The following is a 57671-nucleotide window of genomic DNA, read 5'->3' on the forward strand; positions in this document are numbered from 1 at the left end:
CGCGAGGTTCACGGTTTTCCCGATTGTTCGGACGTGCACCAGTCTCAGGATTAGGAGCCTGAACGGCAGTCGTCTGAGGCTCAGGCATTACTTCCATAGTGGCCTGATACGCCTCGTCTAAAGAAAAATCATTCGCTAATTCAGCCGGAATTTCCATTTCATCAATGGGCTCAAAAGCCGAATCTTGCTGATTTTTTTGTTCTTCCGCAGCTTCCAGAGTGGAAGTAGAAGCTTCTGGGATTTTCTCGTCTGAGTTACCGCGACGAATACGGGTACGTTTGTGTCGATTATCCTGATTTTCAGTTGAAACGGGTTCAACCGGAGCCGCAGGAGTTTCAACTACGGGTGATTCAGCAACGACGGGCTGGGCTACCGGAGCGGGAGTTACCTCCTGTTCTTCGGCCACTTTCCGCGTACGCCGAGCCCGGGGTTTATCGGAGGCTGCTGGCATATGAGTGGTACTGGCAGGCTTTTTCTGTTCGACCTGTCTTTCTAGAATTTTAGCAATGAGATCAGATTTGGACAATTGGGTGGGATTAGATATACTCAACTCCCTTGCGATTGCCCTCAATTCTGACAGCAGCCGCAAACTCAGCTCTTCTGATGTATACATGAAAATAACGTATCAATCGCGGCCGTGCCGGAATAGAAAATTAATATGGTGGGGTGAAATAGAAAAAATGCTTGAGTTGTTTTTGATTCATTCACAGAAGGGTAAAAGCTACTACAACGATTGGGGAAGGAGAGCGTACCAGCGTCTGGAGATGCGTCGCATTGGTGAATGAGTTGCAAAGGTAAAACGGACGAAAGCATTTTGTCAATATCTCAACCTAAACTTTTTTGTTACAGCGAGTTATCGCCAGAGTTATTGATAAAATCGTTTTTCAAATAAACGGTACTGATAGGATTGGCAAAGCGAACTTTATGGGTTAAAACGATTTGCATAATCTTGAAATTAATTTCTTCCTTGATTCGGTTAAACGTGCGAATGTCCCGGGTTTCTACAAAATAGATAATCAGTACGTCAAAGGACTGATCGCCGAAGGCATCAAAACGTATGACACCAGGTTTGTTTTTTGTAAATTCATGAACGTCAATTGCGTCCTGAATATCAGAAATCACCGCTCTTAACCGTTCGGAAGAGGTACTTAAATCCAGCCGGATCGTATACTTGGCCCGTCGGAATTCACGCTGAGTAAGGTTTTCTAATACCTGTGAGACAATCAGACGATTGGGTACGGTTACCAGACTGCCATCTACCGTACGTATACGCGTACTGCGGAAGCCTATTTTTTCTACATCGCCTGTCATCGTCCCGATCTGTACGGCGTCTCCTACTACGAATGAGCCGTCCATAAAAATGGTAAACGACGCAAGCAGGTTTTCCAGCGTTTCGCGGGCCGCCAAAGCAATAGCGATACCGCCAATTCCCAGTCCGGTGATTAACGTGGCAACGTCAATATTAAATACCTTGCCCGTTATAATCAGCCCCGCCACAATGACGATCAATGCAATGATGATGTCTGTTAGAAAAGGCACCAGCTGATCATCCATTTTCGTGTCCGTTCGTTCTGCCCGACGGGTAAAAACAATCGCCAGAAACTTCACAAAACGAATCAGAACCCACGTTAGGGCCAGAATGAGTAAACTTTTGTATCCTCTGAGAAAAATAAGGCGAAGGCCAAATTCCGTTGGATGAGCCAGCTCCCACTGGGTAGGGATATGAATGAGATCAAAGGCAAAAAAAGCAATGACCAGCAAAAAGACATATTCCAGAGGTCGCCCCAATAAAGTAACAAACTCCTGAACCGTTACTTCATTTTCCCGGGATACCCTTCGAACGATTCCGAAGGTGATCTGACTCAGCTTTTTGCCAATAAAACGGCGAAAGAGCGTTCCAGTAGCAAGGATAACAAAGAATCCTAAAAAATTGAGCCAGTCGTTTCCTGGAAGATACTTGTTTAAAAATTCCTGAAACTGTTCCAATCGTAATCTATGGGATTGCAAACCTTAGCGGAGAATCTGAAGAGAAAGCTTAATGCTTATTCCAGTATCGGTAGGCTTCGGGGGTATCTATACTGATTAACTCTGAGGGCTTGGGCGGACTCAGGAAAGTAACGTCTGATGTCCCTAGAAATTTCTGCAAGCTTAATGCTTTTTTTTCAAATAAAGTATGAATCGATGAAAAACTAGACGGCTCATAAATGGCCAATAATGGTTCTATCTGATTATCAGAAGTTCTATAAACCGTTGCCGCACATGCAGGGTTCCGATGAGTCGACAAAAAACGTAAGGTTTCTTCGGTTACGACAGGCATATCTACCGCCATTACTAACCAGGCCACTTCAGAATTGGTTCCTATGGCGGACATTAACCCGCCCATTGGCCCCTGCTCCGCGTATTGATCGGTGATTACTAACTCGCCCGAAACGGATGGTTGAGAAGGATTCATGGAAAGATATACCCGCTCACAAACCTTTTGTAACAGCTTCTGTACGTACTGCCACTGAGGCATGTCGTGGTAACTCAACCAGGCCTTGTCCTGCCCCATGCGGGAACTTTGCCCCCCAGCCAGCACCAATCCCCAAAGCGGCGGTAATTGCTTCATTTCACTTTGACTTGGGTTAATTTGAGAAGGTTTGATCGTTTTTTAATAAACCCAGCTTTTAATAACCCCAGCGTGGTTTAATATGGGTAGCCCCGGATGTAATCCGGGGAAGAGTAACATATAGGATATTGCAAGAAACCCCGGATTACATCCGGGGCTATTCGTATTGAACCCCTCCAGGGCTATGGTTTTTCAGAAAATCAAACGATTTCAAAACCATTCAAACCTCCTCAAACAATCTATTTTGATTGAAAATCAGATTTTCCGCCTGTTTTGGTGAGTAACCGGGTTTCTTGAATAACGATATCGTGAGATAAAGCTTTGCACATGTCATAAATCGTCAGAGCAGCGATAGAGGCTCCCGTCAGGGCTTCCATTTCTACCCCGGTTTTGGCTTCCAGAGCACAGGTACAATCAATTTGCACCTGATTACCCATGACTTCAATTTTGAACTTACAGGAATCCAGTCCCAGCGGATGACAGAAGGGGATTAGTTCCGAAGTCTTCTTCGCCCCCATCGTTCCGGCAATAATGGCGGTATGAAACACAGGGCCTTTCTTGGTCTTAATTTCACCATCCTGCAAAGCTTCCAGCACGGCTGGGGGTAATAAAACCAGACTCCGGGCCGTAGCCGTCCGGCGGGTAATCAGCTTGTCCCCCACATCCACCATCGTAGGGTTCGCATTTTCGTCTATATGAGAAAGAGGCATAATAGTTTTCAGTTTTTAGTTGTTAGTTTTCAGTTATGATGGATGTCTTTATTAACACTCACTAGTATTCGAACGCTAACTGACAACTATAAACTGAAAACTAACAACTAGACTTATTTTTTCACCCCAATCATAATACCCGTGGCCCAATCTTGTTGGGTGATCCAGAGTTGGGGTTCTGAAAGGAGGCGTTCTTTTAATAAATGGGCCTTTATATCATGTCCTTCGGGCCAGTTGGGTTGCGGTAATAAGTCGTCGATGATGTATAAACCACCCGGTTTCAATAGAGCCAGTGTTTCGTCCAGTAACAGGTATTTCCCGTGCCAGGTATCCGCAAAGATATAGTCGAATGACTCCTCCGCATTCGCTTCCAGCCATTCTCCCGCATCGGCTCGTACCAGTGTAAGTCGCTCATCACTGTGAAGGTGACGTTCCGCAATCTCCAGAAATTTAGGATCATTATCAACCGAAATCAATGTCGATGCCGCATCCATTCCGGCGAGAATCCAACTGGTAGATAATCCCGTACCCGTGCCTAATTCCAGAAATTTCCCACCGGGTTTGGTGGCAGCCAGCGTCCGAAGCAAAGAACCCGTCAGCGGCTCGGAGGCCATCGTAAAGCCAGAGTCCTGGGTATCTTTCAAGATTGCTTCATAAGCAAAAGGTTCACTCGTACTCATTGCATTGCGGCTTAAGAAGGTAAGAAATAAAAATGGCAACGCCGAAGCGTTGCCAAATCTAAGCGATTCCTGGTAGAATGCAATACGCTTACTTTGCTCCCGGAGGGCAGTTCTTCAGCAAGAAGTCCGTATAGGTTTTTGACAAGTGCTGAGACGTTCCTTCACCTTCGGAGATGCTGTGACTGCGATTCGGATAAATCATCAGACTAAACAGCTTACCTGCCTTGATCAAATGGTTAATCAGCACTTCCGCGTTTTGGTAATGCACGTTATCGTCACCCGTTCCGTGGATGTACAACAGGTTTCCTTTCAGGTTTTTAACGTGACTGATCGGTGAACCCTTGGCATAGTCAGCCTGAGCTTCCGAAGGAATACCCATGTATCGCTCTTCGTAGATGTTATCATACAAGTGCAGATCCGAAATAGCCGCAATAGCAATGCCCGTCTGGTACAAATCAGGATACTGCATGAGAGCATTTAACGTAGACATGCCACCGCCGCTCCAGCCCCAGATGGCTACGCGATTTTTATCGATAAATGGCCATTTTACAATTTCTTGCGTAGCCAGTCCCTGGTCTTTGGTGTTCACGATTCCGTTGTTACGGTAAATCGCTTTCCGCCAAGCCCGACCTTTCGGAGCGGGAGTTCCGCGGTTATCCAGTGAAATATAGATGTAGCCCTGATCGGCCATATTTCCCTGGAACAGACGATTATAACCCGAGCCAAAACGATCAACTACCGTCGCCGAAGCGGGTTCGCCATACACGTAAAAGACAACGGGATATTTCTTCGTAGAATCGAAGTTGGCAGGTTTCACCATCCAGCCATCCATAACGGTTCCTTCGGATGTTTTTACCTGGAAAAATTCTACTTTCATTCGACCCGCTTTCAACTCGGGCTCGGTTTTCCCATCGGCTGGCTTATGCGTAGGCAGGGAGATAAAACCCCCAGTAGGCTGAATATTTGCCGAAGAAAACGAATGACTAGCCCATAAACCGTTCGGAGAGATCTCGTAATCGTTCGTCCCTGCGTATTTTGCTGGCGTTAAGCGTTCCGCATTTCCTTTTCCATTCAGTTTCAGACGGTATAAATATTGCTGAGTTGCATTCGTAGGGGAAGCAGCAAAGTACACATACCCATTTTTTTCATCGACTGCATAGACGTTAATAATGTCATAAGGTTCTTTTGAAAGCAACGTTTCTTTACCCTCTTTCGTCACTTTATATAACTGACGCCAGCCGCCTTTTTCGCTTAGGTATAAAAACTCTTTGTTACCCGCGAGCCAGTGCCAGTTCGTCACTTCACTTTCTGACCAGTTACTCCGAACATCTACCCAGGCATCGTCGGTTTCTTTATTAATCACTTTCGCCGCTCCAGTGGTTCCGTCCGCTACGTATAAGGTACTTTCCTGCTGACGACGATTGAGTTGCTGGATTAATAACTCCGAACTTCCAGGAATCCACTCCATGCGGGGTAACAGGTTGTTATCCGGCTCGCCGGGAATCTGGATGGGTGTAATCTTACCCGTTGCCACTTCAACCGTTTTGACAAACGTCGGAGAAGGCTTCTCTCCTGCTTTAGGATATTCTACGGGAACGTTAAAAGAATACGTAGAGTCCGTATTATTCATCATCAGGAAGTTACGAATTTTACGGGCATCTACCGTCCAGAAGGCAATTCGCTTGCTATCGGGCGACCAGCGAAATCCGTCGCGACAATCCAGTTCTTCTTCATAAACCCAGTCAAACGTCCCGTTGATTAACCGATCTGTTCCGTCAGTCGTCAAAGGCTTAATCGCTCCTGACTTTAAATCCTCTACATAAAGGTTATGCTTGGAAACATAGGCCACCTGAGAACCATCGGGCGAAACTTTCGCAAACATCAGAGAGCTTTCGGGCAGCGACTGTCCCAGCTTCTTAAGGGAGTTACCCGCCATGTCCAGCAGGTAATAATCACCACGGGTAGCATAACGCCACACCCGCTTGCCATTGGTGTAGATCAATAATTTTTTAAGCGTAGGCAAGTAATCAAAGGCCTGCACTCGCAGAGGCTCACTCGCTCCAGCAGGAGTTAATTGCTGTTTTGTTACCAGCGTAGTTTTCGCTCCGGTTTTAACGTCCGTCTGAACTAACTCGCCTCCCTGAAAATTCAGGTAAGCATTTCCATCGGGTGACCAGTGAAACTTACGGGCATCCAGAATAGTCAAAGCTTGGGGGCCATACGGTTCAGCAGAGGGCTGAGCACTGGCACAGACCGTACTTATAAAAACAAGTAATGCAATGAGGGAAAATGGTTTTCTCATAAAAACTGGTTAGTCTTAAGCTTATTGAGATGGGAGTTTGGGGCTTTTTACAGAAAGTACCTTCAAATGTAAACCTTTCCGAGGCTACCTAACTTACAAATAGAGCCAAGAAATTCAATATTTAAAAGCATTCGGGCCGGAAGCATTGCTTGAATAAGTCCACTCTGCCATCTTTGATATTCCTTTTTTTACGCCTTTGCTTATGATTTCTGTTGAAGAAGCCTCCCAGATCATCACTGCCCATCAAATCGATTGGGGTACTGAAACGATTCCTCTACCACTGGCCAACCGCCGAATTCTGGCCGAAGCGATAACGGCTGACCGTGATTTCCCTCCTTTCCATCGGGTAACAATGGATGGTATCGCCGTTTCGATTGATACGCCCATTACCGAAGGATTATTCCGAATTGAAGGAACGCAATACGCCGGAGAGTCGCCTAAAACGATCACTTCACGGGGTTCAGCCCTCGAGGTCATGACGGGAGCGGTTCTTCCATCGAATACAAATACGGTCATTCGTTACGAAGACTTAACATTTTCAGAGTACGGGGATAAACGATTTGCGGCTCTGAATACAAACGTCAATCCGCAGCAAAACGTACATCACCAGGGAAGCGACCGTCGGGCGGGTGAAGTGTTATTACAGGCTGGCATTCGCTTGGGTTCTTCTGAGATTGGCATTCTGGCTTCCGTGGGTAAGTCGCAGGTATTGGTTCAGAAAAAACCACGCGTAGCTATTATTTCAACGGGCGACGAGTTGGTTGATATTCTGGTAACTCCTCTCCCCCATCAAATTCGCAAATCCAGTGGGTATCAACTTGCGGCGGCTTTGCAGGAAATGGGTTTTGCCAGCGAGTTATTTCACCTCCCCGATCATCCTGAATCACTGGAAAAGAAGTTAACGGAATTAATACAGAACTTTGAAATTCTAATTCTGACGGGTGGCGTTTCAGCCGGTAAAAAGGATTTTGTACCCGCTACGCTGGAGAAATTAGGGATTCAGAAACAATTTCATAAAGTAGCTCAGCGGCCCGGTAAACCCGTCTGGTTTGGAGTTAGAGCAGGACAAAACGCCGTTTTCGCTTTGCCCGGTAATCCCGTTTCTACCTTTGCCTGTTTTCTGAAATACGTTCGACCGTATTTGTTGCAGGGCACGCTCGCACCAATGAAAGCCGTTCTTTCAGAAAAGATCGTTTTTAAACCCGAGCTGACGTATTTTCTAACCGTTGCCGCTTCTTTTAACGAAGAAGGTCGATTGATGGCGACCCCACTCAAAGGGTCAGGGTCAGGTGATTTCGCGAATTTATTGGCGTGTACCGGGTTTCTGGAATTACCCGCAGATCGTTCAGAATTTGAAGCTGGCGAAGTCTTTTCATACCTCTCTTTTCGTTAACTGATTTTTTAAACGTAGTTGAGTTATGCTTTCGTTACCGGCCCTGCAACAGGAAGTTTATCAGGAATTTCTACGCATTTTTCAATACTGGGAAACGCATACCGTCGATCCACGCGGAGGCTTTTATGGTCGGATAGACGCAGACAATCAACCTGATTCAAAGGCAGACAAGGCGATTGTTCTGAATGCCCGCATTCTCTGGGCATTCTCGCTAGCGTATCGCGTTACCCGAAAACCGGACTATCGAACGCTGGCTGATCGGGCGTATCAATTTATAAAAACCTACTTCTGGGATAAAAAGAATGGCGGCGTGTACTGGTCGGTGAAAGCGGACGGCAGCCCTTCTGTTACCAAGAAACAGTTATACGGTCAGGGCTTTGCTTTGTACGGACTGAGCGAATATTACCGGGCTACGAAAATGCCCCAAGTCCTGGATGATGCGAAACAGTTGTTCCAAACGCTGGTTGAAAAGGCCTACGATCCGAAACAAGGCGGTTTTATTGAAGCTTTTAATGAAGATTGGTCGCAAACGGAGGATTATATTTTAAGTAAGGGTGAAGAGCGAAAATCGATGAATACGCACCTGCATTTGATTGAACCCTTCACGAATTTATACCGCGTATGGCCCGATCCTGAATTGAAAAAACACGTTCGCTCCATGCTGGAAAATGACTTTATGGGTCATATCATTAATCCTGAAAGTTATCACATGCGGCTGTTTTTCACGGAAGACTGGCAGGTAAAGTCCACCGAAATTTCCTACGGACACGACGTTGAAGCGTCCTGGTTACTCTACGAAACAGCCGAAGTATTAAATGAAAAGGGGTTACTATCAAAAGTAAAAGAGCTAAGTCTGAAAATGGCTACCGCTACCCTGGAAGGCTTAAACCCAGACGGGGCCTTGACTTACGAATTCGATCCGGCCTCGGGACATAAAAACGAAGATCGAAGCTGGTGGGTATTAAGTGAACAAATGGTGGGTTACTTCAACGCCTATCAACTTTCGGGTAAGCAACATTTTCTGGAAAAATCGCAGCAAAGTTGGGCTTTCATCAAAGAGCATTTGATTGACTATAACGATGGCGAATGGTTCGAGAAAACGGATGCCCATCATCAGCCCTCCCGAAAGGCTGATAAGGTTAATGCCTGGAAATGCCCTTACCACAACAGCCGGGCGTGTTACGAAATCTGGCATCGCATGCAGGTTAAGAAATAACTCTACTTCTCCAATTCCTAACAGAGCTGCCAGCGAAAAAGCTGGTCGGACCACGTTGGTCGGGCTACATTGGTAGCAATAACACCCTCTTCTTCCCTCCTGTCATCCAGAGCAAAGCGAAGGACCTTACTATAGGATTGAGTAACACTTTCTGGCTACAAGTCACATTCCCGCCGTCGCTCGGCTCTAGCCGAGTGGCTGTCGGGTGGATATGAAGCGTTAGACGAATGATGCCAGCGAAAAAGCTGGCATCGGCTGGACTGAAGTAGTTGGGGTTGCCTCTTCTACTGTCATCCAGAGCGAAGCGAAGGACCTTACTTAGAATTGAGTAACACTTTCTGGCTGGAAGTTAACCCGCAGTCGCTCGGCTCCAGCCGAGTGACTACTTAGCTCCAGGCCTCTGGCCGGTAGAGTGCAAACCCCTAACTAGTTACAAAACAACTTTCTCAAACAAAACAGGCTTACTAATACCGGCCAGAGACCTACCCTACTACAGCGTCACTCGACTAGAGCCGAGCGACTGTCGGGGTGGATATGAAGCGTTAGACGAATGATGCCAGCGAAAAAGCTGGCATCGGCTGGACTGAAGTAGTTGGGGTTGTCTCTTCTCCTGTCATCCAGAGCGAAGCGAAGGACCCTACTTAGGATTTAGCAACACTTTCTGGCTGAAAGTTAATCTTCCGCAGTCGCTCGGCTCTAGCCGAGTGACTACCTAGCTCCAGGCCTCTGGCCGGTAGAGTGCAAACCCCTAGCTAGTTACAAAACAGCTTTCCCAAACAAGACCAAGCTTGCGAACATCGGACAGAAGACTACCAAACTACAGCGTCGCTCGGCTAGAGCCGAGCGGCGGGGTAACTAACTATTTTCACCAATCATAAGATATTCAAATTCAATAATTTACCCTATAAATACTTAATAAATAATTGCTACGTTACAACTTTTAATCAGTAACCAGGGTCTTAAATTCAGAAAGCTTTCTCAGACCGTTTGCGTCTGCCACTGGTTCAGTGTGAAACAGAACTCATTTGATTTAACAAACAAACCATGAAACAACTGTCAAAATGGATTTGCCTGATTCTCCTTTCCACCGGAGTTATCAGTTGTAACAAAAATTTTTCAGAACCCTTTTTTCTCACCGCCACCGACTTCAGTATGGGAGGAAGTCCAAATTGGTCGGCTGGTTTTTCGGACTATTCAACCGCCACCGATACGGCCATTTTCAGTTTTAGAAAAGGTTTATCAAAACTTCCTGCTCCACTAGATACTACCAAACAGGGATTTCGTCTCCAATCAATTAATCGAAGCGATGACGTATTCATGTATCTGACCCAAAAAGTTTCTGGCTTAGCTCCCAACACCAAGTTTAACGTTGAGTTTGTGGTGGAACTAGCCTCAAACGCACCGGATAAAAGCGTTGGAATTGGAGGGTCGCCCGCCCATTCCGTCTATCTGAAAGCCGGAGCTTCAGGCGTGGCTCCGGCGGTAACGCTAGTGGGAGATTTTTATACGTTTAATCTGGACAAGGGCAATCAGGCCCAGGGCGGTAAGGATTTGATGGTATTAGGAGATATCTCAAACGGCACGCAGGACAGTACGTACAAGTTTATTACTCGCAGTAACGAAAATCAAAAGTTACAGGTTACCTCCAACGCCGACGGAAATATTTATGTGGTCGTTGGGACCGATTCTGGCTATGAAGGACTGACGAATTTGTATTACAAACGCATTCAAACTCGCTTCACGCCAGCTACCAACTAAACTTCCGCTTAATCCCATAAATTCTAAGCCCTGAATACTCAGGGCTTTTTTACTGGAATTTCAGATCGACGATAATGGCTTTATGGTCTGAATCTTCAATATCGGCGGTGTGAAAACCTACCGTTTTGAAGCCTTTATTCGTCAACACATGGTCAATCGGAATCATTAGTGGGCCATAGCCATTTCGGTACGTAGGGAAAAGTCCAATACCTTTTCTGGAAGCGTGTAGTCCTGATTCGTTCACCAGCGATTGATACACCGGCGAAAAAACGCTGACGTTAAAATCTCCCGCCAGAATAGCCGGAACTTTCTCCTGAGCAGCCAGGGCAAAGGCTTTGGAAATTCGCTCATTTCGCAGTTTAAACCAGAGCGAGCTCAGGGGCGTTTTCGGGTGTACCGAAATCAGAGCCACTTTTTTGCCTTTTACATTGGCGTAAACATGCATCATGCGATTGGCAGTCACGGCTGCGTGGTCTACTTCAATGGGAAAGCGACTGCCGATCACATTATAACAATGTGACTTCGTGTAAACCATGTATTGGTAGGGATATTCGGCTCCGAGGCTCTTCCTGAAATGCTGAAAAATGGGAGGCGTAGCTTCAGCGATTAACACAATATCCGCTTTTTCTTTAGCAATACCCCTGACGATGGCTTCGTAATTAGTATTCGTAAACAGCACATTAGTGTGCATGATGCGTAAATCAGCAGTTCCGCTTGTGTCCGTTCTCTGTAACCAGGGAAACACCTGCCAGGCATTCAGAATGACGCTAAACAAGGCAATTACGTACAGCCGATTTCGGAAGAGTATCCAGTAAATCAGTAGAAATACCGACACGCCTAGGCACTGTACGGCAAAGTGGCTAAATAACTCAAAGAAGAAAAAATACGTCCCGAATCGCCCGAGTATGCAAACCAGAAGTAAAGCATAGGTCATGAAAGCAACGGTCGACTGCCAGAAATTAAAGTTACGCTCAGCTTTATCGTTTTTTACAGGAGCTGAAATTTCTTCAGTTTTCACAGGGAAGGAAAGGATTATATTTCGTTCGGTACTAATTGAAACGGCAGATAAATTTACGGGATGATTTTCAAGCAAACCTAGTGGGAGCGATGAATACCAGAGACTTTGTCATAGGGTTTACATTTGAAGCATTTCTATAAATGGATTTGTTCCAAAGAAAAACAGAATAATCTAATGAATCACAAAATAAATAGCCCATTTTTCATAAAATTACACAATTTTGTTAATCGGCAGAGCTTTTTGATTTTCTTTGATTAGTGATCATTGGGTACCTCTCTTTTTTTAGGACCGTATCTGCCTTCTTCATTATTGAACCGTTTATCATTTCATCGTCTCTTGAAACTTCTCCTTCACTCCCATATTCTTCAGTTGCGGCACACGTTTACCATCACGCACGAATCTCGTAATGAACAACCTACGCTCATCGTTGAGCTTCAGGACGGCGAGTTTTCAGGGTATGGCGAAGCCACCGAAACTACTTATTACGGTGTGTATATGCACACCATGATTGCCCAGCTTGAAGCTGTTCGCTCATCCATTGAACAGTATCCGGGCGGTACTCCCGAGGAATTTTACGAATTCATTGAGCCGCACTTACGCGATGAACATCCCTTTGCCTTATGTGCTCTGGACGTAGCTTATAATGATTTATACGCCAAAAAAGCGGGTAAAAAATTGTACGAAGTCTGGGGACTGGAGCCTTCCAAAAATCCAATTACGGATTATACCATTGGCATGGACACCCTTGAAAAAATGGTCGAAAAAATGAAGGAAATGCCTTTTCCTTTATACAAGATTAAACTAGGCACGAAACAAGACATTCAAATTATCCAGGAATTACGAAAACATACCGATGCCGTTTTCCGGGTTGATGCCAACACAGCCTGGGATGTAGAAGAAACCATCCAGAATTCCATAGCTCTAAAAGAACTTGGAGTTGAATTCATCGAACAACCCATGAAAGCCACCAATTGGGAAGGCATGAAGAAAGTCTACGCGGAGTCGGCATTACCTCTCATCGCGGACGAAAGCTGCATCGTAGAAGCCGACGTGGCCCGTTGTTATGGCTTTTTTCACGGAATTAACATCAAGCTTATGAAATGCGGCGGCCTTACTCCCGCTCGTCGGATGATTGCCCACGCCCGTAAGCTGGGTCTGAAAGTTATGGTGGGCTGCATGACCGAATCCAACATTGGCTGTTCAGCCATCGCTCAGTTATTACCGCTGCTCGATTACGTGGATATGGACGGTATTTTACTGGTAGAAGACCACATTTCCAGCGGTGTTACCATCGACTACGGGAAAGTAATTTACGCCGAAGAAAACGGAACCGGAGCCAAGTTATTAAGCTAAATGTCAACGTTTTACACTTCATCTATTCCAGATCGAACCCTGGTTATTGATCAGAAAGAATACCTCTGGTGCAGTGGGACCTCGTACCTGGGCATGAGTAAAAATCCAGTATTTATTCAGCGGGTAATGGAGGGCATGCAGCAGGTGGGTATTAATTGGGGTAGTTCGCGAAGTAATACCCTCCGATTATCGATATACGAAGATGCGGAAGCTGCTCTGGCTCAATGGTTTGGTGTGGCGGATACCTTAACCGTTTCATCGGGTATGCTGGCGGGGCAATTGGCACTCAAATGGCTGGTTTTTCAAAACCCTCAGGTTCCCATTTTCTATGCCCCTAACGTTCACCCTGCCCTGAGACTGGAAGGGTTTACGCCTGCTGTCGAAGATTACGAAAACTGGTTTGCCGAGCTTCCCAGACGATTGGCGGCAACGGCTTCGGAAGAAATCGTGGTCGTTACCGATTCCGTGGGTTCTCCCCATACTGCTGCCGTTCCTTTTGACTGGCTGCATCGGTTACCCCCCTCGAAGAAAATCACCGTAGTTATTGACGACTCGCATGGACTGGGCGTTTTGGGAGCCAGCGGAAAAGGCATTCATGAGTTAATCAACGCTCCAGCGAGCCTTGAGTTACTTATCACGGCTTCGCTTAATAAAGCCATGAGTGTGCCAGCGGGACTCATTATGGGTTCTCAAGCCATCCTGAATTCCATGCGTCAGTTTTCCATGTTTAGCGGAGCTAGTCCGGCGAATCCGGCGTACTTGTGGGCCTTAACCCAGTCGTTACCCGATTATCTGTCAGCCCATCAAAAGCTCCTATTGCGGGTTGAACAATTCGTGGAAGCATTAGGGGAAGCCATTCATCTGTTTCACTGGATCGAAAAGTATCCAGCCTTTACGACAGATCGTCCGGGATTACACGAGTATTTACGGGACCAGGGAATATTAACAGCTTGTTTCCCCTACCCCGGCCCCAACGATCCGGCTATTACCCGACTGGTTATTACCCCTTTACACACGCTCGAAGACCTCAGGCACATTGCTCAGGCTTGTCGGCAGTTTGCCCAGAACTCATAGATGGCATTATCTTTAAATTTACGTCCGTTTCTAGTCTAACCGATACGAATGAAATCACTATTAACCCTGAGTTTCTGCCTGCTGGTTGGATCGGCAATGGCTCAGCATGTATCCATGAAAGAAATCATTACCCAGGTTCAGAAAACCTACGCTCCCGATAAACGCACCGTTATCTTTGAGGCTGAAGTATCAGAGGACGGTAAATTGACGGGCAAAACCAGCAGTGCAGTGGCTCACGAAGCGTTGGTAGAGAAACTAAAAGCCGTTCAACCGAGTCTGGTGGACGAAATGCAGGTGTTACCCAACGCCGCTGTGGGCGAGAAAACGCAGGCCATTGTCAATGTGTCGGTCTGCAATATCCGCTCCGCCCCCAAGCATTCGGCGGAGTTAGCCACGCAGGCATTACTCGGCACAACACTGAACGTATACGAAAAAGAAGGAAGCTGGCTACGGGTGCAAACGCCCGATGCATACATTTCCTGGGTAGATCAGGGGGCCATTTTTCTGGCTACGCCTGCAGAGGTTGAAAACTGGCAGAAAGCCCGCAAACTTATTTACCTGACGCCTTACGGTTTCAGCTACGCTGAGGCCAACGCCGATGGATCAACCATCTCCGACATCGTTGCGGGCGATTTAGTGGCTTACAAAGGGGAAAAAGGAGCTTTTTATGAGGTCGCTTACCCCGATGGTCGAAAAGCCTTTATTCGCAAAGCTGACGCCCGTTTCTACGAGGAATGGTTGTCTTCCGTTCAGATATCCGAATCCTCGCTGGTAAGTACCTCTAAAAAACTCATGGGTTTGCCCTATCTCTGGGGTGGCACGTCCTTCAAAGGCGTGGATTGCAGTGGCTTTACCAAAACCGTTTATTTCCTCAACGGTGTCCAATTACCCCGTGATGCTTCACAACAGGTAAATTCAGGAGAATTGGTGGATACGACCAAGGACTGGTCGAAGCTTCGGCCCGGAGATTTATTATTTTTTGGGAAGGTCAATGAGGACGGTACGGAGAAAGTCGTTCACGTAGCCATGTGGATCGGAAACAATCAGTTTATTCATTCCTCGAATTTCGTCATGGTGAATAGCGTCGATCCTTCGGCTGACCATTATGATGAGTTCAATGTAGGACGTTACCTGCGAACCAAGCGAATCATTAATCATTATACCAACGCCCTGAAATTCAGCAAGAAGTAAAATATTTTAAAAAACCTTTGAGCATAAACTTGACAAAGGGGGCTTCTATTACTACTTTTGCACTCCCAATCACGCCACTGGCAGAAAGGGAAATAGGTTGCGTAGCTCAATTGGATAGAGCATCTGACTACGGATCAGAAGGTTTGGGGTTCGAATCCCTACGCGACCACCACCCGAATTTCAGGGATTACAAAAGACATAAGTACCGGTTGCGTAGCTCAATTGGATAGAGCATCTGACTACGGATCAGAAGGTTTGGGGTTCGAATCCCTACGCGACCACTACCGGAAAGTTTCTTAGAAATTTGAAGGTTCTGATTACGGTCCGTTCGTCTAGGGGTTAGGACGTATCCCTTTCACGGATAAAACACGGGTTCGATTCCCGTACGGACTACTGGCAAGCCTGATACTGAAAAGTGTCAGGCTTTTTTATTTATTGTGATATAAACAAAAAATCCCCGGCGTTTAAACCAGGGATTTTTTTGTTTAGCCGCGACGACGATTTCCCTCCCAACGATCCCGATCTTTACGAGAATCGTGGCGATCCTCTTTTCGATCTTTTCGATCATCCCAGCGGTTTTTTGAATCTCTGCCATCACGAATAGCTACCTGATCGTGGCGACCTTTATAAAAGGCGTATTGCTTGCGGTATTTGGCGTGGTTTAAATAAGGTCTTGCTTCATTAATAACCACTTTATGTCCGCTGTATAAATCATAGGCACGATAACGAGCCGGAAGTGTATTTACGGTTACCCAACGATTGCCGTCCTGATACGTCCATTGCTTTTGAGGAATGTTATAATAAACGTCAATGTCAGGCAAGTAATAGCTTTGAGCGTAAGTATACCCCGTTGGTCCCCAGGCGGGCTGACTTCCCAGATTTACATTGACATTTACCTGAGCAGCACTATCCTGTACAAGAAAGGCTCCTGCCATCAGTCCGAATACTAAAATGAGTTTTTTCATGGCTTTTCAAGTTTTCGACTTCCTACCTGTAAAGGTGCTTTGCCGTTTGGTTCGTAACAAAGGTGAGGGATGAGTGAATGCCATGAAAAAAGAACTTACCCAAAACCAGCTTTTAGACGCTGAATAGGGCATTTTAGCTACTGAAGTGCCCTAATGAATCATTCCAATAACAGGCACTTCCTTACCTTTACTGCGTAAAAGCGTCTCTTAAATTCATTTCTATGAAACTGGAAAGAATCAAAATCAATCAAACCGAATTTGCTGAAATCATTTCAGATGATCTGATTATTACTACTCTGGAAGAGGCCACCGACCTACTGGGAAACATCTATTACCAGGGCTTCGATAAAGTTATTATTCATGCCCAAAATATAACTCCTGCATTTTTTGACTTAAAAACGAAACTGGCCGGAGAAATACTTCAGAAATTTTCAACCTATCGTGTTCAACTGGTTATTATCGGCGATTTCAGTGCGTATGAAAGTAAAAGTTTAAAAGACTTTATGTTCGAAAGTAACAAAGGCAAACACGTTAATTTTTTAGAATCGAAAGAAAAACTAGCCCAAGCTTTTTGACGAAAGCATAAACGATAAAGCCGCTATTGATTTCGTCAATAGCGGCTTTATCAGCTTTTCTATCAATATTACTTAATTCCTCCAGATCGAATGCGATTGGCCGCTGCTTTCAAATAGTTTGCAGGAATTCTTCCACCCGAATTAAGCGGCAAATAAACCGCTACGCGTCCTTGGTTTGAGGCATCCGTAACTCCTACTCCTACAGTACTCGTAATAGAAAAAACATTGAAAGTCAATCCTTGATCTTGTATATTACCAAGATAGTTGTAACGTTCATCATAATAGGTTTGAGCTTGCAGTAACGTAACACTTGGCATGTAGAACAAATATGCTTCGCTGTAGGCAGCATTATTAAAGTAATACCTAACCCCGTTGATTGAATTATTTTCCCCTTGATAATCTAAGGTACTGTCTGTCTCTGCTACTAACGTACGTTTTTCATAACTCTTCACCACCGTTTTACTTCCGCCTAAACTAAAAGAAGGCTCAGTCCCAAAACTATAATAAGGCACTACCGTCACTTTACTTTCAATGATTCCACCACCGTTTTTAGCCGTTGCGGTAACGGTGGTTTCTCCGATTCGACTAGCGGTAAATTCACCCGAAGCACTGACTTGGCCAATGGTTGTATTACTGGAAGCCCAGGTATAATCGTTTGCGTTCAGCGTATTACTGCCCTGGGTTAATACAAACTGATGTTGCTCATCATAATTCAGCTCCAATGTAGCTGCGTCGATATTAACCGGAGCACTTTCTTTTTTCGAGCAAGCCATTGACACCCACACCAGGGCTATAACCAGAAGTAATTGTTTCATATCAGATGATTTAAAAGTAGAGAGTACGTATATAAACCTTTGGAAAACAGTAATGTTTAAGCCGATTTTATTGAGCACCACGTTGATTGGTTAATAGCAGGATTTGAGGAAACGTTTGCTTTCCCTGCAACGTGAGCGTAGTAAAATCCAGCATATTAGATACGTGCGACCCCAGCATAATATCCAGATCGCCATCCTGATCGTAATCGGCGACTTCCATCACTAACCATTTTCCACTGGCGGCTTCGGGCGTTGTGTAGGCTTTTACCTGCATATTTCCTTCGTTTTCGAGGTAGATAAACCCTTTTTCAGGACTATTGAGCAAATCTGGGAAAAAAGAAATAGCGGCTATATCCAGATCTCCGTCACCATCAAAATCGGCTGCAATGGCCTGATTGGCTCCGTACAGAGGATAAAATAAGGCTTCCTTAAAATTATTTTTTCCGTCATTCAAATACACCCGAACGCCGTGGTAAGCTTTCAGGATATTGGTATAATCCCAGTTATCACCATTGGTTATTAATAGGTCATCAAACCCATCCTGATTATAATCAATAACCTGCATCGAACTGGTGCCATAAACGGCTGGAAAGCGTAACTTTTCCCGCTCCAGAAAGCGGCCATTCCCCTGATTTTCATACAAAAAAATTCCTTCCTGAGCCTGTTCCATCAACACCATGATATCTGGTCTACCGTCCTGATTGAAATCTTTTACTACCGCTGTTCGGGCTCCGGGTAAGGCTCGAAGCACGTGCTCCTGGGAGTGGGGTTCTCGGTAACTTTCAATCCATAACAATTTTCCCAGATTATGGCCAAAGCCACAGACCACTACGTCTTTTTTACCGTCCTGATTTAAATCACATTCTACAAAATCAACGGGTCTGGGCAGTGAATGCAATTGTACTTCGATCTTATCATCAGCATTAATTTTCAATAAGTTACCTATAGAAAGATCCGAAGGATTGAGTGTTCCAGTGGTTAATACCTGCACGTCTTCCTCCTTACTTACCCGCATGGCCGACGCCGGACTGTCCAGGCTTATTACTCGCTCTACCTCAAAATTGGATTTCAGAATCGTTACTTGCTTCTGTCGATCCGCTACATAGAAACGCGAGGAAAGCGTATCGTAATGCAAGAGTGTGGTTTGAGGCAAGTGTTCGTTTTGCCAAGAAATTTCCTTTACCTCAAAAAGCGGAAGGTTCTTTTGAGCCGTTGGTACTTTCAGGGGTTGAAGCGTACGTTCGGGAGCGGCATTCACATAATAGTTAACGATGGCTCGCCATTCCGCTTTGGTTAAAAGGGCCTTTTCGGGATAAATCCCGGCTTCCTGCAATCGCTGCTTTTCTTCGGCAAATAATCCGTGATAAGGGTTGATATGAGATTTGATTCCCAGACGCAACCCCATGTACGGCAGTACACCCTTCGCCCAAGTCTGTTTGTCGAGTAACTCTGGTTCGGGGAAAAGGTGGCAACTCTGGCAGTATTTTTCCGCTAGATACCGACCGCTCGTATCTGTCACAGCTCTTTCAGGCGAGTCTTCCGTCGTAAGAACTAAATAATTGCTCGTGAAAATAAAGGCGAAAGCGGCCACACTGGCGGACAGATGAAAAAGGGAAGGCATACATTTCAATAATTCATTAGCTCTGACAAGGTAGGTTAAATGTAGGCTAATGGTTATTGGCTCATCCCTAGAAGGGACGTTCTCCTCAATTTCGGCCACTAAAGTTGCTCTAATTTCGACTTACCGATAAACGTCATGGCTTCAGTTCAAATCTGAAGTATCCTGATGAGGTTCAGGCAGAATTAGAGAATCTGACTCGTTGTACGTAGGACTAGTAGGTTCGCCCGTGGCTCCAGTGGTAGGAGCAGCCGTTTCGGGATTTCTAATCTCGGGGAATCCCTGATTTTTTACTTCTTGTTTTTCTTGAGGAGAAAAGTCGCAGGCGTTTAATAGAAAGAATAATCCAGCAAAAGCAAGCATTCTGATTTTCATGTCTGATGAATGTATTAAAATTTGGGGTGTACCTAGCTGGATTTAACCGAAAAAAAACATTCCATAATTTACTAATTGTTTATGCTTTTTTGCATGACTTTACAATCACTGCCAGCACTAACTCAGTGCTATGAAATCCATCACCTTGAGACAAGTAATAGGTACCGGCGGAAAGCTGGTAGTGGCATAGCCTCCCTTTTTCCTTGGATTTATCTTCACGGCATAAGTAGTTGCCACCAGCGAAAAAGCTTGAAGCGGTATGACCTACTTATTACCTCAAAATAACTACATGTATTTTTGGATACCGCTGCCAACATGGCCGCTGCCAGCTTTTTCGCTGGCAGCACTAACCTAGGCCATGAACCTATCACTATGACGCGAGCAATTGCTACCAGCAAAAAGCTGGTAGCGGTATCACCTACTTACTTACCTCAACATAAACTACATGTATTTTTGGCTACCGCTGCCAATATGGCCGCTGCCAGCTTTTTCGCTGGTAGCACTAACCGAGGCCATGAACCTATCATTATGAAGCGAGCAATTGCTACCAGCGAAAAAGCTGGTCGGGCCACGTTGGTAGGGGTATGGCATCCTTATTACTTCGGCATAAACTGGATGTATTTTCCACACTATGCCCTTGTAATTATAAGCGGCCTAGCTATCGGGCTTTCCAATGGATCGCTCAACTGAGCCAGTCTGATTAATTGGGTAATACTGATTAATACATTACATCATTCAACAAAGCTATTATTCATTACCCTCCTACTGCCAAACCATGTTAGATACAGCCATATTATAGAACCATATTCATATAAAAATGGATAATAACTAGCCATTTTTATATATACGTATATAGTTCCCCGGTTGAGGCAGGTGCTTATCCACTTATACTATCTGAAAAAAGATGGCTGCGGTACGTTACTTTCTTCTACCTCTACGTCATGCAGGGTATTACTGCGGGTTTTGCTTTGTATGCATCAGCCAATTAAATTACCTGACTGCTTTGGGCTTGAACCCGGCTATCGCATCGGGGTTAATGATCTGGGCAAAGGTGGATCCAGCTTTGAATTAGTATATAGAATAGGGTTGGTAGTTTATGCCCGCTACTTAGGCTTCAAAAAGTCTGCACGTGTAGATCAGTAGCCATTGCATACATTGAATAGCAATAGTGCTTACACTCCCTTATTTCAACATTTCTGGCCAAGAAGAACAGACTATAGTTATTGTACAAATATTCAATTAATCCTATCATATATATATTTACTACCAAAAATATGTCCTATTTCTGCTACTTACCTTACTCTTCACTAGTTAATGTGAAGTAATTATTCCACATATCGAGAACGCTTCGTCTCATTAGGTAGTTGTATTACGAATGGCCCGATATTTTAAAAAATTTTATTAGTACAAGTAGAACTAAGTATTAACGAATACTTGCAAAACTTGTTACCCTCAAACATTGGCGGATGTTTGGGGGTTTCTTTTTTTATTTTCCTGACTGATTATACCTGCTCATTCCAAGTACTACGTTATACCCATGATTACATACGGTTACCAAAATCTGGTGGTCTGATATTTTATGATAATCAAAGTGGGTCAATCGTTAGTTTTTTTCTTTATATTTATCTCAATAACAACGCTATTCAGCCTACTACCCACCCTTGAGATAAAGAGAAACGTATATATTCAATCAATCAAGGTTTCCGCCAAAATCTTAAGATGAAACGAATCTACTCTTTCCCTTCCCTAATCTGCCTCGCATTACTGACGCTAATTTATGCGTGTGCCAATCCTTTTAAGGATATCGATTTTCAGTTTAAAGATCCGCGTACTGAAGCTACCGTTTTACTCCAGTACGCCAACGCCAATGCCTCCTCAGCGGAGAAAATTCCCAGCAATTTGAAAATTGCTATCGTTGGAGATGATGCCGAACGCATCAGAAACCTGACGGGTGGCAAAGTGATCAGGCCCAGCTCAGAAGGCTTGTTAGGGTTGTCTATTGACCCCAATCACCTGCCAACTACCCAGGATCCGGTAAAACTTTCTGTACTGGCCGAGGCTGAAGGCTACTTAAGTAAGCTGACCCGGATTAACATGTCCGATAATACCAACATTCGCCAAACGGTTCAACTTATTGATATCAATCAGCCTCCTTTCGGTGTATCAGCCACGCAGCAAACGTATACGGGTCGTTCGATTACCCTGCAAACGCCTGATTTAACAGGAACCGGAACGAAAGCACGATGGATATTACCGGATAATCTGGAGTTAAAGACCTTGGGAGGTAACGACCTGACGGGTGAAGTTCGTGCGGCTCTTTATTATATCAATCCCACCCAGGCCAACACGTATTTGCCTGGCCATACGCAAACCATTTATAATGCTGTTGACGAAAGTGATCGCAAACTTTCGGCTTTCCTTTTTCAAAGCCTGGCTTATTTCCAGTTAGATGCTTTTACCACGGGCGGCCAGATTATTCAGGGGTCAACGGGTAATGCCGAAGTGACCGTTGAATTAATAGGGAATCAGCGTTTGCTAAACGGTCAGTTGGTGAAAGAAGGAGATGTGGTTCCTTTCTGGCGTTATGACCTGAATCGCAACATCTGGGTTCGTCAAAATACGCTTCGCATTCAGAAAGATGCTTCCACTAATAAGCTCTTCATCAAAACTCAGGTTTCCAATTTTAGCTATTACGCACTGGCTGAAACACAGCCTGTTTGTGAAGTAGGGCCGACTTTCCAGTTTCAGACCAACCTGAAAAACGTTGATATTCTTTACTATGCGAAACTGATAGATGTAGCAACCAACCAACCCGTGCTGGAAACCTATCTGGACCTGAACAATGGTTCGAAGCGTTCGTTCTCAGGATTGGTTCAGAAAACCGTTCGTCTTCAGGTTTTCCGAGCGAATAACTACTACGGCGGCGACATGACGACACCGATCTACACCTCGGCTCCTGTGGATCTGTGTGATGGCCGGACAATTGTTGCTCCGATAAGTTTCGAAACGCCTCCAACAACTTTAAGTGTCGAATTGGTGGTGAAGTGTCCTGCTGGTAAACAAGTAGATGAATCCAAACTTCCTGCTAATCTCTACGTTCAATATCAGGTGGTAGGCACCGATACCTGGCGTGACCTGATTACTTTAACACGTACCGTTCGGCAAGTAGCCTCCAACAAACTGGAAATAGGCAAACGCTACCGGTTCCGGGCTACTCCTAACCCTGCCATCGGCTGGCCATTAACTCAGCGAGATACCTTATTAAAGGTGACATTTTACCGCTTGAATATTGAATCTGATAATTTCTGTAAGTAACCTTTCCCAAGCAAAAAGCCTCGACTCAATGATTTGAGTCGAGGCTTTTTGCTTGAATCAAGAATTTATTTTTGAATGGTTTGTCCGTCCCGAACTTCCTCTGAGGCTTTTTTAACCAAGACGTCTCCCGCCTTTACGTCTCCAAAAACTTCGATCAGACTATCCAGCGTATTACCCGTATCTACCGTTACCCACTGAGCTTTATCGCCATTTAAACGAATAACAAATACTTTTTCGGATGAAGTAACGACCGAACTTTTAGGTACGAACAAGGTCGCCTGCGAACGCTCGACGGGTAATTTCACCTGAGCATACATGCCCGCTTTGAGTTCTCCTTTGGCATTGGGAATGTCAAATTCAGCCATCATTGAGCGTTTGTCCTGTTGCAGGCTTTCGGCACTCCGGGCCAGTGAGCCTTTGAAAATCCGCTCAGGAATGGCGTTTACCATAAACTCTACTGGACTTTTCTTCGATAACTGATTCGCGTATGCTTCGGGAATGGCTACGGTTAGCCGTAGCGTTCGGGTATCCTCCAGCACGAGCAAAGGTTTTCCGGCATCGCCCGCTCCCACCAACGCTCCCGGACTGATATTCCGTTCGATAATCACGCCGTCGAACGGAGCGGTAATCGTTAGGTATTGCTTTAAATCCTGTTTGCTGCGAAGATTGGCTTTGGCGGCTTGAACGCTTTCCTGAGCCACCATCACCAGAGCACTATCGGCATCCATCTTCGACTGAGCCTGATCGATTTCATTGAGCGAAACGGCCCCTTCCACTCGATTGGTTTCAACCAGACGCCGATAGGTAAGGCGGCTGGCCCGGTATTTCGATTGCTGCTGGATGAGATTCGCCTGTTGAGCCTGCACCTGAGCCTGAGCCTGGTTGACTTCCGAGAGTACTTCGGGGGCGTCAAGCTGAACCAACACCTGTCCTTTTCGAACCCAGGTACCCCGATCTACCTTGACCTGGCTGGCAAAGCCTTTCACTTTCGCGTAAAGATTCACCCGATTCCAGGGTAATAGTTCACCCGGCAGGGTTACGTTCTTACTCGGCTGCATTTCCCGAACTTCGGTCATTTCCAGTTTTACGGGTGCCGCCGCTTTCATTTCCGTTTTTTTATTCTCGCTACCTGCGGGTGTGCAGGCATATAAGCTGGCTATGGCGGGAAGAATTAGCCAATAATTCATGCGTTTCATGCGATTTCCTCCTGAGCTTGAAGTTTATAATATTTGCTTTCGGGATCTTCAGGATCCAGTGATACCGACTGTAAAGAAGCTTTTGCCTGCACCTGCGTGAACACGCAAGGGAGAATTAAGAGAGCGGCCAGCGTCGAGGCAACCAGGCCCCCTATCACGGCCTGACCAAGTGGGGCAATCTGATCGCCGCCTTCACCCAGACCCGAGGCCATGGGTAACATACCCGCCACCATGGCAATACTGGTCATCAGGATGGGACGAATCCGGCTACCCGCTGCCAGAATAACGGCCCGGCGGGCATTACCCAGAGATATCCGCAAATTCTCCGCATTGGTTACCATCAGAATGGCGTTGGCTACGGATACGCCGACGGACATAATCAATCCCATGTACGATTGCAAATTGAGCGTGGCCCCACAGACCAGCAACATGACTAACGCACCTGCTACTACCGCCGGTACTGCTGATAGAATGACCAGGGATAACTTCAGCGACTGATAATTAGCACTGAGTAATAAGAAGATAATCACAATGGCTACCATCAAACCCGTTTGCAACCCCGACAACGTGTCGGTTAATAACTGAGTTTGGCCTTTCATTTCCACGATGACCCCACGAGGCGGCTCGCCTGCGTCTTTAATGGCTTGTTGTACCGCTTTCTGAGCCGTCCCCAAATCAATGTTCTGGAGGTTGGCGTTAATGGTTACCAGTCGGTTAGGCCCCGCCCGGTCGTATTCACCCGGAGCCGTTTCTTCGGTAAAGTGAGCCACATCTGATAAGACCGGATGCATTTCTCCTGACCGCAGCGGAATATTTCCAATCTCATTCGCCGAAGTCATCAAATACTCTGGAATCTGCACCTGCACCTGGTAAGCCAGCCCTTTCGAATCATCGAGCCAGAGGTTTTTATCGGTAAAACGGCTTGATGAAGTGGCCGCCACCATCGAACGGGCTACCTGCGAAGAGGTTACGCCCAATTGTCCGGCCCGCTCGCGATCCATCGTTACTTTCAACACCGGATATTCCAGCGGCTGGGCAATTTGCACATCCCGCAGGAAATCAATTTTCTGCATGTTGGCCTTGATCAGATTTGCGAAACGTCCGGCCTCTTTCAGGTCTTTCGCTGCCACGCTTACCTCAATTGGTGTAGCCGACCCCTGGCTCATCATTTTATCCGTCAGCTCAATGGGTTCGAAAGAGATTCGGGCGTTGGGTAACTCTTTGGCAATTCTCCGACGCAGTTCTTCCTTCAGGTTATCCATTTTTACGTGATAATCTTCTTTCAGAGAAACCTGCATTACAGCTTCGTGCGGGCCACTATTAAAGACGAAAATATTAGAAGTACCGTAACTCGAAGGCACCGTTCCTACATAAGCCGAGGAAATTTCGAGGTTCTCGGGACCGACGGCTTCCTTAATAAGGTCCAGCACTTTCAGCGTTGCCGTTTCGGTTCGCTCCACCCGTGTTCCATCGGGCACCCGCAATCGCATCTGGAACTGATGGCTATTTCCATGCGGCAGGATGTCCGTTCCTAACCATTGAAAGCACAGCACAATCAACGCAATACTTCCAATCAAGTAAATGGGAACTACCCACTTGCGGCGTTGCACCAGCTTTTCCAGAAAACGGCTATAGCGATGCTTGAAACGATCAAAGCCGCTTTCAGGAACGGGTGGATGCAGGTCTTCTTCTATAACCGAGTGCATTTCCCGACTGTCCAGGGCCATCGTTGGAGCTTCGTGTTCAGGATGGGATTTCAATAACCAATTAGAAAGCACCGGAACCAGCGTTTGTGACAATAAAAAGGAAGCGATCATTGCGAAACCCACGGAAAGCGACAGGGGCAAGAACATGGACTTCGGTACGCCCGTCATCACAAAGGCGGGGGCAAATACGGCCAGAATAGCTAACAGAATCAGGAATTCCGGGAAAACGATTTCCTTACACGCGTCCCAAATCGCTTCGGCTTTGGGTTTCCCCATTTCCAGATGCTGGTGGATATTCTCAATGGTAACGGTGGCCTGATCGACCAGAATCCCCACGGCCAAAGCTAATCCGGAAAGCGTCATGGTGTTAATGGACTGCCCGAACAGATTCAGCATCATTACCGCAATCATGACTGAGATGGGAATGGTTAATACTACAATGATTACACTTCGCCAATCCCGCAGGAAGAGTAATACCATCAAACCCGTTAGCAAAGCCCCTAGCACCCCTTCGGTAACCAGACTTTTCAAAGCATTGGTTACGTAAACGGACTGATCGAATTCATAGGAAATCTTTACGTCTTCGGGTACGGATTTCTGAATTTCGGGTAAAGCATTTTTCAGGTTGGTAACGACTTGAAGCGTCGATGCATCCGATTTTTTAACGACCGGAATGTATACCGCCCGACGACCATTGACGAGGGCATAACTCACCGTTACGTCCGCTCCGTCTTCCACCGTACCGATGTCCCGCACAAAAACCGTAGGGCCAGAACCTGTACGAATGGGAATATTCAGAAAGTCTTCGGGCTTCTTCACCAACGAGTTTACGGGCGTCATTACGGCCTTGTCTCCTACCCGGATGTTCCCTGCGGGCGAAGGCTGGTTATTACTCACAATGGATTTAATAACCTCTTCAGGCGTTAACTGATAGCTTTGGATTTTCTTAGGATCCACACGAACGACGATGGTACGCTGGTTACCTCCAAACGGCGGCGGACTTGATACGCCTTCAATCCGCGAGAACATCGGACGCACCCGTGAAGAAGCATAATCCTGAATTTCATTCAGCGAACGGGTTTCGCTTTCAAACACCAGCTGCCCCACCGGAACAGAACTGGCATCAAAACGAACGACCTGTGGCGGTACGGTGCCTTCGGGCATGTAGGCTTTCGCCCTCGACACGTTATTGGCAACCTCTGCCGCTGCCTGTGCCATGTCCGTGCCGGGATAAAACTGAAGCTTAATGAGGGATAAACCCTGAATGGTTTTCACGTCTACATCCTTAATACCGGACACGTAGAGAAAGTGATCCTGGTAACGGGTGGCAATAAAGCCGTCCATCTGGTCGGGGGCCATCCCCCCGTAGGGTTGCACCACATAGATGGTCGGCAAGTCCAGGTCAGGAAAAATGTCGACAGGAATGGTACGAAGCGAGAGTACTGAAAAAAACAGTAGCCCCACCACCGCCACCACAATTGCCACAGGCTTTCGTAAAGCAGATCTGATGAGTTGATGCATAGCTTGTTTCGCGTTTTGAGTTTGGGGTTTTGAGTTTCGAGCGGTTGCCATTAAGGTTTTGAGTTATTACTTGGCTGACTTCCAACTCAAAACCCCAAACTCAAAACATCCAAACTCATTTTACTTGATTTAGGAAGAGAGAGAGGTCTCCTTCGGCGGCGGCGATGCGTAACAGGGAACGCCAGGCGTTGCTGTTGGCTACGTACGCGTCGACTTCGGCCCGATTAAGGGTCAGGAAGCTCTGGAGAACCGTGGGTAAATCCGCAAGCCCGTTTTTGTAGCGAGCCTGTGCCTGATGATACGCCTGACGAGCAGCCTGCAACTGTACCGGAGCCTGACGGGCCTGTTCCATCGCGACGTTAAACTGCGTTTCTGATTCTCGCGTCAGTCGTTGTAGGCGGTTATTCTGTTCTTGGTATAAATGCTGAAATCGTTCCGTTTGAGCTACATCACTCCGGTATTCCCGCTTGATTCGCAAGGCATTGGTTAGATTCCAGCGGGCCGAAACGCCAAAGAGGTAGTTACCAACCTGATATTTTATCCCATTCGACACATCTGTTCGGTATACATCGCCGTTGTTCTGAACCCCCGAACCTCTGGCCCAACCTGCTCCCACCAGCGAAATAGTAGGCCATAACGAACGATGCGTCGCAATGCTGCGGGCAGTAGCCCAGTCTACCTGGCTCCTCTGAAAACGTAAGGCAGGATGATTTAAGAATAGGCTGTCACTAGCGGAAGGTGAAGCGGGTAAGCTGGTATAAAAACGAAGGCTATCGATCTGAAGATGATCTTCAACCAGACCCGTTAATTCAGAAAGCTGGAGGCGTTGAACCTGTTCCCGCTGTTGACTTTCAAGTAATAAAATCCGGGCTCGGGAAGCCTCGGCTGTGGCCAGGGAGCTATCTACGCCCGGACGCATGCCGGAACGGACCCCAGCGTCCACAATTTGCTTGAACGTGAGAGCCCGATCAAGGTTGCGTCGCTGAATGTCAACGAGTTTCTGATTAATCAACAAAGCCAGATACGCATCCGATACGCGAATCTGATGCTGGAAGATTTCGTTCTGATAATCCTCCTGAGCACGGGTCACTTCGGCATCGGCGGCCCGAATGCTGGCCTTCACGCGACCAAAGTTGATGAGCCGCCATTCGGCTACTGCCGTTGTAAAACTGCCGAAGACCCCTTCATAATTATTTTCAGGCCGAACGCCACCGGAAATAGCGACGTTGGTTCCTTCGGTATTAAAAACCGAACCGGTAATGCTGTTATTCGTGGCGTAATTATACTGATGCTGAACCGTCAGAATAGGTAACCGTTCGGTTAGAGCCGCCGATTTTCGCTGCTGAGCACTCTCCATCTCTGATTGCTTGGATTTCAGAAACGGAAACTGCTTTACACTGCGGTCTAATACCTGCGAGAGCGTTTGCACCTGAGCCGAAACGGGCAGGGTGCCCATCAATACATAAAGAATGAACCTAGGCTTTCGTTTGAAAAGAAAACTTCGGGCACGGAATAATTGGAGAGGAAGACCATTCATACGCAAACATCGACGTTTTAACTGCTCGGTCGACGTGTACAAAGCAAATGGCCAATTCTGGAAACATTTTGGAATGCATTACCTGAGGTATTCCAAATTTTTAAATTGTTATTTCTGGATTAACATTACTTAAATGCCGTATGTACTTTCCGAAAGTACTTCCTCATCTTCAGATAAGCTCCTTCGCTTCGCTCAGGATGACAGCTTGACTTCATAAAAAGAAAACCTCCCGGCAGTAACTACCGGGAGGTTTTCTTTTAGGATACTATTTATAAAAATCTAGCTGACTTTTTCCACACCCATAATCACCGCCAGTTTGTCAACAACGGTATCAATTTCTTCTTTCGTTGTGTACTTGGAGAAAAGAGAACCGGGCGGACGGACGCGAAGGATCGGCTTTCAACGCTCTTAATACATGGGAACCTACGTCTGACCCACTGCTACAGGCAGAACCGCCCGACGCAGAAATACCTTCAATGTCGAGATTGAATAACAACATCTCACTATCGGCAGTCGGTGGGAAGCTTACATTCAGCACCGTATATAAACTTTGCTCTGATGTTTCAGGGTCACCATTAAAGCCAATTTCGGGAATCGCCTCTTTCAAACGGTCCATCATATGGGTTTTCAGCCCCTGAATGTGCTGTTGGTGCTCGGCCATTTCAGCGTAAGCAATTTCCAGAGCTTTCGCCAGACCTACAATCCCATACACGTTTTCGGTACCACCCCGCATGTTACGTTCCTGAGCACCACCGTGAATGAAGGGAGGAATTTTAGTTCCTGCCTGCATATAAAGGAATCCTACCCCTTTAGGACCGTGGAATTTATGAGCCGCTCCAACAATGAAATTAGTTTTCAACTGCTGAAGATCATGCTTGTAATGGCCCATCGTCTGTACGGTATCAGAATGGAACAGAGCCTTATACTCCGTTGCCAGTTGCCCTACCCGATCCAGATCCAGTAAGTTACCAATTTCGTTATTCCCATGCATTAAGGAAATCAGACTCGGCTCGTTTGTTTTTAGTAATTCTTCCAGATGAGCATAGTCCACATATCCCTTCGAATCCAGTTCCACAAGAGATACTTTCGCCAGCCCTTCCTTTTCCAGATGTTCGGCTGTGTGCAGAACGGCGTGGTGTTCGAGGGGCGAGGTAATGATATGTCTGATGCCTTTGGAAAGTACCGTATTCCGAATCGCAGTATTATCGGCTTCGGTACCGCCAGAGGTAAAGAAAATCTCAGAAGGAGACGTATTCAGTAATTCCGCTACTTTCTTACGGGCTTTCTCAATGGCCGAACGAACCACCCGTCCATGACCGTGAATAGACGAGGGATTTCCAAACTGTTCCCGCATCAGGGGTAACATTTCTTCCAGAACCACCGGATCCAGCGGAGTGGTGGCTGCATTATCAAGATAAATTCTTTTCATAGATGGGGATGCCTGCTAAAGCATGATGTAACCTGCCGGATTAGGTTGGTTAACAGAACCACAAATATAATATGAGCAACTAGTAATGCCTTGATTTTATTACAAGTCTATGGTAAGCATCTCCTGTGGTATAAACTACCAGTAACCCTAAGAATTAATTCGTATATAAATATACGTCAGCGAATTATGGTATAAAATTTGGCATATGGATCAATTACCAAATAGTTTGTAAGTAATCTATTCCTGAATGGCTGCCAGGCTTATAGATTGTTTTACCGCATGGCTTTAATCCTTTTATAAAGTTTTCTTCTTCCTAACTTAGTATTTCCCAGTTAATTCATTAAAAATTGAAATTTAGGGTTCTAGAGGATACATCCATTATAAAAAAAATACAACAGTATATCTTATGCAAACTTAACGATTATTTAACATTCACTAAATTGTTCTTTTTCAATACCAAAGTGGCTAATTGTTACAGATCAGAACATTATTAAAAATATTTAAAGTGTACATATCAAATTAAGACTTGAAAAAAGACAAATTCCTATGTTTATTTGTGTCAAATTTTTCTTTCCACTCACTACTAAAAGTTCAATTTAAACTAAATTCCAAATTTCATGATGAGGAAGTTTTTACCTTTATCTGGAGTCTTAGGAGTTGCTCTGATGCTGATGTTCATCATCACTGGCAATCAATCCTATGCTCAGGTTACTACTTCGGCTATTAATGGCCGCGTAACGGACACCAAAGGCGAAAATTTACCTGGTGCCACCGTGATCGTTATTCACGAACCATCAGGAACCCGCTATGGTACCACCACTAACTCCGAAGGCCTTTACAACTTGCCCACTATCCGGGTAGGTGGTCCTTACAAAGTGACGGTATCATTTATCGGTTATGCTGAACAAACGGCTACCAATATTTTCGCTAACCTGGGTGCTGCGGCAACGGTCAACATTCAGTTGTCTGACGGAGGTACGCAATTAACTGAAGTAACTATCCAGGGAACCCGCGATGGCTTCACGGGTCAGCGTACGGGTGCAGCTACCTCTTTTAATGCTCGTCAAATCCTTACACTTCCTACCGTAAGCCGTGACATCTCGGACATTACCCGTCTGACTCCTCAATCTAATGGTAACAGCTTCGGTGGCCGCGATAGTCGTTATAACAACTATCAGATTGATGGAGCCAACTTCAACAACGGTTTCGGTCTGAATGGAAACCCTCTGCCCGGTGGTGGTGGGGTCTCCATCGATGCTATCGACGAAGTTCAGGTGAACATTGCTCCTTATGACGTTCGTCAGAGCGGGTTCTCAGGTGCGGGGATCAATGCCGTAACGCGTTCAGGTACCAACACGTTCTCGGGTTCTGCTTACACATTCTGGAGAACCCAAAATCAGGTAGGCTCAAAATCAGGTAATGTTACCATTGAAAAACCTGTTTCTTCGGCTCGTACAATTGGATTCCGTTTAGGTGGTCCTTTGGTAAAAAACAAGCTGTTCTTCTTCGTTAACGCCGAGCACATTGAAAACAAAGGTGCTGCTTCCGGTGCAGTTAACTTATGGAAAGCTTCTGAAAACGGAGCCTCCAACCCCGATCAGAATATTACTCGTGTGCGTCGTTCGGATTTGGAAGCTGTTCGTAACCACCTGATTAACCAATGGGGTTATGATCCAGGAGCCTACGAAAATTATGCAAACGATAACAGCGAAAAAACGACCTCTTTTTTGGCTCGTTTAGACTGGAACATTAGCGATAAACACAAACTGGCCATTCGTTACAACCAGGTTGAAAGCAGCACTCCTTCGCTTGTCAACGGTAACTCAGGCCCCTACCCTCGTTCCACTACAGCTAACCGGGTAAGTCAGTTATCGATGGCTTTCGCGAACACGATGTACACCCAGAAAAACATCGTTCGCTCCTTGACTGCTGAATTAAACAGCTCCATCACGAACAAGCTATCCAACCAGTTCCTGGCTACCTACAGCCGTATCCAGTCGGTACGTACGTCTCCAAGTTCTGAATTCCCAATGATTGACATTGGCGACGGAACGGGTTATCCTAACAACTATGTGAACTACATTACGGCTGGTTACGAACTGTTCACCTATGGCAATGACGTTCTGAACGATAACATCAACATCACGAACAACTTGACCTATGTAACGGGCAAGCACAACTTTACGGGTGGGGTTAGCTTCGAGTACCAAAGCTTCGGTAACCAATACCTGCGTTCTGGTACCTCTTATTACCGCTATGCTTCCGTTGCTGATTTCCTGACTACGGGAACTGCTAATGAAAAAGCTCCTATTCAATTTGCCCTGACGTATCCTTACGCGGGTCAGGATACTTATGCTCCGGCGAAATACGGCTTACCTTCCGCTTACATTCAGGACAAAATTCAGGTGAACAAAAAGCTGACTTTAACCGCCGGTCTGCGTGCGGAGTTACCCATGTTCCTGAATAAACTGACGCCAAACACCGTAGTGGACCAACTGGAATTACTAGGAACGGACGGACAGCCCCGCACCTACAGCACGGGTTCATGGCCTAAAGCTCGCGTTATGCTGTCTCCCCGTATCGGTTTCCGTTATGACGTGAAAGAAGACGGTGGCTTCGTTGTTCGTGGTGGAACGGGTATCTTTACCGGACGTGTGCCCTTCGTTTGGTTAACCAACATGCCCTCTAACTCGGGTGTGATCCAGAACACAATCGAACCTGGTAGCTACGCTGCTTCTTCAGGATGGATTAACAACATCCGTTTCCAACCTGACAAATATTACTGGCTGAATAATCCTCCGGCGGGTGGTGAAAATGTTTTCATCAAGAACCCCAATGCGGGTGTCCCCAGCAGCTTAGCTCTGGTAGACCGGAACTTCAAAATGCCACAAGTATGGAGAAGCAGTCTGGGTGCTGATTACGTAATTCCAGGAACTCCCTTCGTAATCACGGCTGACCTGATGTATACGAAAGACTTTCAGGGCGTGTACCAATTTGGAGCCAACCGCAAGGCGGCTACGCAGAAGATGGCTTACTCAGGCGACACGCGTGATTTCTATCCTAATGCAGCTTCTTACACGTATAACAATCGCCTAGGTGGTAACGCAGGCAGTGTACTAACGAACACTACGAAAGGTCACTCGTTTAATGCAACGATTGGGGTCACTCTTCGCCAGACGAAAGGCTTCTACGGATCTTTATTCTATTCACACACATCGGCTAAAACGATTTCGGACAACCCAGGATCTAATGCAAGCTCGGCCTGGGGAAGCAGCCCGAACATCAATAATCCGAACGACTTGACGCTCTACACGTCTAGTAATGCTCTGCCAAGCCGTATCGTGGGTAACCTTTCTTACCGTTTCGAATACCTGAAACACCTGGCTACTACAATCACCTTATATTACAATGGTGCCAATCGGGGCCGTTACTCATTCCAGTACAACGGTGACCTGAACGGTGATGGGATCTCCGCTGATCTATTATACGTCCCTAACAGTGCTTCAGAGTTAAACTTTGCTACGTTCACTTCAAACGGTGTAACTTTCACCGCAGAGCAACAACGCGAAGCTTTCGATACGTACGTGAACAATGTGCAGGTATTACGTGACAGCAAAGGCGGCTATGTAAGTCGTAACGCAGGTTTACTGCCCTGGGTTAATAACTTCGATTTCCGTTTGTTACAGGATATCTTCACGAACATTGGCAAGCAGCGTCACAGCCTCCAGTTTAGCCTGGACATCATGAACGTGGGTAACCTCCTAAACAGCAACTGGGGCATCCAACAGGAGTTAATTACCGGTTCTAACAACGTGTTAAGAAGATCAGCTGTAACTACTGCTGGTGTTCCTACATTCCAGATGAACACGGTGTCTGTAAACGGCCAGACCATGTTGCCTACCACTCCGTTCAGAAATGTTACGACGACGGCAACTACCTGGAGCATGCAATTTGGTTTACGTTACCTGTTTTAGTAGATTAGCATCATAATTTGACATTTGACCACCTCTAGAAAGACCTGACAGTTATGAATTTTTTGTTCTGTCAGGTCTTTTTATGTTTAGCAGTGAACCCACTTCAGTACCCATACATACTTCAAAACAAAACTCCTTAAAATTTAACCAAAAAAATTGTGAAAGCACTTTTAGCGAAATCAAGGCATACGCTTTCGTTTCTGGGTCTTTTTTTAGCCGTGTTCTGCGGTTTAAATTCGGCTCATGCTCAGGTAACTTCCTCTACAGTGACGGGACTTGTGGTGGATAATAAAGGTGAAGCTCTGCCCGGAGCCACCGTTATTGCCATCCACGAACCTTCCGGTAGCCGTTATGGAACTACCACCAATGCTTCCGGTCGTTATACCCTGATTGGCGTACGGGTAGGCGGTCCTTTTAAAATTACTGCTACGTTCGTAGGCTTTCAGGACCAGGTGAAAGATGGTATCTACACCAACTTGGGTACTTCAGCGGACGTAAACTTTCAATTATCAGACGCTTCTTCCCAATTGTCTGAAGTTGTGATTACGAGTAACCAGAACGGCGTATTCAGTTCGAACCGGACCGGTGCCGCTGCTTCGTATGGTCGCGAAACGATCAATACGATTCCTACCCTGGGCCGTACCATCAACGACATTACCAAATACAACGCTTACGGAAACGGCCAGTCTTTCGGTGGACAGGATGCCCGTTTCAACAACATTACCATTGACGGTTCCGTATTCAACAACGGTTTCGGTTTAGGCTCTTCAGCTTCGGCGGGTGGACGTACGGGAACTACGGCCGTATCACTCGACGCTTTGGATGAAGTTCAGTTAAACGTAGCTCCTTTCGACGTTCGCCAAACGGGATTCTCAGGAGCGAGTATCAATGCCGTGACTCGTTCCGGTACCAACGAATTCTCAGGTTCGGTTTATTACCTTTTCCGTAATTCTGATTTAGCAGGTAAAAAAGCCAATGGTAAAGAATTACCTCCGGTAACGATCAATAACAATACCGCTGGTTTCCGCATTGGTGGCCCTATCATTAAAAATAAGTTGTTCTTCTTTGCTAACGTGGAACGTTACAAGAGCAGCACGCCCGCTCTGGATTGGGTAGCCAACCGCCCTGGAGCCACAGGTAACGTTTCCAGAACAACTGCGGCTGATCTGGAAGATTTGAAACAGTTCATGAGCACCAATTTCAACTTTGACTTAGGTGCCATTGATAACTTTAATAACCAGGTTAATAGTACAAAAGGCTTACTTCGTCTGGATTACAACATTAACGATAACCATAAGCTTTCGGTACGTTACTCTCACCACGACTCTCAATCTGAGCAGGCCATCAGCAACAGTAATAGTAGTTCAACTGCCGGTTTTGGTAACCGTACGGGTTATGCTACGGGTAGCTACAACGGAGGTCTGGCTCTCTCGGCTCAGAATACAGGTTATAAAATTGCTGATAACACGCGTTCCTTAGCTGCTGAATTAAACTCTACTTTCAACGGCCAGTTTGCGAACCGTTTAATTGTTACTTATAACAAGCAGATTGAGGACCGGACCTACAGAACTGGTCTTTTCCCTACTGTTGACATCCTGAAAGATGGTTCTACTTATACTTCAGTTGGATTTGATCCTTTTACTCCTAACAACAAACTGAACTATTCGACATTTAACGTCACGAATAACTTCAGTTATTTTGCAGGTAAGCATACGCTGACTTTCGGTCTGTCATATGAGCACTTTACTTCTAACAACGTTTTCTTCCCAGCTTCGAACGGCGTATACGTCTATAACTCTATAGATGACTTCAAGACAGCAGCTTTGGCTTACTTAGCGAATCCTAATGCCACTACTTCACCCGTATCGGTAAGACGTTTCAATTACCGATATTCATTATTACCAGGTGGAGCCGAGCCTTTACAAACGCTGAAAAGAGCCACGTATAGTGCTTATGTGCAGGATGAGTTTCAGATCAATCCTAACTTCAAGCTGACGGCTGGCGTTCGTGCCGATATCTTTGCTTACGATAAGAAAACAGCCGAGTCATTCTATAACCCCGTTCTTACGGAGGATTTAGCAGGTAAGTTCCACGACGAGAACAATAACCCTTATACGGTTAATACTGGCGTATTCCCTAAACCACGTCTGTTGATTTCTCCCCGTATTGGTTTTAACTGGGACGTAAAGGGCGACAAAATGACGCAGATTCGCGGTGGTAGCGGTTTCTTCGTATCTCGTATTCCTGAAGTATTGGTATCTAACCAGTTAGGTAACAATGGTATCAACACGGCCTTGGTTACGGAGGAAAACACTACTAATATTCCTTTCACGCTAAACCCAAGCCGGTTTATCCCTAGCGAAACGGACATTAGAAAGTTAAAACCTTACACTGTAAATGCTACCGATCCTAACCTGAAGTACCCCTTGGTATGGAAAACCAACTTAGCAGTCGATCAGCGTTTACCAGGTGGATTCATCGGTACTTTGGAGGTGATCTATAACCAAACACTTCAGGGCTTACGTTACATTGATGCTAACTTGAAAACGGCTGACCGTAAGTTTACGGGTCCTGATTCTCGCGACCGTTATCCTTCGTCACGTTTCGCTAATTCGGCGGTTACGAATACATTCGTTATCAAAAACACGAACAAAGGTCAAGCGTATACCTTGACTGCTAAATTAGAAAAACCTGTATCTAAAGGTTTAGGAGGAATGTTAGCGTATACCTTCGGTCAGGCTCGGGATTTACAATCCGTAGGAAGTACGGTTCAAGCCAACATTCCAACGGTATATGGTCAGAATTATCTGGGCGTTTCCTATGCTGACAATGACCTGCGTCACCGCATCATTGGTTACGTAAATTACCGTCTTAACTATGGTGGTCAATTTGGTGGATCTACTACCTTCACCTTAGGTATGACCTCTGCCAGCGGAGGTAAAATTTCCTACACCTATAACGGTGACCTCAACGGAGATGGCCAAAATGGTAACGACTTAATTTACGTACCTAACTCTGCTTCAGACATCACGTTTGTTCCCCTGACGGTTGGTTCAGGCTCTAGTGCCCGCGTATATACCGCAGCAGAGCAGCAAGCAGCCTATGAAGCCTATATCAATGGCAACAGCTACCTGAAGACTCGTCGTGGTTCTTATGCTGAGCGTAACGGTGGACAATTCCCCTGGTTGACTCGTTTTGACTTTACCGTTATTCAGGAGTTCTACGTTAAAGTAGGCGATAAGGGTAAGAAAAATACGATTCAGTTACGGGCTGATATCCTGAACGTTGGTAACCTTTTAAATAACAAATGGGGTGTGGGTTACGTATCTACTTCAGCTAACCCGCTGTCTTACGTTTCTACCAGCTCTGAAGGTGTTCCTTCGTATCGTTTAGGCACTCAGAACATCGATGGCCAAACCGTTCTGTTGAAGGATTCTTTCGTAAAATCAATTACGCTTGACAACGTTTGGCAGGCACAGATTGGCTTACGTTATATTTTCAACTAAGAAAAAAGCTTACGTATACGAAAATCCCCCGGCTGGCTTCAGTCGGGGGATTTTTGGTTAATAGTCTGAGTAGGTTTGAAAGTTTGAGGGCTGCATTGATCGAAGAACTCGCGGTTTAGCTGAACACGTTCATACTTCAAACAGCTCAACCCTCATCTAATTATATCAAACTTCACCAAACCACTCTAACTTAGGTAAACCTGATAAGTCGTCTGGTATACTTCTTCGGGCTTAAGAATAAATAACCCTTCGCCGTTGTTAAAAGCGTCGACGTTGGCTGTTAAAGGCTCCATCGCTACCCGTTCCCGATCCGGAAAGGTATAGACTACCTGATAATTCACGTTCCCCTCCCCTCTCTGGTATTCCAGATTAAGGGTTACACCCTGTTTTGCTGAAACCAACTGCGTAAGATAACCGCCTTCGTTCAGCTCATAAATCGCATCTAAAGAGCGTCCTTTCAGCTTATAGCCTTCACTGGCCTCGAAAGGCTCCACTCCAGCGGGCATCATGAGTTCATCATCCAGCAGGATTTGGTTTTTAGCGGGGAAGTAGATCGTCCAGTCATCCACTGTACCGCCCGGTAACTGAAAGTACGGGTGCCAGCCTAAAGCAACAGGCATGGGTTCGGTTCCAGTGTTTAGGGCTTGGGGACTAATATCCAGCTTTCCTGAACTCAGTAAATCATACCGGATTTCAAATTGAAACGGAAAGGGATAGCCCGGATAAGAGCCATCGTGCTGATATCTCAAACGAATACCTGCCGAAGCAACAGTAGACCACTCCTCCACTACTTCAAAAGTTTCGTGGTGCACAATGCCGTGAATCGCCGCCTGCTTTTCAGGTTCATTAATGGGTAACTGATACGTGTTCCCCTGATAGGCATACACGCCATCCTTAATCCGGCTGGGCCAGGGAAAAAGGAATGTACTGCCATACTTAGGATTTTCTCCGAAAACAGCCGGGTCTTCAGGAGTATCAATGACCGCAAAAGATTGATTTTCTTTGCTAAGTTTTAGCTGACGGATGATCCCACCCAGGCCAGGCAAAATATGTACTTCATCACCCGTAACTGGATTTTGAAGGATGTACGACTCATACGAGCCGTACGTTGACTTGATAATTTTCATGAATCAAACGGGTCGGTTAGCCACCCTGCTCATACATAGAGAAAAGTAAGAAAACTTGCGACTTGGCTTACAAACTTAATAATTCTTTGAAGCGAATAGCCTGACGACGGGATATTTCAATTTTCTCGGGTTTATCGTTGGGGCTGCGTAACGTTGCCAGTAAGCCTCCCGAAAACCAGGGCTCAATTTTATCAATGTAATTGAGGTTAATGATATGTTTGCGGTTTGCTCGGAAATAAATTTTACTATCAAGACGGTCTTCCAAAGCATTCAGTGACTTCAGGACCAGCGGTTTCTGATCGTCAAAGTGCAGACGCACGTAGTTACCCATGCTTTCAAACAAACGCACTTTACCCAACTTCACAAACCAGCATTTTTCTCCGTCTTTAATAAAGATCTGGTCGTTTTCAGATAAGGCTTTGGTCGTTCCATCAACCTTACCCTGATGTTCCAGTTCCTGGTGATGGATCTCCTCTTCGGCCCGTTGAACGGCTTCGGTTAAACGCGAAAGCTCGACGGGTTTGAGCAAATAATCCAGAGCATTTTGCTCGAAAGCTTTGATGGCGTATTCATCGTAAGCCGTAGTGAAGATTACTTCCGGCACATCGCCTTCGAGACTTTGCAGCAACTCAAACCCGTTTTTACCCGGCATTTGAATATCCAGAAATAACAGATCAGGTTTTAATTCATCGATCAGTTGAATGGCTTCGTCGGCATTGGCCGCTTCACCTACAATATGAACCTTCGGAAAGTTTTCCAGTAATCGTTTTAATTCATTACGAGCCAGACGTTCATCATCAACAATTAAGGCTTTCATCCTTTTATGAGTTTCGGGTTTAGTGTTAGATAGGTTATAAAGACGCTATTAACCGCGTCTGATGCTTTACTTGAAAGGGTTGGTTGTATTATTTTCGCCCTTAATGCATTCCATCGCGTCTTTACTCGACGTTTACTACGACCGGAGCTTCCTTCGGTTTTGGGTTTTCCATCGGGATTAATACTTCGGCACAAACGACATCTTTCGCAGATTGGTAAATCTTGAATTCGGCATCTTCTCCGAATAATAATTTCAGCCGGCGTTCGGTGTTTTTTAGTCCGAAACCACCCGAGTCGGTATCCTGTAAAATACCCGTATTTGAAATGCGGATTTCCAGTCGGTTCTGATTCAGTTTCGATTCAATGCTGACAAAACCACCTTTGATGGGTTTGGATACCCCGTGCTTGATGGCATTTTCCACTAAGGTTTGCAACATCATGGGTGGTACCAAACAATTCGTTGTTTCAGGATACACATTCCGCCGCACTTCCAGCCGTTCCTCGTAGCGAATTTTCTCCAGAGCGAGGTAATCATCTACCGTTCGCATTTCTTCGCCCAAGGTTACCGTTTGCCGACGATCCGCTAACAGGCTACTTCTGAGGATATTAGACATTTGAGTGATGCCCTTCTGAGCCCGATCCGGATCTTCCAGAATTAAAGCCCGAATGCTGTTCAAAGCATTAAACATGAAGTGCGGGTTTAGCTGAGCCCGTAATACTTTCGCTTCGGTTTCCTTCGCTAAAGACTCCAGCTTTAACTTTTCAACGGCAATTTTTCGAGTGCTTTCCAGATACTGGAACATGTGATAAAAAATCAGCCAGATTAGCATGGGTTTGCCCCAGAAGAACAGGTAACTAAAAAAATGCCCCCCCGGGTGCTCTACTTCCGTACTAAATACGTCGAATGGGATATTTAACGCCGTCATTATACCCGCAAGAACGCAAGCAGCTACTAATACTTCTGGTACAACCTTTCGGTAATCCTGTAATTCCCTATTGTATTTTTTAACATATCTTCGATACTGATGTGTGAGAAAAATACTAAGAACCACATTAAAAATATAGTTAAGTACTATTTTCCAATTTTCGGTATCACCAAACTCAATAGAGTAAGTTAATAAATCATTGGATAACCAAAGTGGCCAGCCAATCAATTGAAATATCCAATAAACTTTTCCTTTATCATTCATAAGTACGAACAACTAGTCGTAAGCTCGAAGATTCATTCAGGGGCTGTGACGTTTAGGAAAGATAGTCCGATCCTACGTGAGGCTTCTGCTTTTTGGGACTAACGGGGAAATACGTAGATGAAACCGGAAATTTAAAGGCCGAAGTTCAAGTCTGCGTGATGAACGGAACACAGAGGAGACCAAAGGTAAATCCGTTCGAAAGCTGCCTGAGAATTCTCACCACTCGCCACCGAAAAGCCGAATTTTCCTAAGGCCATCCCTTGCCATGAAGATTCCTATTTTGATTTCAAACGTAAAGACGTTCCTGTATGGCGTCTCCCACTTCGGATGCTAAACCCTCTCAAAAAGGCGAATTTAGCCACTAAATAAAAAAGACGCCAAATCTGGCGTCTTTATAGAGAAATACTCGGATGCTACTCAAAAACTTTCAGAAACGTAACAATGAACGGAGCGGAAAGTAACAAGCCATCGAAGCGATCCAGAAAACCACCGTGACCGGGTATTACTGATCCTGAATCCTTGATCTGAATGCTGCGTTTGAAAAGCGATTCAACCAGATCGCCATACGTTCCGGCCACTACAATAACGGCGGCTATCCAGTACCATTGCCAGGGATTCAAATCCGCGTAGGTCTGTGAAAGAATATAGGCGACAACCATTGCGGTAACAGCTCCACCGAAACTCCCTTCCCAGGATTTTTTAGGAGACACCCGTTCAAAAAGCTTCGTCCGGCCAAACTTGGTTCCGGCGAAATACGCTCCCGAATCACTCGCCCATAACAGGAATAGACAACCCAAAACCCGCTCGTAACTGTACGTTCCTCCTAGCAGGGCAATAACCGTAATCAGGGCGAAAGGGATGGCTACGTAGATGATTCCCAGGAATGTATAGGCAATATTAGTAAAAGGCTTGATTTCGTTTTTCTTGTACAGCTTAATAAAGAAAATCAGCGTAAAAAGCGGCGAAAGCAGGAAGTATAACTCAAAATGCAGGTAATGCTTTTCAATCAGGAACGTCAGAATATTCATGAATACGCCCACACCTGTGCCGTAATACTTCAGCGGTGCGATGTCGTCCAAACCGACCAACCGATAGAACTCCAGTTGACTTAACCCACCGATGAGCACGAATAAAACCAGGTAAGACCACTCGCTCCAGTAAATGCCAAAAATCATCAGGGCAGCCCCGATGATGGCGGTAATAACCCGTTGACCAAGGTTTGAATAACTACTCAGTCGTGTCTGTATTTTTTTCCTCATGCTTAATGATAAATTCGGCAAAAGCCGCATCCTGTACCGGAACGTGAAGCTCGCAATGTCCCCATAAGTAGGAACTATCCTGCTTGCTCAAAACTACCCCATCGATTTGATATTCATCCAATAACCACCCCTTGACGAGCTCTACTCGCCAGGGCATAAAGGACTCATATATTTTAACCCAGCCTTCCAAATGATAAAAGATTTACAGGTAAAACGGACGAGTAATCAGCTTTGTTTATGGGATTCCATTTCCTTAATTCTGACAAAAGTAACGCAGGGCGAATGCCTTTGGTGGTTTCCGGGTGAAATACTTTCTCAGGCTTCCGGGATTTGGGGTTTCAATCGGGTATAAATGATTCGCATTAACGATAGAGCAATCACTCCCGAAACCAGTGCCGAAGTCAGCGGAATGGATTCGTTGTTTTCTACGTCAATATCTACCAGCTTTTGCCCCCGCAGGTAGATCATCAATACCACAAAACCGTTATTAACAAAATGGGCAAACACAGGAATCCAGAGGTTTCGCGACCAGAGGTACAGGTAACCAAACATGGCTCCGAGAATCATACGGGGAAAAAATCCCATGAACTGCATATGATAGGCACTAAAAATAGCCGCTGCCAGCCAAACGGCCAGGTGTGGACTTCCCCACCAGCGTTGGAAGAGTTTCTGTAACGTAGCCCGAAATAGTAATTCTTCTCCTAAAGCGGGCAATACCGCAATGACAAAAATCCCCACTATAAAGTGTAGAAAATCAGGAAACTGGGTTAAAAACTTCGTTAATGTTTCGAGCTGTTTTTCGCTATTGACCATCCATTCGGGTAAGGGAAGTTTCTGATTCCATTCGAAAATCAGGCTATTGAAAGGAATGTAACTAATGACCAGCACCAAAACTGCCGCCCAAATCAAAGGGTCCGGCGAACCTTTTTCTATAAAAACGATGTTGCGTTTCTCAATCAGATACCAATAAATAAGTGCCGTCAAAGTGAAGCTGAATAATGAATTGATGCCCTGCATAAGCATCATGGCGACCCAGCTGTGCGGGTAAGCGGTAGGATTGGTAAATAAGGACGTGCCCGCCGCAGATAAGTCTGCTCCCGTTAGCCATTTGACCAGCGGGTAAATTAGGGCGATTTGTGAAACGGCACTTAATACCACCATCAAGCCAAAAAGTATCAATAAACTGGCCACAGGTGAAAATCGTCTGGCTGGACGATCAGGGGATTCAAGCATTTCCATGTAATTTTGTAAAATCAAGACGCATCCAATAAGACGGAGCGGATACGAAATAAGGTCTTTTCTTTTATTCTTATTTCATAAACCGTAGCTCCGGTTATTTCCTCCACTCGAATGGTAAAGATCAAAGATATTGAATTAGGCGAATTTCCGATACTATTGGCTCCGATGGAAGACGTGAGTGACCCTCCATTTCGGGCCGTATGTAAGTCCGGTGGTGCCGATCTAATGTATACGGAATTCGTTTCCAGCGAAGGACTGATTCGCGACGCAGCCAAGAGCCGTCAGAAGCTCGATATTTTCGAATACGAACGCCCCATCGGGATTCAGTTGTTCGGTTCGGACGTAGATACGATGGCCGAATGTGCGAAAATTACTACCGAAGTTTCTCCCGACCTCATCGACATTAACTATGGTTGCCCTGTGAAACAGGTCGCCTGTCGCGGAGCCGGAGCAGCTTTATTACAGGATATCCCCAAAATGGTTCGCATGACGGAGGCGGTGGTAAAGGCCACGCATTTACCCGTAACGGTAAAAACCCGCCTGGGCTGGGATGACTCCACCAAGAATATTGAAGAGGTAGCGGAACGTCTGCAAGACATCGGTATTCAGGCTCTTACCATTCACGGTCGTACCCGCGTGCAAATGTACAAAGGTGATGCCGACTGGACACTGATTGGCAAGATTAAGGATAACTCCCGTATTAAAATTCCGATCTTCGGGAATGGCGATATTTCCAGTCCTGAAAAAGCATTGGAGTATAAAAACCGTTACGGCGTAGACGGAATTATGGTAGGCCGGGCCAGTATTGGTTACCCCTGGATTTTCAACGAAATCAAGCATTACCTGAAAACGGGTGAAATGCTTGCTCCACCAACCATTGCCGACCGGGTAGCAGTATGTCGTCAGCACGTAGAGTTTTCGGTTCGCTGGAAAGGCGAGCGGCTGGGCATTCTGGAAATGCGGAGACATTACGCCAGTTATTTCAAAGGCATCGAGGGGGCAAAATCATTCCGCAGCCGTCTGGTATTGGTAGAGACTTTCGCTGAAGTAGATGAGATTTTACACGAAATCTCCGCTGCTCACGCGGTTGAAGTTAGTTACTAGTTTACCATTAGCTGTTTTTCTGCTCTTTTGGATTGGTTATCCGTAAAGACTAGCTAATAACAAGATTAGTGTGGATCACCTAATTAATGCTGCCAGCGAAAAATGCTGCCAGCTTTTTCGCTGGCAGCATTAACCTAATCAGTTCGTGTATTAGACCTGTTTGAAGTGGCCAATTCAAAAGAGGTCTGTAGAGGGGCTATAATCTCCAAAGGTACTAGTTAACCGCCTTTTACCCAGACGCGATGAATTCGCGTCTCTACCTCTATGTTTTTTTTGGTAGTCATTCGACTCTGCTCAACGACTATCCCCTAAAATTTACCACTGGATTATGAATCCAGAACAAGAGTACAATTCCGTCATTAACCTAACTGAAAAATTTATGCAAAAATCTACTCCTCCTATTGCCTGGGTTATATTAATGGGACTCGCTCTGACCTGGGGCAGCTCGTTTATTTTGATGAAACAGGCCCTTCACACATTTTCAGGTATTCAAATTGCTTCGTTTCGCTTACTGGCAGCCGGAGCTTTTTTTGTGCCTATTTTGCTTACTCAGGTCAATAACCTGCCTACGGCGAAGCAATGGTTTTGGGGTTTCGTGTGCGGAATGGTCGGTAGCTTTATCCCGGCTTATCTGTTCTCATTTGCAGTTATGCACATGAATAGCTCACTCGTCGGAATTTTGAACGCCTTTACTCCCCTTTTCGTACTCATCATTGGCTTCCTGTTTTTCAAACAGAAAATGACTTCCCGGCAAGTCATTGGCTTAGCACTAGGATTAATAGGCTGTATTTTAATAACCCTAAGCGGCAACAAGGGAGCCATTACGTTCAATTATTATTCGCTACTAGTGATACTGGCGACGGTTCTTTATGGGATTAATCCGCACTTATTAAAGACGTATTTATCTGATTTAAAACCCTTTATATTAACCGGTATTACCTTCGTTACCGTTGCTCCGCTGGCGGCAGCCTTTTTATTTCAGACTGATTTTGTTCATCGTTTTCAAGAAGCCAATGCGGGCTGGTCTTTTGCGGCGGCAGTCACGTTAGGACTCGTTGGCTCGGGTATAGCGATGATTTTTTACAATCAGTTACTTCAGCTTACCGGGCCCGTTTTTGTGAGTTCAGTCACGTACTTAATGCCCATCATTGCCGTAGCCTGGGGTGTAATCGACCATGAACAGATTCAGGCTCAGCATTTTGTGGGCATGGCTATCATCTTGTTTGGGGTTTATCTGGTGAATTCCACCCCGAAAATTAAAAGCGTTTAACCCTCATTAGGAACCCGCCAATACCTAACTTAACTATCCTCACATTTTTTAGCACGTCGTAAAGAAAATTGAATAGAGCTTTGCCTTTCTGGCAGCCTACGCCTTAACTTAGCGACCCAAAAACTGCCTTTATGGAAACGCCGAAGTACAAGCGAATTTTACTCAAACTAAGTGGAGAAGCCCTCAGCGGCGAAAAGAAGTCGGACAAAATCATTGATTCATCCATTCTTGAACAATACGCCCAGGAAGTAAAACGTATCGCTGATCTCGGTGTTCAAGTAGCTATTGTCGTAGGAGGAGGAAACATCTTCCGCGGAAAAGAACTCGAAGCCACTGGTCTGGATCGTGTACAGGGTGATTACATGGGTATGCTGGCCACCGTCATCAACGGAATGGCCGTGCAGGCTGCTCTGGAGAAAGTAGGTTTGTTCACGCGTCTGATGTCAGCCGTAAAAATGGAGCAAATCTGCGAGCCTCTGATTCGCCGCCGGGCCATGCGTCACCTTGAAAAAGGTCGTATCGTCATCTTCGGTGCGGGAACGGGTAACCCCTATTTCACTACGGATTCAGCGGCCAGCCTCCGGGCCATCGAAATTAAAGCCGATGTTGTTCTGAAAGGAACTCGTGTGGATGGCGTGTATACGGCTGATCCCGAGAAAGACACTACGGCAACGCGTTACAACAGTGTAAGTTTCGACGAAGTAATCGCGAAAGATCTGAAAGTAATGGACTTAGCAGCGTTTGCTTTATGCCGCGAAAACAAACTTCCAATCGTCGTTTTTGATATGAATAAGACTGGCAACCTGCATAACCTCATCATGGGTCAGGAAGTAGGAACGCTTATTTCATAATTGATTTCAGATTTTCTGGAGGATCAATTTCTCCTGAAACGGTATTACACGTAACATCATACTATCTCCGCAATGGACGAAATAGAGTTTTATCTCGAAGCTGCGACAGAAACAATGGAAGGGGCTATGAAGCACCTGAACATTGAATTAAGTAAAATACGGGCAGGAAAGGCGTCACCAGCGATGCTCGAAGGCGTTATGGTAGAATACTACGGTGTTCCCAGCCCGCTGCAAAACGTGGCTTCCATTACTACCCCCGATGCCCGGACGATCACAGTTAAGCCCTTCGAAAAGAAGATGGTGAACGACATTGATCGGGCTATCCGCAACTCGAACCTTGGTTTTTCTCCCGCCAATGACGGAGAAGTTCTTCGCATTAGTATTCCTCCCGTAACGGAAGAACGTCGTCGTGATCTGGTTAAACGCGTAAAAGCGGAAATCGAAACGGCGAAGGTTAATATTCGTAACGCCCGTCAGGATGCCAATAACAGCATCAAAAAACTGACGAAAGATGGCGTTGCTGAAGATGCCGTGAAGGAAGGCGAAGATCGCGTGCAAAAATTAACGGATAAATACGTAGCCAAAATTGATCAGGTATTTCTGGCCAAAGAGGTGGATATTATGTCTGTCTAGATAGGAATGATTCCCTTAAAAACCGGTTTCTGCACAGAGACCGGTTTTTTTATTTTCATGCCATCAACACTAAAAAGCTGTCGAAAATTTACAATTGAAGACTCGTGGTTGCAAGCATGTTGGGGTTAGGAAAGGTTTTCTCTGACCCGATATGAATTCGCATCCTACCGGCCAGAGGCCTGGAGTCAGGTAGTCACTCGGCCAGAGCCGAGCGACTGCGGAATAACGGCAGGTGGAACCTGCCTTAGAGCAGTAACGAGATGGAATCTCGCTCCAGTCATTACCCCTTAACTGACCTCCGAACGAAGTGAGAGACCTTCTGAGTGATGGGGATGGTTTAATCAAGTTACTGCCTGACCTAACGAGCTCAAAAAAGGTCATAAGGTTCTTCGCTTCGCTCTGAATGACATACGCTGATTCATGATAAATATCCTTCAGGTATGAAATGGGCTACAATACCAATCGTGTCCTCGGATTGTCCCCGGATTTCATCCGGGGAAGCAACCCAATAAGCTCCTCCGCTTCGCTCTCTACGACAGATTTTAGCATAAATTCTTCACTCCACGGTTCTCTCGAAGTAGAGAGGCTTACTTATTTTTAGACAGTCTCCAAAAAAGTCCAAAAAAATTAGGTCAATTAAAAACTAAGTCCCACTTTTAGACCATAAAACGTTTTTAGTCGAAATGACAGTACCCCTTCTTAAAGATGAGCAGATTAAAGCCTCCATTATGGAAGCCGCTCAGAAAATCTTTCAGCAATATGGTTTGAACAAAACCACGATGGAAGACATTGCCAAGGCGATGGGTAAGGGAAAGAGTACACTGTATTATTACTTTGCCAGCAAGGAAGAAATCTTTGAAGCTGTATTATTCAAAGAAATGAGTGATGTCTTTACCCTGATGGAAAAAGCCTGCGAACAGGCCACTACCACCCGGGAAAAATTCAAAGCCGTTACGCACACCAAGATTATTGCCCTTCATAAAAAGATGAATCTTTACCGGACTCTGTCCGCGGAAGTGCAGTGCAATCGCTCGGTTATTGATTCCTGCCGGAATTTATTCAGTAGCCGGGAAATCAATTTATTCGAAGGAATCATTACTTTCGGTATTGAAAGAAAGGAGATCCATGAACGTCACCGGGCGGATTTAAGCTCATTATCCCACGTGATTTTAAGTGCCTTACGCGGGATCGAAATTGATATTCTGATGTTTGATGAGAATCCTGATTTAGATACTAAACTGGATTTAATGATCGACATCCTCGGAAAAGGGCTTGAATAGCGTTCCTTTTTTTTACCTCATTTTCGACCAAAATACAAAATCAGTCGAAAAATCTAAACCCATGTTAATGCAACCCCGATCTATACTTATGCACCTTATGAATTAGTTTTATTATCCGTAGTACCTTAATGATGCCCGAACGGGCTATGCCATGAAAACTATTATTGACCCCCTCCAGGGACAGATCATCTCTGTTCTGCGTACGCTGTTTCGCAAAAGTTTCTACGTGTACGCCCCCCGCACCATCCGTCTCCAACATTCTTTTCAGCAGGATTTTGGACTGACTGATGCCGAATTACGAGAGTTAACGAACGAAGTAGAACACGTTTTGGGCGTTGAGCTAGCGAATCCTTCTCTCCGTCACATCATTACCGTTGGTGACCTGGTAAATGAATTCCGCCAGAATCAGTCTGTTTCTAGTTTCACGTCCTCACCCTCCTCTTATTCAGCTTTAATGAGTTAATACTGAGGATTTTCGGACCTAGTGTCCCTTGCCATGAAAACCTTTACTTTATCAAAATCTCTGGTTATACTGGGGATTTTCAGCTTCCTATTGCTTTCACTGGGAACCAATAAACTCATGCTCTATTCGCTCGATGAGGCCAAAAATGCCGAATGTGCCCGCGAAATGTTTGAGCATCATAACTGGATTGTCCCGACCTTTAATGACGAACTTCGCACGGATAAGCCGCCTCTGCATTACTGGGTGATGATGAGCAGCTACCACCTCTTCGGCGTAAGCGAATTTTCTGCCCGGTTGGGGTCTATTCTTGCCGGGGTCGGTACCATTCTATTAACCTTTTTCTTCGCCTGGCGAAACCGAAACCCGCGAACGGCCTGGATTACTGCTCTGGTCCTACTGGCCTCCCTGCACATTGGCGTTCAATTTCGAATGGCCGTCCCCGATCCTTACCTGATTTTTTTCCTGACCTTAGCCTGGGTTTCTTTTTTTGAATGGTATCGAAAGCTTGATCAGTCTTTTCAATCTTCCCGCTGGATCTGGCTCATGTATCTGGCCTTGGGTTTGGGCGTGTTAACCAAAGGTCCAATTGCGTTGGTACTCGTAGGACTTTCTGGAGGCCTGTTTCTCTTCATGCGAAAAGAACTCGGCTACCTCCTGCAAATGAAGCTTTTACCGGGCATTATACTCATTTTAGTCCTTACTTTACCCTGGTATTTAAGCGTGCATCAGGCAACCGGCGGAGCCTGGACAGAAGGCTTTTTTCTGAAACATAACCTCAGCCGTTTTCAGGCACCCATGGAAGGGCACGGCGGATTTTTTCTGGTTACACCCCTGTATGTATTGATTGGATTATTACCTTTTTCCGTCTTTCTTCCACAGGCCATTTACTCGGCCTGGAAGCAGCGAAGACAGCAGGAGGTGCTGGCATTTGCCCTGAGTGTGGCTATGGTAGTGGTTGGGTTTTTCAGCTTTTCCGGTACCAAACTTTTCAATTACACGGTGCCGAGTTATCCCTTTGCTGCCTTCCTGATCGGGGCTTTTCTGGATACAGTTCTGGAGCAGGAATCACTCTGGAAATCACTTCGCCCTTCGCTGATCGTATACATCGTACTCGCGGCTTTATTACCCATTGCTTTTTATCTGGGACTTCGACTCGATCCGGTGGTATCGCATCTGGCGGGCTGGGCATTCATTTTTCTGACGTTCCCCCTGGGAGCCGCCGCCGCCTGGTATCGCTTCCGGCATCATCAGTTGAATCGAACAATCATGGCTCTAACGGGTTCATTCATTGTTACAGCCATTCTGTTTTTCCAGCTGGCTTATCCTATTATTGATCGGGAAAATCCGGTGAGTCAGACCATTCAGCTCATCGGGCCCGAGCAAAAAGTCATTGCTTATAAACAATTCAATCCGGCGTATGTGTTTTATCTCAATCGCCCGGTTGAAGTGATGCAAACGCCCGAGGCTTTGCAAAATGCGTTGCAGGTACATCCGTCCGTCATGGTTATTTCCCGAACTGAATTTCTATCCGAACTGGATGAGTTCGAACAGTTACAGGAAGTCATCCGAAAGCGTGACCTTTTCGAAACCCCCACCACGATTTTGTTAAAGAAATCTCCGGAGTACTAGTTCATAAATCGTTTAATCCAAAGTTTGAAGGGGTATTCATGCCCTTCACCATTGGGCTGAACCGATAAACGTACCCGGACCTTATTCATTCGTCCGCAGAAAAGGCTGAAAACGTCGTAAAGAATTGTAACTTACCGTTTCTTTAGCCTTCCATGCTGAGACGAAGCTAATCCGAATCGATTGGTCTCAAATCCCAGAAAACCATGAAACATTTTCTGATTACGGGAGGAGCAGGATTTATAGGTAGTCACCTTGCCGAGCGACTACTGTCTACGCCAGATACCGCCGTTACTATTATTGATAACTTCGACGATTTCTATAGCTCTTCTCAAAAGCAGGCTAACCTCCAGGCTATTAGCCAGCATCCTCATTTTCAATTAATTGAGGCTCCTGTTACGCATCAAAATTACCTTACTAAAATCCTTCAGAGTCAGCGGTTTGAAGCCATCATTCACTTGGCAGCCAAAGCGGGCGTTCGGAATAGCATTCACTCGACAAAAGAGTATTACGATACCAACGTCATGGGTACCCTTTCCATGCTGGAGATTGCTCGAACCTTGTCGGTTAAGAAATTCATATACGCCTCCTCTTCAAGCATTTATGGGGAGAATCCAAATGTACCCTGGAAAGAAACGGATACGGATTTACAACCCATTAGTCCTTATGCTTCTTCTAAAATTTCAGGAGAAATGCTGGGACGCACCTACGCTCACTTACACGGGATTCAGTTTTTAGCCTTACGGTTTTTCACCGTATATGGCTCCCGTCAGCGGCCCGATCTGGCCATTCATAAATTTACCGATCTGATTCTCAACGCTCAGCCCATTGTACTCTACGGCGACGGCAGCACCCAGCGGGATTACACCCACATCAGCGACATTATTACTGGTATTGAACGGGCTCTTCAGTACGAAGGATCTGGTTTTGAATCTTTTAATTTAGCTTCTGGAAAGCCCGTTACGCTACGAAAACTCGTTTCTTCACTGGAGATAGCCCTTGGTCGGGAAGCGATTTACGAACATAAAGAAGAACAACCCGGCGACGTTTCCCAAACCTACGCAGACTTAACCAAATCACGGCAACTCCTGGGTTATGAACCGACGGTAAGCCTCGAAGACGGTCTCCGGGAATTCGTTCAATGGAAAACGGCTTTGCCCCATTTAACAATATAAGCGTCTTGGAGTTGTGGGTTTTGAGTTTAGGGTTACGCTTCCACAGGGAAGTGCCTTTGTCCTGGTAATCATCCATTAACTCAAAACTAACCAACTCGAAACTCTATACTCTACATGTCTAGTCCTTTACTTTCGCTGGTAATCACCTTATTAAACGAAGAAGATAATGTTCAGCCCCTGCTGAGCCGCGTTCGCGAAGCCATGACGGGTCTTTCCTATGAGCTAATTCTGGTGGACGATGGATCAACCGATGCTACCGTTGCCCGGATCAAGCAATACGCGGATGAACAGGTGAAACTGGTTGTGCTTAATAAAAATTACGGACAGACCACCGCCATGGCGGCGGGTATCGCCCAGGCTCTGGGACCCTATGTGGTTACCCTCGACGGTGATTTACAGAATGATCCCGCTGACATTCCCCTCATGCTAGAAAAACTACAAAAAGAAAATCTGGACGTAGTTGCCGGACTGCGGGCCAATCGGCAGGACGGTATGGTCTTACGTAAAATTCCCAGTAAAATCGCCAATGCTCTCATTCGTCGCATGACGGGTGTCTACCTGCATGATTACGGTTGCACGTTAAAGATTTACAAACGCCAGATTGCCCAGAACCTGGGCTTATACGGTGAGTTACATCGCTTCATTCCCGTGCTGGCCGCCATGCAGGGAGCCCGGATGCAGGAAATGCCCGTTCGGCACCATGCCCGGCAATTTGGGAAATCTAAATACGGCTTAGGTCGCACCTTTAAGGTCATGTCGGATTTATTACTGATGGTCTTCTTCCAGAAATACTTCCGCAAACCCATGCACCTGTTTGGTCCGGTTGGAATCCTGACTTTCTTCGCGGGAGCTTTAATCAGCCTTTATTTAGCCGGAGTAAAAATCAGTGGCGAAAACATTGGCAATCGTCCTTTGCTAACCGTTGCCGTGGTTATGATATTAGGTGGTTTACAGATTATTACCTTTGGATTTATGGCTGAAATGATGATGCGAACCTATTACGAAACAGGTAATAAATCGACTTACCTCGTCCGCGAAATCTATTCCCGTTCTTCTGAAGTTGTTTCCCTTTGAAAAAAACTACACTTACTACCCTCCTGAAGCTCGTCCTCACAACGGCGGCTTTAGGATGGCTCGCGTACCAGATCGACTGGGACAAGACCCTGCCGCTGCTCCAGCGGGCTCACTGGGGCTGGATTCTGCTGGCTTTTCTGATTTATAATGCCTCCCAGCTTACTAGTACGCTTCGCATGGGAGAACATCTGAAAGTAGTACCCATCCAAGAACCTTTTCCCTTTCTGATTCAGCTTTATTACCGTTGCATGTTCTTTAATCTGTTTTTGCCGGGAGGGATTGGCGGTGATGGGTATAAAGTCTGGTTACTCCGCAAACGCCATCAGTCCGATTACCGATTATTACTCTCGGCTTTATTACTGGATCGGGGAAGTGGACTGGTCGCTATCACCTTTCTTGCCCTTACCCTAGCCGGATTCAGTCCCTGGGTAGCCGCAGTCTTACCCTTTCCATCGCTTTTTCTAGCGGGATTTGCGTTAGTCGTCTTTATGGGAGGCTGGATGATTTACTGGCTATTTTTCAAAAAGTTTACCCGGGTCTACTTACGGACTTTCCTGTTATCCATTTTACTTCAGTCTTTACAGATGATCGTCCTGTTATGCTTGCTTGAATCCATGGGTGTGCAGAACGCCCGGATCGAATATGGACTGATCTTTCTAGGCTCTTCGCTGGCTTCGGTGTTGCCCTTAACCGTCGGAGGCATCGGCGTTCGGGAGTTTGTTTTTCTGGAAGCAGCGAATTATTTACCCATCGCATCTGATCAGGCGGTATTAGCCAGTTTGCTCTTTTTTCTGATTAACGCCTTGAGTTCTTTAGCCGGAGCTTTGGTATCCCTGCCCAATCAACCCACTAACGCGACGCTTGACTAATGAGGTTCTAGCCCTATTTTTGAAGTTTCCTCTCTGATTGATCCTCTATGAATACCGACCGCCTGCTTTCGGGACCCATTTACGGCATTATGTGGCTGGCCATCGCAGCCGTTTATATCATCGGACTCTTCGTCCCGATCTATGATGCCGACCCCGCTCACCACGCCCTGATTGCCCTGCATATGCTCGAAACTGACGACTTTATCAGTCTAATCGACCGGGGGAAAGATTACCTGGACAAGCCGCATTTATTATTCTGGTTGTCAGCTGCTTCGTTTAAATTGTTTGGCGTCAGTACCTTTGCTTATAAATTTCCTTCATTACTCGCTTCCATTCTCGGATTTTATTCCACTTACCGCTTAGGAAAACTGCTTTACAGCGAGAACGTCGGAAAACTGGCCGCTTTGATTTACGCGACTTACTTTGCTCAGTTTCTGGCTAATCAGGATGTACGGATGGATGCCATGCTAACGGCCTACATCGTCTTTTCGATCTGGACATTGATGGCTTTTGTACGAACCCAAAGCCTGGGATTTGCCATGGCAGCGGCCTTTGGCATGGCTCTGGGCTTTTCCACCAAAGGCGGCATTGGCGTAGCGATGCCACTAATGGCCGTAGGAATGCAGTTACTCTTTGAAAAAAACTGGAAAGCCCTTTTGCAATGGAAATGGATACTAATGGGGGTTTTCTTTCTGATCTTCATCAGCCCGGTATTATACGCTTTTTACCAGCAATTTGACCTGCATCCTGAGAAAGTAATCCGGGGAATGACGGGTATTTCAGGAATCAAATTCATACTGCTGGGGCAAAGCATTGAGCGTTTTCAGGGCGAAGCCTGGGGCGGCACGGGCAGTAACGATCCTTACTTTTTTCTGCACACCTTATTATGGGCCGGACTGCCCTGGGCTTTTCTAAATTATTGGAGTCTGATTCGCAGTCTGATTGCTTATAAAAATCTCAAAGAAGTTCTGACACCGGGTATCATCATTCTGATGATGATCATCCTATCGATGGCTCAGTACAAACTTCCGCATTACCTTAACCTGCTGTTTCCTTACCTGGCTCTTCAGCTCAGCGGACAGTTGTTCGGCCTGCCCAGCAAACACATTCGCTGGGTGTTTTACTTTCAGTGTCTGGTCGTGGTGCTCATGCTCGGCATGGTCACTTACATCAACACCTATTACTTTCCCATTCCGGGCGTGATAAACCAGGTGGTAGCAGCTACGGTCGCCGGAGTGATTTTGTTTTTGAGTCTCCGGCAATCGCCTCTGTTTTTACGGCTCATCAGCGTTTGCGTTGCGGGAGCAACCATTACCTTTATGGCTCTGAATGCGAATGGCTACCCGCAGTTATTCAATTACGATGCGGGCTATCAGTTTGCCCAGTCTACTCGTAAAGAACCCGCCATTCTGGATTCGTTTGAGTTCTATAACATCTATAGTTATACCTTCGATTTTTATACGCAGAAGATTCACCCACCCCTTCCACCAGGCCAGTTACCAACCAGCCGATGGGTCATGACCGATGCTGAAGGCTTAGCTCAGCTTCGGAAAGCAGGAGTAAAAATCGCTCAGATTCGGACGAACCAACATTACCATCTATCGAAGTTCTCGGGAAAATTTCTCGATCCTAAAACAAGGTTCCAGGTTTGTGAACGCCGATATTTGATTGAACGATACTAAAAAGGTTGGAGAACGATTAATGTTTGATTAGGTTTGAGGAAAGCCTTTTTGCTTAAAAACACTAAGCCGAATCTCCAGGTTAACCTATATAATTCCTATCACTGAAAACGATTACGCATGAAAATAGCAGCCATTGATATTGGCTCGAACGCCGCTCGATTACAGATTTCAAAAGTCCTTGATAATGAAGGCGTTTTAACCTTTAAGAAAGTAGAATACGTGCGTTTCCCCCTGCGTTTGGGAATGGATGTGTTTAATACCGGCTCGATCAGTGCCGAAGGCGAAGTACGCCTCTATAAAATGCTGCATTCGTTCAAGTTGCTGATGGAACTGCACGAGTGCAAAGATTACATGATCTGTGCCACCTCAGCCATGCGGGAAGCCAGTAACTCGCTGGATATTGTTACGCGGATTGAAGGTCAGTTAGACATGAAAATCCAGATTATTGACGGTGCAAAAGAGGCCGAGCTGATTAATAATGTAGTGGTTCAGTCGCTGGCTTCGGATAAAAACTACCTCCACGTCGATGTGGGGGGTGGTTCCAGCGAGCTTAATTTATACGTTAATCGGGCGAAAGTGACCAGCCGTTCGTTCAAAATTGGGTCGGTTCGGTTGCTGGAAGGCAAAGAACAGAAATCGGATTGGGATAAAATGAAACGCTGGATTCTGGATAATATCGATCCCAACCAAAGCGAATTGATCGCCATCGGAACGGGTGGAAACATCAATAAGCTCTTTAATCTTTCTGAAACCCGGCTTTCTCCGGTAAGCATGGACATTAAAGAATTGGAGCGGATTAAAACGCACATTGCGTCGTATACGCTGGAAGACCGGATCAATAAACTGCAACTCAACCCCGACCGGGCGGACGTTATTGTCCCCGCTTCAGAGATTTACCTGTCAGCCATGCGTTGGTCAGGTGCCAAAGAAATTATGGTGCCGGATCTGGGTTTAAAGGACGGCATTATTCAGTACGTTTATGATCGTTACCTCCATCGCAAACGCAAAAAAGAAACGGATCTTTAACTGACTTCTATACGCTTCGGTAACCCCAATTGCTTGGCATAAGTTGCCGGAGCGTATGTATGGACCCGTTCGAGTAAAGCATTCGCCTCTTCCATGAACTCAAACTGAATATCTTCGTGCAGTTTGGGAATTTTCTTCAAAACGGCTTCGGTCCTTTTAGCGATGTATTCAGCAATGCCATCCGTTTTGGATGTGTATTTCTGAACGTAAGGTAGCTGTTTTTCAAAGCATTGATTCAAAAGATACAACACCAGTTCTATTTCGCCGTATTTATCCTTCGTAATCTTCACGTGATAGGTAATCATGGAATGTATTTTCCGCATATCCATCATTAACCAACCCGATGAATCGGGTTCTAATTTGTAGAGACGATCAATCATATTCTGAATGGCATCGCGACGTTCCTGCACGGTTTCTCCCCCTTCAATCAACTGAAACTGTAGCTGTTCCTGCAAGTCTTTGTGTTTGTTAATCAAACGCACCAACAGCTTGTCTTTTTCCTCCCGCGTCATACTTAACACCGCCGCTTTCAATTCTTTACTAATCGCCATTTTATCCGTTTACTGTTTTTAGTTTGCAGTTTTCAGTTCGAGAACCAAACTCATTGTTCTTCTAAGGGAAAAGCTGGCCGGGCCACGCTGGCAGCAGCCAACCGATACCTGCTTTTCATTTTTTACCCACACAAAGGGCTACTCCGATAGCGGAGACTTCAAACTTTCCTTTCTGTTTCTCTCCACAAGAAAATCATCGCCATGCCGCTGCCAGCTTTTTTCGCTGGCAGCACCTAATCCATGCCCTTTAGTTTGGCTGCCAGCAGAAAAGCTGGCAGCGGAGACTCTACTCTAAACTTTCCTTTTTGTATCTCTCCACAAAAAAACCATCGCCATGCCGCTGCCAGCTTTTTTCGCTGGCAGCACCTACTACCTACCCTTTAGTTTAGCTACCAGCAGAAAAGCTGGCAGCGGAGACTCTACTCTAAACTTTCCTTTATACAATCTCCCTAAACACAAAAATACGATTAAAAAAAGGCGGAATAACGATTCTCTTTTTCAGAACCATTATTCCGCAAACTAAAGAGTCAGGCAGCTTATGCCAGCGTAGCGTCAAGTGAGATAGAAGCGTTCAATAACTTAGAAATCGGGCAGTTAGCTT

General features: G+C 45.8%; 45 protein-coding genes, 3 tRNA genes and 1 pseudogene (2 of these 49 cut by a window edge). 27 read left to right on the forward strand and 22 right to left on the reverse strand.

Going from position 1 to position 57671, the window contains the following annotated elements; genetic code table 11:
* From rho to QE390_RS19015, 6 genes are all read right to left on the reverse strand, one after another.
* Positions 1-613, reverse strand: partial view of a transcription termination factor Rho gene (rho, locus tag QE390_RS18990; RefSeq protein ID WP_307143333.1) — the 5' portion only. Its footprint begins 1226 nt before the window's first position; the window shows 613 of its 1839 coding nt (coding positions 1-613); the start codon lies at positions 611-613; the stop codon falls past the left edge of the window.
* A gap of 230 nt (positions 614-843) precedes the next feature.
* Positions 844-2007, reverse strand: coding sequence for a mechanosensitive ion channel family protein (locus tag QE390_RS18995; RefSeq protein WP_198555292.1), 1164 nt, complete (start codon positions 2005-2007; stop codon positions 844-846).
* Positions 2008-2035: 28 nt separating this feature from the next.
* Complete coding sequence (locus QE390_RS19000) at positions 2036-2608, reverse strand: NTP transferase domain-containing protein (RefSeq protein WP_106637853.1); 573 nt, start codon at positions 2606-2608, stop codon at positions 2036-2038.
* Positions 2609-2847: 239 nt separating this feature from the next.
* Positions 2848-3318, reverse strand: coding sequence for a cyclic pyranopterin monophosphate synthase MoaC (gene moaC, locus QE390_RS19005; RefSeq protein WP_106637852.1), 471 nt, complete (start codon positions 3316-3318; stop codon positions 2848-2850).
* 113 nt (positions 3319-3431) lie between these two features.
* Positions 3432-3998: an O-methyltransferase gene (locus QE390_RS19010; protein ID WP_307143334.1), complete on the reverse strand. Its 567-nt coding sequence runs from the start codon at positions 3996-3998 to the stop codon at positions 3432-3434.
* 88 nt (positions 3999-4086) lie between these two features.
* Positions 4087-6300, reverse strand: a complete 2214-nt coding sequence (locus QE390_RS19015; RefSeq protein ID WP_307143335.1) for a S9 family peptidase — start codon at positions 6298-6300, stop codon at positions 4087-4089.
* Between the two features lie 202 nt (positions 6301-6502).
* Here QE390_RS19015 and QE390_RS19020 point away from each other — a divergent pair, with 202 nt between their 5' ends.
* The 3 genes from QE390_RS19020 to QE390_RS19030 all read left to right on the forward strand — a co-directional run bounded on the left by QE390_RS19020 (position 6503) and on the right by QE390_RS19030 (position 10667).
* Positions 6503-7693 (forward strand): molybdopterin molybdotransferase MoeA, encoded by a 1191-nt coding sequence (locus tag QE390_RS19020; RefSeq protein WP_307143336.1) that lies wholly within the window; start codon positions 6503-6505, stop codon positions 7691-7693.
* A gap of 25 nt (positions 7694-7718) precedes the next feature.
* Positions 7719-8909, forward strand: coding sequence for an AGE family epimerase/isomerase (locus tag QE390_RS19025; protein WP_307143337.1), 1191 nt, complete (start codon positions 7719-7721; stop codon positions 8907-8909).
* Positions 8910-9953: 1044 nt separating this feature from the next.
* On the forward strand, positions 9954-10667 hold the full coding sequence (locus tag QE390_RS19030) for a hypothetical protein (protein WP_307143338.1): 714 nt from the start codon (positions 9954-9956) through the stop codon (positions 10665-10667).
* Positions 10668-10716: 49 nt separating this feature from the next.
* Here the strand turns inward: QE390_RS19030 and QE390_RS19035 are convergent, their stop codons facing one another.
* Positions 10717-11685, reverse strand: coding sequence for an endonuclease/exonuclease/phosphatase family protein (locus QE390_RS19035; RefSeq protein ID WP_157830420.1), 969 nt, complete (start codon positions 11683-11685; stop codon positions 10717-10719).
* A 336-nt stretch (positions 11686-12021) separates the two neighbouring features.
* Here QE390_RS19035 and QE390_RS19040 point away from each other — a divergent pair, with 336 nt between their 5' ends.
* The 6 genes from QE390_RS19040 to QE390_RS19065 all read left to right on the forward strand — a co-directional run bounded on the left by QE390_RS19040 (position 12022) and on the right by QE390_RS19065 (position 15696).
* Positions 12022-13038, forward strand: coding sequence for a dipeptide epimerase (locus tag QE390_RS19040; RefSeq protein WP_307143339.1), 1017 nt, complete (start codon positions 12022-12024; stop codon positions 13036-13038).
* Positions 13039-14112 (forward strand): aminotransferase class I/II-fold pyridoxal phosphate-dependent enzyme, encoded by a 1074-nt coding sequence (locus tag QE390_RS19045; RefSeq protein ID WP_307143340.1) that lies wholly within the window; start codon positions 13039-13041, stop codon positions 14110-14112.
* Positions 14113-14160: 48 nt separating this feature from the next.
* Complete coding sequence (locus QE390_RS19050; protein WP_307143341.1) at positions 14161-15303, forward strand: C40 family peptidase; 1143 nt, start codon at positions 14161-14163, stop codon at positions 15301-15303.
* A gap of 95 nt (positions 15304-15398) precedes the next feature.
* A tRNA-Arg gene (locus tag QE390_RS19055) sits at positions 15399-15475 on the forward strand.
* Positions 15476-15510: 35 nt separating this feature from the next.
* Positions 15511-15584: transfer RNA gene (locus tag QE390_RS19060), tRNA-Arg, on the forward strand.
* A 40-nt stretch (positions 15585-15624) separates the two neighbouring features.
* Positions 15625-15696 (forward strand) — tRNA-Glu (locus QE390_RS19065).
* Between the two features lie 92 nt (positions 15697-15788).
* On the opposite strand, the gene QE390_RS19070 is transcribed toward QE390_RS19065, so the two are convergent.
* On the reverse strand, positions 15789-16268 hold the full coding sequence (locus tag QE390_RS19070; protein WP_307143342.1) for a hypothetical protein: 480 nt from the start codon (positions 16266-16268) through the stop codon (positions 15789-15791).
* A 221-nt stretch (positions 16269-16489) separates the two neighbouring features.
* Here QE390_RS19070 and QE390_RS19075 point away from each other — a divergent pair, with 221 nt between their 5' ends.
* Entirely contained in the window at positions 16490-16843 is a 354-nt protein-coding gene (locus QE390_RS19075; RefSeq protein ID WP_307143343.1) for a DUF4180 domain-containing protein, read from the forward strand.
* A 68-nt stretch (positions 16844-16911) separates the two neighbouring features.
* Here the strand turns inward: QE390_RS19075 and QE390_RS19080 are convergent, their stop codons facing one another.
* The 3 genes from QE390_RS19080 to QE390_RS19090 all read right to left on the reverse strand — a co-directional run bounded on the left by QE390_RS19080 (position 16912) and on the right by QE390_RS19090 (position 19651).
* A complete protein-coding gene (locus QE390_RS19080; protein WP_307143344.1) occupies positions 16912-17658 on the reverse strand; it encodes an Ig-like domain-containing protein in 747 nt (248 codons plus the stop codon).
* A gap of 67 nt (positions 17659-17725) precedes the next feature.
* Positions 17726-19279 carry a VCBS repeat-containing protein gene (locus tag QE390_RS19085; RefSeq protein ID WP_307143345.1) on the reverse strand — a complete coding sequence of 518 codons (1554 nt, stop codon included), beginning with the start codon at positions 19277-19279 and terminating at the stop codon, positions 17726-17728.
* Positions 19280-19420: 141 nt separating this feature from the next.
* Positions 19421-19651 (reverse strand): hypothetical protein, encoded by a 231-nt coding sequence (locus tag QE390_RS19090; RefSeq protein ID WP_307143346.1) that lies wholly within the window; start codon positions 19649-19651, stop codon positions 19421-19423.
* A 372-nt stretch (positions 19652-20023) separates the two neighbouring features.
* Here QE390_RS19090 and QE390_RS19095 point away from each other — a divergent pair, with 372 nt between their 5' ends.
* A complete protein-coding gene (locus tag QE390_RS19095; RefSeq protein ID WP_307143347.1) occupies positions 20024-20341 on the forward strand; it encodes a hypothetical protein in 318 nt (105 codons plus the stop codon).
* 1029 nt (positions 20342-21370) lie between these two features.
* Positions 21371-22966 (forward strand): hypothetical protein, encoded by a 1596-nt coding sequence (locus QE390_RS19100; RefSeq protein WP_307143348.1) that lies wholly within the window; start codon positions 21371-21373, stop codon positions 22964-22966.
* A gap of 65 nt (positions 22967-23031) precedes the next feature.
* Here the strand turns inward: QE390_RS19100 and QE390_RS19105 are convergent, their stop codons facing one another.
* The 4 genes and pseudogenes from QE390_RS19105 to QE390_RS19120 form a co-directional block, all read right to left on the reverse strand.
* Positions 23032-24153, reverse strand: a complete 1122-nt coding sequence (locus QE390_RS19105; protein ID WP_106637884.1) for an efflux RND transporter periplasmic adaptor subunit — start codon at positions 24151-24153, stop codon at positions 23032-23034.
* Between the two features lie 5 nt (positions 24154-24158).
* Positions 24159-27389, reverse strand: coding sequence for an efflux RND transporter permease subunit (locus tag QE390_RS19110; protein WP_307143349.1), 3231 nt, complete (start codon positions 27387-27389; stop codon positions 24159-24161).
* Between the two features lie 115 nt (positions 27390-27504).
* Positions 27505-28926 (reverse strand): TolC family protein, encoded by a 1422-nt coding sequence (locus tag QE390_RS19115; protein ID WP_232793787.1) that lies wholly within the window; start codon positions 28924-28926, stop codon positions 27505-27507.
* 279 nt (positions 28927-29205) lie between these two features.
* A pseudogene (locus QE390_RS19120) lies at positions 29206-30355 on the reverse strand (cysteine desulfurase family protein).
* Positions 30356-30972: 617 nt separating this feature from the next.
* Between QE390_RS19120 and QE390_RS19125 the strand changes: the two are divergent.
* Both QE390_RS19125 and QE390_RS19130 read left to right on the forward strand, forming a co-directional pair.
* Complete coding sequence (locus tag QE390_RS19125) at positions 30973-34329, forward strand: TonB-dependent receptor (RefSeq protein WP_307143350.1); 3357 nt, start codon at positions 30973-30975, stop codon at positions 34327-34329.
* Positions 34330-34487: 158 nt separating this feature from the next.
* Entirely contained in the window at positions 34488-37835 is a 3348-nt protein-coding gene (locus QE390_RS19130; RefSeq protein ID WP_373424550.1) for a carboxypeptidase regulatory-like domain-containing protein, read from the forward strand.
* A gap of 185 nt (positions 37836-38020) precedes the next feature.
* Here QE390_RS19130 and QE390_RS19135 read toward each other — a convergent pair whose 3' ends face one another.
* The 4 genes from QE390_RS19135 to QE390_RS19150 all read right to left on the reverse strand — a co-directional run bounded on the left by QE390_RS19135 (position 38021) and on the right by QE390_RS19150 (position 42227).
* A complete protein-coding gene (locus QE390_RS19135) occupies positions 38021-38962 on the reverse strand; it encodes an aldose 1-epimerase (protein WP_307143351.1) in 942 nt (313 codons plus the stop codon).
* A 67-nt stretch (positions 38963-39029) separates the two neighbouring features.
* Positions 39030-39779 (reverse strand): LytTR family DNA-binding domain-containing protein, encoded by a 750-nt coding sequence (locus QE390_RS19140; protein ID WP_307143352.1) that lies wholly within the window; start codon positions 39777-39779, stop codon positions 39030-39032.
* 121 nt (positions 39780-39900) lie between these two features.
* Complete coding sequence (locus QE390_RS19145; RefSeq protein ID WP_307143353.1) at positions 39901-40608, reverse strand: sensor histidine kinase; 708 nt, start codon at positions 40606-40608, stop codon at positions 39901-39903.
* Positions 40609-41381: 773 nt separating this feature from the next.
* Positions 41382-42227: a phosphatidate cytidylyltransferase gene (locus QE390_RS19150; protein ID WP_106637829.1), complete on the reverse strand. Its 846-nt coding sequence runs from the start codon at positions 42225-42227 to the stop codon at positions 41382-41384.
* A gap of 190 nt (positions 42228-42417) precedes the next feature.
* Here QE390_RS19150 and QE390_RS19155 point away from each other — a divergent pair, with 190 nt between their 5' ends.
* Positions 42418-42579 carry a hypothetical protein gene (locus QE390_RS19155; RefSeq protein ID WP_157830417.1) on the forward strand — a complete coding sequence of 54 codons (162 nt, stop codon included), beginning with the start codon at positions 42418-42420 and terminating at the stop codon, positions 42577-42579.
* Here QE390_RS19155 and QE390_RS19160 read toward each other — a convergent pair.
* On the reverse strand, positions 42543-43460 hold the full coding sequence (locus QE390_RS19160) for a CPBP family intramembrane glutamic endopeptidase (RefSeq protein WP_307143354.1): 918 nt from the start codon (positions 43458-43460) through the stop codon (positions 42543-42545). The two genes, QE390_RS19155 and QE390_RS19160, sit on opposite strands and share 37 nt — an antisense overlap.
* Positions 43461-43577: 117 nt before the next feature.
* Between QE390_RS19160 and dusB the strand changes: the two genes are divergently transcribed.
* From dusB to QE390_RS19220, 12 genes are all read left to right on the forward strand, one after another.
* Positions 43578-44570, forward strand: coding sequence for a tRNA dihydrouridine synthase DusB (gene dusB / locus QE390_RS19165; protein ID WP_106637826.1), 993 nt, complete (start codon positions 43578-43580; stop codon positions 44568-44570).
* Positions 44571-44949: 379 nt separating this feature from the next.
* On the forward strand, positions 44950-45840 hold the full coding sequence (locus tag QE390_RS19170; protein WP_307143355.1) for a DMT family transporter: 891 nt from the start codon (positions 44950-44952) through the stop codon (positions 45838-45840).
* Positions 45841-45971: 131 nt separating this feature from the next.
* Entirely contained in the window at positions 45972-46691 is a 720-nt protein-coding gene (gene pyrH, locus QE390_RS19175) for a UMP kinase (protein ID WP_307143356.1), read from the forward strand.
* A 72-nt stretch (positions 46692-46763) separates the two neighbouring features.
* Positions 46764-47324 (forward strand): ribosome recycling factor, encoded by a 561-nt coding sequence (gene frr, locus QE390_RS19180; RefSeq protein WP_106637823.1) that lies wholly within the window; start codon positions 46764-46766, stop codon positions 47322-47324.
* A gap of 683 nt (positions 47325-48007) precedes the next feature.
* The gene (locus tag QE390_RS19185; protein ID WP_307143357.1) at positions 48008-48604 is read left to right on the forward strand and encodes a TetR/AcrR family transcriptional regulator; all 597 of its coding nucleotides are present in this window, start codon (positions 48008-48010) and stop codon (positions 48602-48604) included.
* A 151-nt stretch (positions 48605-48755) separates the two neighbouring features.
* On the forward strand, positions 48756-49067 hold the full coding sequence (locus QE390_RS19190; RefSeq protein ID WP_106637820.1) for a hypothetical protein: 312 nt from the start codon (positions 48756-48758) through the stop codon (positions 49065-49067).
* A gap of 33 nt (positions 49068-49100) precedes the next feature.
* Complete coding sequence (locus tag QE390_RS19195) at positions 49101-50696, forward strand: glycosyltransferase family 39 protein (RefSeq protein WP_307143358.1); 1596 nt, start codon at positions 49101-49103, stop codon at positions 50694-50696.
* A 203-nt stretch (positions 50697-50899) separates the two neighbouring features.
* Complete coding sequence (locus tag QE390_RS19200; protein WP_307143359.1) at positions 50900-51868, forward strand: GDP-mannose 4,6-dehydratase; 969 nt, start codon at positions 50900-50902, stop codon at positions 51866-51868.
* A 114-nt stretch (positions 51869-51982) separates the two neighbouring features.
* The gene (locus QE390_RS19205) at positions 51983-52942 is read left to right on the forward strand and encodes a glycosyltransferase family 2 protein (protein ID WP_307143360.1); all 960 of its coding nucleotides are present in this window, start codon (positions 51983-51985) and stop codon (positions 52940-52942) included.
* A complete protein-coding gene (locus QE390_RS19210) occupies positions 52939-53811 on the forward strand; it encodes a lysylphosphatidylglycerol synthase transmembrane domain-containing protein (protein ID WP_307143361.1) in 873 nt (290 codons plus the stop codon). Before QE390_RS19205 ends, QE390_RS19210 begins: the two co-directional genes overlap by 4 nt.
* 47 nt (positions 53812-53858) lie before the next feature.
* Positions 53859-55493: a glycosyltransferase family 39 protein gene (locus tag QE390_RS19215; protein ID WP_307143362.1), complete on the forward strand. Its 1635-nt coding sequence runs from the start codon at positions 53859-53861 to the stop codon at positions 55491-55493.
* 117 nt (positions 55494-55610) lie between these two features.
* Positions 55611-56519 (forward strand): Ppx/GppA phosphatase family protein, encoded by a 909-nt coding sequence (locus tag QE390_RS19220; RefSeq protein ID WP_307143363.1) that lies wholly within the window; start codon positions 55611-55613, stop codon positions 56517-56519.
* Here the strand turns inward: QE390_RS19220 and QE390_RS19225 are convergent.
* Together QE390_RS19225 and QE390_RS19230 are read right to left on the reverse strand one after the other, a co-directional pair.
* Positions 56516-57070, reverse strand: a complete 555-nt coding sequence (locus tag QE390_RS19225; RefSeq protein ID WP_307143364.1) for a hypothetical protein — start codon at positions 57068-57070, stop codon at positions 56516-56518. The two genes, QE390_RS19220 and QE390_RS19225, sit on opposite strands and share 4 nt — an antisense overlap.
* 536 nt (positions 57071-57606) lie before the next feature.
* On the reverse strand, positions 57607-57671 hold the 3' end of the coding sequence (locus QE390_RS19230; RefSeq protein ID WP_307143365.1) for an OsmC family protein. It continues 355 nt past the right edge of the window; 65 of the gene's 420 nt are visible here — the last part of the coding sequence; its start codon lies off the right edge, out of view; its stop codon occupies positions 57607-57609.

The sequence above is a fragment of the Siphonobacter sp. SORGH_AS_1065 genome, from assembly GCF_030818595.1.
Lineage (GTDB): Bacteria > Bacteroidota > Bacteroidia > Cytophagales > Spirosomataceae > Siphonobacter.

What these genes read in the sequence shown, in the direction of transcription:
- QE390_RS19000 (WP_106637853.1), bottom strand. Translation starts at nt 2,608, where the DNA reads ATGAAGCAATTACCGCCGCTTTGGGGATTGGTGCTGGCTGGGGGGCAA.
- moaC (WP_106637852.1), bottom strand. Translation starts at nt 3,318, where the DNA reads ATGCCTCTTTCTCATATAGACGAAAATGCGAACCCTACGATGGTGGAT.
- QE390_RS19010 (WP_307143334.1), bottom strand. Translation starts at nt 3,998, where the DNA reads ATGAGTACGAGTGAACCTTTTGCTTATGAAGCAATCTTGAAAGATACC.
- QE390_RS19015 (WP_307143335.1), bottom strand. Translation starts at nt 6,300, where the DNA reads ATGAGAAAACCATTTTCCCTCATTGCATTACTTGTTTTTATAAGTACG.
- QE390_RS19020 (WP_307143336.1), top strand. Translation starts at nt 6,503, where the DNA reads ATGATTTCTGTTGAAGAAGCCTCCCAGATCATCACTGCCCATCAAATC.
- QE390_RS19025 (WP_307143337.1), top strand. Translation starts at nt 7,719, where the DNA reads ATGCTTTCGTTACCGGCCCTGCAACAGGAAGTTTATCAGGAATTTCTA.
- QE390_RS19030 (WP_307143338.1), top strand. Translation starts at nt 9,954, where the DNA reads ATGAAACAACTGTCAAAATGGATTTGCCTGATTCTCCTTTCCACCGGA.
- QE390_RS19045 (WP_307143340.1), top strand. Translation starts at nt 13,039, where the DNA reads ATGTCAACGTTTTACACTTCATCTATTCCAGATCGAACCCTGGTTATT.
- QE390_RS19050 (WP_307143341.1), top strand. Translation starts at nt 14,161, where the DNA reads ATGAAATCACTATTAACCCTGAGTTTCTGCCTGCTGGTTGGATCGGCA.
- QE390_RS19070 (WP_307143342.1), bottom strand. Translation starts at nt 16,268, where the DNA reads ATGAAAAAACTCATTTTAGTATTCGGACTGATGGCAGGAGCCTTTCTT.
- QE390_RS19075 (WP_307143343.1), top strand. Translation starts at nt 16,490, where the DNA reads ATGAAACTGGAAAGAATCAAAATCAATCAAACCGAATTTGCTGAAATC.
- QE390_RS19080 (WP_307143344.1), bottom strand. Translation starts at nt 17,658, where the DNA reads ATGAAACAATTACTTCTGGTTATAGCCCTGGTGTGGGTGTCAATGGCT.
- QE390_RS19085 (WP_307143345.1), bottom strand. Translation starts at nt 19,279, where the DNA reads ATGCCTTCCCTTTTTCATCTGTCCGCCAGTGTGGCCGCTTTCGCCTTT.
- QE390_RS19090 (WP_307143346.1), bottom strand. Translation starts at nt 19,651, where the DNA reads ATGAAAATCAGAATGCTTGCTTTTGCTGGATTATTCTTTCTATTAAAC.
- QE390_RS19095 (WP_307143347.1), top strand. Translation starts at nt 20,024, where the DNA reads ATGACGCGAGCAATTGCTACCAGCAAAAAGCTGGTAGCGGTATCACCT.
- QE390_RS19100 (WP_307143348.1), top strand. Translation starts at nt 21,371, where the DNA reads ATGAAACGAATCTACTCTTTCCCTTCCCTAATCTGCCTCGCATTACTG.
- QE390_RS19105 (WP_106637884.1), bottom strand. Translation starts at nt 24,153, where the DNA reads ATGAATTATTGGCTAATTCTTCCCGCCATAGCCAGCTTATATGCCTGC.
- QE390_RS19110 (WP_307143349.1), bottom strand. Translation starts at nt 27,389, where the DNA reads ATGCATCAACTCATCAGATCTGCTTTACGAAAGCCTGTGGCAATTGTG.
- QE390_RS19115 (WP_232793787.1), bottom strand. Translation starts at nt 28,926, where the DNA reads ATGAATGGTCTTCCTCTCCAATTATTCCGTGCCCGAAGTTTTCTTTTC.
- QE390_RS19125 (WP_307143350.1), top strand. Translation starts at nt 30,973, where the DNA reads ATGATGAGGAAGTTTTTACCTTTATCTGGAGTCTTAGGAGTTGCTCTG.
- QE390_RS19135 (WP_307143351.1), bottom strand. Translation starts at nt 38,962, where the DNA reads ATGAAAATTATCAAGTCAACGTACGGCTCGTATGAGTCGTACATCCTT.
- QE390_RS19140 (WP_307143352.1), bottom strand. Translation starts at nt 39,779, where the DNA reads ATGAAAGCCTTAATTGTTGATGATGAACGTCTGGCTCGTAATGAATTA.
- QE390_RS19145 (WP_307143353.1), bottom strand. Translation starts at nt 40,608, where the DNA reads ATGCTAATCTGGCTGATTTTTTATCACATGTTCCAGTATCTGGAAAGC.
- QE390_RS19150 (WP_106637829.1), bottom strand. Translation starts at nt 42,227, where the DNA reads ATGAGGAAAAAAATACAGACACGACTGAGTAGTTATTCAAACCTTGGT.
- QE390_RS19155 (WP_157830417.1), top strand. Translation starts at nt 42,418, where the DNA reads ATGATAAAAGATTTACAGGTAAAACGGACGAGTAATCAGCTTTGTTTA.
- QE390_RS19160 (WP_307143354.1), bottom strand. Translation starts at nt 43,460, where the DNA reads ATGCTTGAATCCCCTGATCGTCCAGCCAGACGATTTTCACCTGTGGCC.
- dusB (WP_106637826.1), top strand. Translation starts at nt 43,578, where the DNA reads ATGGTAAAGATCAAAGATATTGAATTAGGCGAATTTCCGATACTATTG.
- QE390_RS19170 (WP_307143355.1), top strand. Translation starts at nt 44,950, where the DNA reads ATGCAAAAATCTACTCCTCCTATTGCCTGGGTTATATTAATGGGACTC.
- pyrH (WP_307143356.1), top strand. Translation starts at nt 45,972, where the DNA reads ATGGAAACGCCGAAGTACAAGCGAATTTTACTCAAACTAAGTGGAGAA.
- frr (WP_106637823.1), top strand. Translation starts at nt 46,764, where the DNA reads ATGGACGAAATAGAGTTTTATCTCGAAGCTGCGACAGAAACAATGGAA.
- QE390_RS19185 (WP_307143357.1), top strand. Translation starts at nt 48,008, where the DNA reads ATGACAGTACCCCTTCTTAAAGATGAGCAGATTAAAGCCTCCATTATG.
- QE390_RS19190 (WP_106637820.1), top strand. Translation starts at nt 48,756, where the DNA reads ATGAAAACTATTATTGACCCCCTCCAGGGACAGATCATCTCTGTTCTG.
- QE390_RS19195 (WP_307143358.1), top strand. Translation starts at nt 49,101, where the DNA reads ATGAAAACCTTTACTTTATCAAAATCTCTGGTTATACTGGGGATTTTC.
- QE390_RS19200 (WP_307143359.1), top strand. Translation starts at nt 50,900, where the DNA reads ATGAAACATTTTCTGATTACGGGAGGAGCAGGATTTATAGGTAGTCAC.
- QE390_RS19205 (WP_307143360.1), top strand. Translation starts at nt 51,983, where the DNA reads ATGTCTAGTCCTTTACTTTCGCTGGTAATCACCTTATTAAACGAAGAA.
- QE390_RS19215 (WP_307143362.1), top strand. Translation starts at nt 53,859, where the DNA reads ATGAATACCGACCGCCTGCTTTCGGGACCCATTTACGGCATTATGTGG.
- QE390_RS19220 (WP_307143363.1), top strand. Translation starts at nt 55,611, where the DNA reads ATGAAAATAGCAGCCATTGATATTGGCTCGAACGCCGCTCGATTACAG.
- QE390_RS19225 (WP_307143364.1), bottom strand. Translation starts at nt 57,070, where the DNA reads ATGGCGATTAGTAAAGAATTGAAAGCGGCGGTGTTAAGTATGACGCGG.